Origin of the sequence: Actinoplanes sp. NBRC 103695 (assembly GCF_030269485.1) — a bacterium.
Taxonomy (GTDB): domain Bacteria; phylum Actinomycetota; class Actinomycetes; order Mycobacteriales; family Micromonosporaceae; genus Actinoplanes.
In genome coordinates this window covers 385,138-441,475 of sequence record NZ_BSTL01000005.1, presented here as the reverse complement: position 1 = coordinate 441,475, position 56,338 = coordinate 385,138, and the positions used below count along the sequence as shown (strand labels likewise).

Here is a 56,338-nt window from a genome sequence, read left to right as displayed (position 1 = left end):
CACCCACCACCCCGAGCTGATCGTCCGCGACCTGGACCTGGGCCTGCTGAACACGGTCCGGGACCGCTGGCAGTTCTACCGGGACCGGCGCCCGGACAGCTACGAGGGGCTGGTCGCGCCATGATCGAGCGCACCGAGCTTCGCGCACCGCGAGCAGCCCACCTTCGTGACAGCGAGGGCCACGAGAGCATGGCTGAGGAGGCTCTGTCGTGAGCACCCTGATCAAGGGCGGCACCGTGGTCGGCCCGACCGGTCCGTACGCGGCGGACGTGCTCGTCGACGGCGAGACCATCGCCGCGCTCTTCGCGCCGGGCCGGGCGCCCGACGGCCCGGAGGTCGTCGACGCCACCGGCAAGTACGTGATCCCCGGCGGCATCGACGCGCACACCCACATGCAGCTGCCGTTCGGCGGCACCGAGGCCAGCGACACCTTCGACACCGGCACCAAGGCGGCGGCGATCGGCGGCACCACCACGATCGTCGACTTCTCGGTGCAGCGCTACGGCGAGGTGGTCCAGGACTCGCTGGCCGCCTGGCACGCCAAGGCGAACGGCAACTGCCACATCGACTACGCGTTCCACCAGATCCTCGGCGGCGTGGACGACGACGCGCTCAAGGCCATGGACCAACTGGTCAACGACGAGGGCATCACGAGCTTCAAGCTGTTCATGGCGTACCCGGGCGTCTTCTACTCCGACGACGGGCAGATCCTGCGCGCCATGCAGAAGGCCCGCTCCAACGGCGCCCTGATCATGATGCACGCGGAGAACGGCCCGGCCATCGACGTGCTGGTCAAGCAGGCTCTCGAGCGCGGCGAGACGGACCCGATCTTCCACGGCGTCACCCGGCCGCAGGAACTGGAGGCCGAGGCGACCAGCCGGGCGATCTGGCTGGCCAGTGTGGCCGCCGACTGCCCGCTCTACATCGTGCACCTGTCGGCCTCGAAGGCGCTGGAGCAGGTCAAGAACGCGCGGGACCTGGGCCGCAACGTGTTCGCCGAGACCTGCCCGCAGTACCTCTACCTGACCCTGGAGGACCAGCTCGGCGCGCCCGGTTTCGAGGGCGCCAAGTGGGTCTGCTCGACGCCGCTGCGCAGCAAGCACGAGAGCCACCGGGCGGACCTGTGGCAGGGCCTGCGTACCAATGATCTGTCGGTGGTCTCGACCGACCACTGCCCGTTCTGCATGAAGGACCAGAAGGAACTGGGCGTCGGCGACTTCTCCAAGATCCCGAACGGGATCGGCAGCGTCGAACATCGCGTCGACCTGCTCTACCAGGGCGTGGTCGACGGCAAGCTGTCGCTGGCCCGCTGGGTCGAGGTCAACGCCACGACGCCGGCCCGGATGTTCGGCCTCTACCCGCGCAAGGGCGTGATCGCCCCCGGCTCGGACGCCGACATCGTGGTGTACGACCCGAACGCGCGTACCCGGATCAGCGTGGAGACGCACCACATGAACCTGGACCACTCGGCCTGGGAGGGCTGGGAGATCGACGGCGGCGTGGACACCGTGTTGTCCCGCGGCGAGGTCATCAGCCGTGGCGGCACCTACACCGGCCGGGCCGGGCGCGGGAAGTACGTCAAACGCGGGCTGTCCGACTACCTGGTCTGAGAGGCGGTGCGCATGGATATCGGTGTGGTGCTCCAGAACGACCCGCCCGCGATGCGGGTCGTCGAGTACGCGAAGCAGGCCGAGGCGCTCGGCTTCAGTCACGTGTGGACGTTCGACTCGCATGTGCTGTGGCAGGAGCCGTTCGTCATCTACTCGGCGATCCTCGCGGCGACCGAGCGGGTGATCGTCGGCCCGATGGTGACCAACCCGGGCACCCGGGACTGGACCGTGATCGCGTCCCAGTTCGCGACCCTCAACGAGATGTACGGCAACCGGACCGTCTGCGGCATCGGCCGGGGCGACTCGGCGTTGCGGGTGATCGGCAGGCCGCCGCAGACCCTGGCCCAGCTGCGGGAGTCGGTCGAGGTCATCAAGGCTCTGGCCAACGGCGGGACGGCCGGCGGGCTCAGCCTGGCCTGGGCGCCGGACAGCCGGCTCGACGTCTGGGTCGCCGCGTACGGACCCAAGGCCTTGAAGTTGACCGGAGAGGTCGCCGACGGCTACATCCTGCAGCTCGCCGACCCGGACATCGCCGAGTGGATGATCAGCGCGGTGCGCAAGGCGGCGTCGGAGGCCGGACGCGACCCGTCGGCCATCAGGTTCTGCGTGGCCGCGCCCGCCTACGTGGGCGACGATCTGGAACACCAGCGCGATCAGACCCGGTGGTTCGGCGGCATGGTCGGCAACCACGTGGCCGACATCGTCGCCCGGTACGGCGGGAACGGCGCGGTGCCCAAGGCGCTGACCGACTACATCAAGGCCCGCGAGGGGTACGACTACTCCGAGCACGGCCGGGCCGGCAACTCGCACACCACGTTCGTGCCGGACGAGGTGGTCGACCGGTTCTGCGTCCTCGGCCCGGTCGCCGACCATCTCGAGCGGCTGACCGAGCTGCGTGATCTGGGCGTCGACCAGTTCGCGGTGTACCTGCAGCACGACGACAAGGACGCGACCCTGGCCGCCTACGGTTCGTCCGTGATTCCGGCGATGCAGTGAGGAGGGCCCTCTTCGCGATCGGCGGGCTGCTCGCTTTCCTGCTGCTCTGGGAGGGCTACAAGCTGGTCGGCAACCCCGACGGGACGGTGCTCTTCGGCACGCGGGTGCTGCCCCGCGCCGACGACCTGTCGATGCCGCACGTGTGGACCGTGCTGTCCCGGCTCGGGCAGCCGGAGCTGGCCGGCGGCAGTCCGGTGTGGACCGTGGTGCTGCGGGCGTGCCTGTTCACGCTCGGCATCACGGCCGCCGGGTTCGTCGCCGGCACGGTCGTCGGGCTGCTGCTGGCCGTCGCCATGCAGCGGTTCGTGATCGTGGAGCGCGGGCTTCTCCCGTACGTCATCCTCTCGCAGACCGTGCCCCTCGTCGCGCTCGCGCCTCTCATCGCGGGCTGGGGTGGCACGATCTGGCCGGCCTGGATGTCGGTCTCGGTGATCGCCGCCTACCTGGCGTTCTTCCCGGTCGCGGTGGGCATGCTGCGTGGCCTGCAGTCGCCGGGCACGGCGGGCGTCGAGCTGATGCGCAGCTACGCCGCCGGCTGGTGGCGGACCCTGGTCAAACTCCGCCTGCCGGCGTCGCTGCCCTATCTGTTCCCCGCACTGCGCCTGGCCGGTGCGGCCGCCGTCGTGGGCGCGGTGGTCGGGGAGATCTCCACGGGTACGCGCGGCGGAATCGGCCGCCTCGTCATCGAGTACGCGCGGGAGGCCACCTCGGACCCCGCGAAGGTGTACACGGCCATGCTCGGCGCCGCCGTCCTCGGACTGGTGGTCGCCGGCCTGGTCAGTCTGCTGGAACTGCCGCTCATGCGGCACCGCCGACGGGTGGAGGTGGCGACGCTGTGACCGCTGTCGAGGTTGCCGGCGTGACCAAGGTGTTCAACGCCGGCCGCCCGGACGAGGTGACCGCGCTGTCCGATGTGGACCTCATGGTCGCCGGCGGCGAGTTCGTCTCGCTGATCGGGCCGTCCGGGTGCGGCAAGAGCACGCTGCTGCGCCTGATCGCCGACCTGACCCCGCCCACGTCGGGGTCGATCTCGGTGGCGGGGGACACGGCCACGTCCGCGAGGCGCAAGCAGGAGTACGGCATCGCGTTCCAGCAGGCCGGCCTGTTCGAGTGGCGGACCGTGCTGCGCAACGTCGAGCTGCCGCTGGAACTTCGCGGGATGTCCCGCGCCGCGCGGCGCGACCGCGCGAGGGAGATGCTGGAGCTGGTCGGGCTGGGTGACTTCGCCGGGCACTATCCGGCGCAGCTGTCCGGCGGCATGCAGCAGCGGGTGGCGATCGCCCGCGCCCTCGCGGTGTCGCCGCCGCTGCTGCTGATGGACGAGCCGTTCGGGGCGCTGGACGAGATGACCCGGGAACGCCTGCAGGCCGAGCTGCTGTCGATCTGCGCGCAGACTGGCGCGGCCGTGGTCTTCGTGACCCACTCCATCTCCGAGGCGGTGTTCCTCTCGCACAAGGTCGTCGTGATGTCGCCGCGGCCCGGCCGCATCACCGCGACCATCGACGTGTCTCTCCCCGGCCGTGACGAGACAGTGCGTCAGTCGGCGGGCTACTTCGACACGATCACCTCGGTGCGGAAGGCGCTCCGCGGATGATCCGGCGCATCCTTCCCCCGCTGGTCTTCGGCCTGCTCGCTCTGGTCGCGTGGGAGCTGACCGTCACCCTCGGCCGGGTCGCGCCGTTCATCCTGCCCGCACCCAGTGCCATCTGGCGCGAGTTGCTCGCCCAGCGCGGCAACATCTGGGACGCCGCCCTGGCCAGCGGTCTGAACGCCCTGATCGGGTTGGCCGCCGGCTCGGTCCTCGGCGTGCTCGCGGCCATGCTGACCAGCCGCTCCCAGGCGTTGAGCGAGGCCAGCGTGCCGTTCGCCGCGGTGCTGAACGCGCTGCCGATCATCGCGCTCGCCCCGATCCTCAACAACATGTTCGAGTCCACCAGCAGCCTGCCGCGACGTGTCGTGGCCGCCGTCATCGTGTTCTTCCCGGTCTTCGTGAACACGCTGCGCGGGCTGCGCGAGGTCCAGCCCGTACACCGGGAGCTGATGGAAAGTTACGCGGCGAGCGGCTGGACGTTCGCCCGCAAGGTGCGCCTGCCCGGCGCGCTGCCCTTCGTCTTCACCGGCCTGCGACAGGCGTCGTCGCTGGCCGTCATCGCCGCGGTCGTCGCCGAGTACTTCGGCGGACTGCAGGACGGGCTCGGCGCACGGATCACCTCCGCCGCGTCGTTCACCGCGTACCCCCGTGCCTGGGCCTTCGTGGTCGGCGCCTGCCTTCTCGGACTCGTCTTCTACCTCACCACGCTGCTCGTCGAACGCCTTGCGACGCCCTGGAGATCACATGCGTAAATCCCGCCTCTTCCTTGCCTCCCTTCTGGTCCTCGCCGCCTGCGGCACGGCGGACACCCCGGCCACGACCACCGCTTCCGGCGGGGCCCTCGCCCCGGTCAAGCTGCAGCTCCAGTGGTTCTACCAAGCCCAGTTCGCCGGCTACATCGCCGCCGTCGACCAGGGCTTCTACAAAGAACAGGGCCTCGACGTCGAGCTGCTCGAGGGCGGCGTGGACATCGTGCCGCAGACCGTGCTCGCCCAGGGCAAGGCCGACTACGCGGTCGCCTGGGTGCCGAAGGCGCTGGCCTCCCGCGAGCAGGGCGCCAACATCACCGACGTCGGCCAGATCTTCGCCCGCAGCGGCACCTACCAGGTGGCGTGGAAGGACAGCGGCATCACGTCGGCCGCCGACTTCAAGGGCAAGAAGATCGGCAACTGGGGCTTCGGCAACGAGTTCGAACTCTTCGCCGGCATGACGAAGGCCGGTCTCGACCCCGGCAAGGACGTCACCCTGGTCCAGCAGCAGTTCGACATGCAGGCGCTGCTCAAGAAGGAGATCGACGCCGCCCAGGCGATGAGCTACAACGAGTACGCCCAGCTGCTGGAGGCCACCAACCCCGCCACCGGCAAGCTCTACACGGCCGGCGACTTCCAGATCATCGACTGGAAGACGGCCGGAAGCTCGATGCTGCAGGACGCGGTGTGGGCCAACACGGACAAGCTCAACGACCCCGCGTACCAGCAGCAGACCGTGAAGTTCCTGACCGCCACGATCAAGGGCTGGGCGTTCTGCCGCGACAACGCGGAGAAGTGCCGCGACCTGGTGGTGGCCAAGGGTTCCAAGCTCGGCAAGAGCCACCAGCTCTGGCAGATGAACGAGGTCAACAAGCTGATCTGGCCGGCCACCGCGGGCATCGGCACGATCGACGAGGCAGCCTGGAAGCAGACGGTGGACCTGTCCGCGACCACCAAGAACCAGACCGGCGACACGGTCCTGACGAAGCAGCCCGCAGGCCTGGCCTACACCAACGACTACATCAAGCAGGCAATCGACCAGGCGAAGTCCACCGGCGTCGACGTCAACGGCGCGACCTACCAGCCCCAGACGGTGACCCTCACCGCCGGCGGCGCCTGACCCCTGCCGTGCGGTCGTCCTCCCGTCCGGAGGGCGGCCGCACCGACGTCATTCGTCCGAGGCGGCGTCCGGATCGCCGGTATCCAGGACGAACCCGCGACCCGCGACCTGCCAGGGGCCGTCCAGCCCGATGACCGCCGCGTGCGGTCCCAGCGTCGCATCGATGAAACGCACACTCAGCGCGTCCGTGCCGAACCTGGTCTCCGAGAACACGGCCCGGCCGTCGAAACGCGCGCCGGTGAGGTACAGGTCGCCCTCGACGCACTCGGCCTTCTCGAACACGGCCGCCGCGAAGAAGCGGGCCTGGTTGAACTCGCCGTCGGCGGTGAAGGTGGTGCGGACGAAGAACGCGGCACCCACCGCCTGGATGCCGCTGAAGTCCGCGTTCCCGCCGAAGACGGCGCCACTGAATCCCGCGTTGCCGGCGAAGACGCTGCCGCCGAAGGCCGCGTCCCCGAGGCACCGCATCCCGAAGAAGGAAGCCCGGCCGTGAAACACGGCGCCCTCGGCGCGAATGCTCTCGACCACGCAATCTTTGAGATCGACATCGGCCAGGTGAGCGCCGGACAAGTCCAGGGAGCATCCCGCCCACCTCACGTCGTCGTCCACCTCGGTCCTCCGCACCAGACGCGTGCGCAGAACCCGATGGATCGCCAGCCGCACCTGTAGTTCCTGGTAGCCCGCATGCAGTTCTTCGTTCGGCGCGGACCTGAGGATCTGTGGGCGCTCACCCGGGGACTCCACCAGCTCGGGTGCGGCTGCGCGATAGGGCCCGCTGAAGGGCATCCGGAGATAGGCGCAGAGGACATCGACGCACATCTGCCGCCCCGCACTCCAGTCGTCGGCCAGCTCCTGCATCGCATACACGCCGGCCAGCCGGACCGCGGCCTTGTCGGCGCCGAGCTGCTCCGCCGAGGACCGGAAGCGATCGTTGTACAGCTTGGTGTCCTCGCGCCGGGCCGCTGCCTCCGCTCGCAGATGGTCGGCCTCGCCGAGGCGCTGCTTGCGATAGGCGACCACGAGAGCGACGAGCCCGCCGACCCCGGCGACCACCGAGAGGGACAACTTCACGTTGTCCAGCAGGTCCTTCGACGACAGGGCGGCCTGGGGCGGGATCTGTGGCCGGCCGAGGACCTGCCACAGAGCGAGGACGATGACCGCGGCGAGGAGGATCCCGCCCACCAGGACGACAAGAATGTGCGCCACGAACGGGAACGTCAGGGTCGCCCGCCCGCCCGGTCGATCACGTGCGCCTGCCAAGCCGTCCACCTAGCCGAGTCGCCGCGTGGTCGAGATGCCGTGGGCCTCGGCCGGCACGGCCAGCACCGCGTCGGCGTGCGCACCGGTCTGCGCCGCGAGCAGTCCGTCATCGGCGTCGAAGAGAGTCACCACGGCCACCGCGGGCCCGGTCCAGATCGGCTCACCCATGGGCCCATCCTTCTACCTGCGCACCCCCGCCGCCTGCCGTCGCCTACGATCAAGGGGTGCGAAGAGCCGCGTTTGTCCTGGTGGGAGTGCTCTTTCTGAATGCGTGCAGCACCGCGCCGGACCCGGCTTCCCCACTGCCCTCACCGGCCGATCCGGCCTCCGAGGCTCCCGCGCCGCCGTCCGCGGCGCCGTCGGTGACCCCGTTCAAGCAGGCGGCGCCGCGCGCTCTGCCGAGGCCCGGGAATCCCGGCGGCAAAGCGCCCGTCCCGGCCGAGGCTCGCGCCGTGGACACCAGCCGCCCGACCCGGGTGGTCGGCGCCGGCACCGCCGCCAGTTGCACCTCGGACGCCGTGGTGGACGCGGTCCGCGACGGAGGCATCGTCACCTTCGACTGCGGCACGTCCCCCGTGACGATCACGCTGACCAGTACGGCGACGGTCCGGAACGCCAGCTCCCGGCTGGTCCTCGACGGCGGCGGCAAGGTGACGCTGAGCGGCGGCGGCAAGCGGCGCATCCTCTACCTGAACACCTGCGTGAAGCCCAGCACGTCGCACTGCCAGGACCAGAACAACCCGAGCCTGACCCTGCAGAACCTGGCCCTCGTCGACGGCGACAGCAGCGGCCGGCCCGACGGCGGTGGCGCCGTCTTCGCCCGGGGCGGCCACCTGACGGTGATCAATTCCCGTTTCACCGACAACCAGTGCGACCCGACCGGCCCCGACCTGGGCGGCGCGGCGTTGAGGGTCCTTTCGCAGACCAGGCCGGTGTACGTGGTGAACAGCACCTTCACCGGCGGCCGGTGCTCGAACGGCGGCGCCCTGAGCAGCATCGGCGTCTCCTGGGTGGTCCTGAACAGCGTCTTCCGCGACAACACGGCGATCGGGCGGGGCGCGAATCCCGCCAAGGCCGGCACGCCGGGCGGAGGCAGCGGCGGCGCCCTTTACATGGACGGCAACAGCTTCCAGGTCACCCTGGCCGGCACTCTCGTCGAGAAGAACAGTGCCAGGGAGGGCGGCGGCGCGGTGTTCTTCGTCAGCAACGACCGCACCGGCACCCTGACCATCAAGGACTCGGCCCTGCGGTCCAACACGAGCACCGGCTTCGAGACCTCGGGCTACCCGGGCATCTTCTTCCTCGGCGCCGGAAAGCCCGCTGTCACCGGGTCCACCCTGAAGAAGTAGCGGTCACGGCCCGAGCACCCGGAACTCCCCCGCGTCCCACCGCCTCAGGTAGTCGGCCACTGGGCCGTCGAGCCCCTGCCGGATGACGGAGACTCCCCGCGGCACGAGCTCGCTCTCCGGGTCGCCGAAATCACGGGCCAGTTCCAGGTAGGGCAGGGTGAGCAGCAGGAAGGCCGGCTTCCAGTCCCGGTCGGAGCCGTCGAACAGCGACATCTCCCACGGCCGGAGAAACCTGTTCTGCTCGCGGTCGATCTGCTGGAACTCGATCTGCCACGAGGCGCCGGAGAACCACGGCGTGGGCCGGTCGAGGAGGTGATCGACCAACGCTCGCACGTCGTGCGACGGCTCAGAGAGGAAGTGCATCAGGAAGGATCCGATCCACGAGAAGGAACTCCCCATGGATGTCTGGAACCGGTAGAGGTTTTCCAGATGATCCGTCGCGAACACCCCGGAACGACCCCACCGCGCCAGCCATCGGTCGTGTCCGGCCGACACCTTCCGCTCGATCGACGTCTGCAGCTCGGCCAAATCGGCCGAGGCTCCGCCTGACGCCAGGGTGCTGCCTTTCGTCAGCGTGCTGAGTAAGAGGTGTCCGCGGTCGTCACCCGCTTCGATACGCCGGAGGATGGCCGACTCGGTGGCGCGCCGCACCGAGGGCCGGTTTCCCGCCAGGGCTAGCTGGGTGGCCACGGCGAGAGGCGCGTCGCTGTCCGCCATCTCGTAGTAGAGCAGGTCGCCCAGGATCGCCCGGAAGCGGTTCTCGGCCGGGACCGCGAAGTAGCACCGCACCGCCACATCAACCACGTGGTCGACGAGCGCGGGCGGAAAAGTGACGTGCTGCAGAGCGCTCGCGCCGAAACGCGCCAGGCGTTGCTGCTCCCGCACCGGGGATCGCAGTGCGTCCTCCATCGCCGCGTGCACCAGCGTTTCCGCTCCGTCGATCGTGTTGCGGTCGAGCAGCTGCAGTGCCAGCTGCGCGACGACCTCCCACTGCCCGGTGCGGACGCGCCCGATCAACTCGGCCCAGACCACCTCCGGCGACCTGCGGGTGCGGACCAGATGCTCGGCGGCGAAGAACTCCAGGAAGGTCCGATGGGCGAAGCCGTACGCGGGCTCCAGGTCGGTCGAACCGACCTCGGCCAGCACCCACGCCCGGCCGGCGCAGAAATCGAGGAACTCGCGCGCCGCGGCCTCGGCGTCGTCCTCGCCGAGGCCGCGCTCGATCAGATGGCCGACCAGGAGCCGGACGATCCGGTGCCGGGGCAGTTCGGCCTCGTCCTCGGTCAGCAGGTGCCACGCCAGATGCTGCACGGCGCCGCGGACGCGGCCCTCGAACTCGAGCTGCCGCCCGATGCCGCGCATGCTGTCCCAGCGCTCGAAGACCATCAGCGCACAGCGTTCGTAGATCTGGGCGCGCAACCGCGGGATGTAGTGGTCGGTCGCGTACATCGCGCACAGCAACGCCAGCAACAGCGGGTTGCTGCGCAGGTCCTCGACGGAGGCGCTGTCCCTCAGGAACGACTCGGCCAGTCGCTGCCGGTCCGTCGGCGGTGTCCCGTCGTCCAGCGCGAACCAGTGGCCGATGTACTTCTCCACCTGCTCGGCGTCGAACGGCATCAGGTCGTGCACCGGGAACAACGCCGCGTCCAGCGCCGCCTCCCGGTAACCGACCCGGCGGGAGGTCACCACCATCGGAACCATCGGGTAGAGCGTGGCGAAGCCGCGGACCAGCTCGGTCAGGCGGCGGCGCAGGCTCACGTCGGTCAGCTCGTCGAGGCCGTCCAGGATGACCACCGCCTGGCCGTTGAGCAGCAGGTAGTCGACGGTCGCGGCGGACATCGCCACGTTGTAGGGATCACGCGCGACGGTGAGCAGGTGCTCGGCGAGGGTACGTTCGCCCGCCTGCAGCGCCGACGACAGATGACGCAGCACGACCAGGAACGGGACCTCGGTGCCCGACGGGTCGGCGGCCAGGTCGTAGGCGAGCTTGGTGGCCAGCGTCGACTTGCCAGCGCCGGGATCGCCGAGGACGACCAGGCGGCGGCCGGTCTGGGCGAGTTCGCGGACCGGCGCCGACTCGCGGCGCATGTCCTGCGGGCGGGACTCGACGTAGAGCTGGTCCCACGGCACGCTGCGGCTCACGCCGGTGTGCGGCATCCGGAGCTCGGCGTGCACGGCGGCGACCTGGGTACGCAGGCGCTGGGCCTCGGTACGGCAGGCCGACAGGTCCTCGAGCCGGCCGAGGAGCTCGCCGTTGCGGGCGGCCGTCGCCACCAGGTGGCCCAGTCGCGCGGCCTGGGCCGGGTTGCCGGGCGTGTGCTCGGCGGCGAGCAGCGCGTCGAAGACCACGTCGGTGATGCCGAAGCGGCGCTCCGGCGCGAGGGTCGTGGCCAGGCGCAGACCCTGGCGGATCTGGGCGCGGGCGGCCGACAGCAGTTCGTCGCGCTGGGCGTCGCGCGGGTGCAGCCTGGCCACCGCGAACTGCAGCGCCACCTGCTCGAAGTCCGGCGACACCAGGTAGGCGGCGAGTTCGGTGGCCTCGGCGGCGGAGAGTTCGCCCAGGAGGCCGTCGGCGACCCGGCGGGCCATCAGCGGGCGCGCCGAGTCCCGTGCCCCGCGGAGCTGGGCCTGCTTGCCGACGTGGCCGCCGAGCCGGCGGATGATCTGGCCCGCGGTGCGGGCGATGGCCGTCTCCAGCCCTGTCGCCATGGCGATGCTCTCCGTGGTCGTCGGGGGCCAGCACGCTACCACCAGGGCGCGACCGTCCCCTGGGGATGAAGGCCGAAAAATGTCGTACCCGGGCCCTACGTTGATGCCCACCCAGTGCCGGGGTGGGGGAGGTGGCGGTGCCCGCGCCGGCCGTTTCGATCTTGGTGGTGCCGGGACCGGTTCGATCTTGGTAGTGCGGACGCAGGGTTCGATCTGCGAAAGTGGCCTGGTGGAGATACCTGGACCGGCGGATCTGTGGCGGCGGTGGGCGGCGCTGGCCACCGCCCTCGCTGTGGTGGGGTTCGACGACGTGTGGATGGTGGGTGCCCGGGGCGCTCACCACGACGACCACGGCGGGAACTGGGCTCGGCTCGCCCTGGTCGAGGGCGGGCGGGCCGTCCTCTACGGCTACGACCACGAGTACAGCGCCACCGTCGACGCCGAACCTCCGGTCGATGTGCTCGCCGGCGCGCCGGACTGGGTGCCCTGGGACGAGCTGTCGCCGTACGCCGCCGAGGATCAGCTCGGCTACGTCTACTGGCACGACGGGACCGCGTGGGGGTGTGCGCCCTATGACGAGCAGGACGGGCTCGCTCAGACGGCGGGAGCGGTGCTCGACCGGGCGGCCGCTCTCGCCGAGCTCTTCGACTTCGTCGTGCAGTGGGGGAACTACGAGCCTGTGGACGACGCCGACGAGGCGCGGGTGCGGGCGGCGTGCGAGGGGCTGCTGGCGGCGGCCGAGAGGCAGGCCGTCGACGGGAGCGTGCTCCGGCCGTACCCGGGAGGTCTGATCGAAGCCGGACTGGCAGTGGCCGCCGCCGGAGGGATCACGCCGGGTGGGGTTCCGCCGGTCATCGCCGCGGGGACGCAGCCGCGGGAACGGCGTGTGCGCAAGCTCTCCGACCGGGAGCACCGGCGGCTGGTGTGGGACGCGATGCAGCGGGCCGAGGAGCTGGACCGGCCGCTGCCGCCGCCCACGCCGGCGATGGACAATCTGGTGCGATGGGTACGCGACCGCGCGCCGAACCATGACGGCCGGTGCTCGCTGCTCTTCTGGGCCAGCGCCTCGGGGGCGTCCGAACAGGACGGCGAGTTCCCGCCGGAGGTGAGGCTCGGGGAGGAAGCACTGACCGTTTTCGGCCAGGCAGTCGATCTGGTGCATGCGGTCCGGGTCGAGGAGGCCGACCGGCGGACCGGGGCGTGGTTCTTCCTGCGGGTGGAGACGACGGCCGGCGACGCGACGTTCGAGCGGCGGTACGACTCGTGGCCGGACTGGTGGCCGGACAACGGCATCTCCGGTCCGGGGCGGGACGACCTGGCCCGGGAGATGGCCGGCCGCGAGGAGCCGTGGCGCCCCCGCTGGACCGCCCTTCTCGACTCCGACGTGGCCTTCGGGGACTAGGACCTCAGTAAAGTGACCGCCATGTCAGGGGAGGGCGAAGTTCTGCCGCCGGACCAGCAACATGCCTATCGATTGCTGGTGCGGCTGTCCGGCACCGACGTGCTCGCGTTCGCGGAGAGTGCCGGGGTCACCGCCGATCAGGCCGCGGTGACGCTGGAGGCCTTGCAGGCCAAGGGTCTGGCGACGCCGGGCCCGGTCTACCATGCGCTGCCGCCGGATGTGGCACTCGGCGAGATCCTCCTGCGCCGGCAGCAGGATCTGCAGGCGGCGCGGCAGATGATGGCCGCGCTGAGCGAGGACTACCGGACGAACGCGCGGCGGCACAGCGCCGAGCATCTGGTCGAGATCGTGGTCGGGGCGGGCGCCCTGCGGCAACGGCTCGCGGAGATGCAGGAGTCGGCGACCGACGAGATCCTCTGGTTCTGCCGGGCCAACCCGATCGCGATGGAGGGCCCGGCGAACGACGAGGAGTTGCCGGCGCTCAAGCGGGGCGTCAAGTACCGGGCGATCTACGAACGGGATCTGCTGGACACCCCGGGTGAGCTCGAGGGGATCGTCGGGGCGATCGAGGCCGGCGAGGAGTCGCGGGTGCTGCCGGCGTTGCCGGTGCGCCTGGCGATCGCCGACCGCAAACTGGCGATCTGCCCGCTGGTGCCGGACGAGGCCCGCGGCATCGCGCAGCCGAGCGCGGCGCTGATCCGGCCGAGCGAACTGCTGGACGCGCTGGTGGCGCTCTTCGAGAGTCACTGGGAGCGGGCCACGCCGGTGCTCGCGGCGAAACCGGACGAGCAGCTCGACACGCTGCTGCTGTCGTTGCTGGTGTCGGGCCTGCCGGACAAGTCGATCGCGACGCATCTGGGGGTGAGCCGGCGCACGGTGCAGCGGCGGCTGGACCGGATGATGGACCTGGCCGGCGTCGACACCCGCACAGGGCTGGCCTATCAGGCCGCGCGCCGGGGGTGGCTCTAGCCCGCGAGCAGCTTCTCGATCGCCTTGGCGACGCGCCGCGCCCGGGTCTCGGCGGCCTTCGCGCCCGTGACGGACTCGGCGTGCTGCCTCTGGTTGCTGTAGGAGAGCTTGTCCCAGCGCTCCTTCGCCTCGGGCTCGGCGGCAAGAGCAAGGGCCAGGTCCTCGGGTACGTCCACCGTCCGCTCCCGCGTGTCGAGGACGATGTCCAGCTCGACCACGTCGCCCGCCTTCACCCCGGCGGCGGTGCGGCGCTCGGCGCTCACCCCGAGCCAGTACGCGCCACCCATCTTCGCGATCGAGCTCTGGTACTCGTACCCGTTGACCGTGACGACCACCTTGGGCCGGCCGCCACCACCGAGATCCCCGACGACCTCGTCCGGGATCGGGAAACCGGTGGTGTTACCGCCCGTGGCCTGGAGCTCCGCCGTGATCCTCATGGCGGTGAGGATAACGGCGGAGCCCCGCCTGTCACCCGAAAGCTCGGATGACCGTCTGGGTGACCGCGTTGCCGGCGCGGTCGGTGGCGGTGACCCGCAGCGACACCGGCTGGGTGTGCGCGGGGATCCACGCGCTGTATGACGGCCCGCTGCCGGTCGTGTTCAGCAATCGCCAGGTTTTTCCGTCATCAGCCGACATCTCCGCCCGGAACGAGGTGCCCCGGGCCGGTTTGCCCGCGACCGCGAGGGTGAAGTCGACCCGGCGCGGCTTGGCGTCGTAGCCGACCTGCACCAGCGGCAGCGCACCCTCGGCGGCCGACCGGAACTTCCACGTCGACTCGGTGCGGGTGCCGTAGGTCCAGTCCTCGTTGCCGGGGGCGGTGCGCACGGTCAGCTCGTACGCGGCGTCGCCGGGCGTCGTGGTGACGTCCTGCCAGCCGTCCGGCAGCTCGGCCAGCACCGTGCCGTCGCGGCGCAGCGTGGCCGAGGTGCCACCGGCCCACGTCCAGTGCTCGTCGGTGCTGTCCACCAGGTCGGCCACGCGCAGTTTGAGCACGTCACCGGCCCGGGTCGAGGACCAGCCCGCCGGGGTGGCGGGCCGGACCACCGGCGCCGCCCAGGACTCCTTGGCGGTGCCCGCCCTCACCGGGCCGGCCGCCTCGACGAAGCCGCCCTGGACCAGGGGCAACCACGGGTAGGCCGGGTGCACCTGGTGCTGCCAGAGCGAGTCGCCGGCCGAGACCCACTCGACCCGGCGGAACGGGGTGGGCACCGCGCGGGCGGCGTCGTTCCAGGCGAACTCCTGCCAGGGGCGCCAGCCGAAGCGCTGCTCGCGTACCCAGTCGAAGCCACCGTTGTCGGCGTAGTCGGTGGTGATGCGCCGCGTGTTGGCCGGGGTCACCCGGTGCACGATCCGCTCCGGGATCCGGTTCTTCGACACCTGGATGACGTCGTAGAGGTACGGGCTGGCGAAGGTCAGCTCGAGCGTGATCCGCGGGTCGGGCAGGGTCGCCCGGCTGATCAGGCGCTTGCCGTCGGCCGCGGTGACCAGGATCGCCGGGATCGGCAACTTGGGCCGTTCCGGGTCGAGCACCCGCCACGTGCTCTGGCCGGCCGGCCGGATCAGCATCGCGACCGCGGCGCCGCCCTCGTACGCCTGCTGGACCTGGGTCTCCTCGTCGAGGTTCGGGTCGGAGGGCAACAGCACCGCCTTGCCCTCGATGTCCGCGGCCCCCCACGTGGTGAGCGGGAAGGTGCGCGTGCCCGGGTAGTCGGGCGAGTCGCCGCGCAGGTTCAGCTCCGGCTGCACGGCCAGGCCGGGCACGGTCACCTGCACGTCCGGCTCGACCAGTTGCCAGCGCGAGGAGAACTCGAAGCTGCCGCCCTCGACCTTCCTGGTCGGCGTGACGAACACGTCCCGCACGTTGCTGAAGTGCATGACGCCGTGCGAGATGCTCCGGCCGCCGTCGGTCTCCCGGTGCGCGTAGTAGCTGAGCACCGCCTGCTGCTCGGCCGGCTTCGGCGTCTCGATCCGGATCGGGGTGCCCTTGCGGGCGTCCAGCAGGATCTCGGTGTCCCGGTCGAGGGTCAGTTCCGGGATGACGATGTAGGAGGCGTTCTCCCGGTCGCCGTCCCTGCCCCCGATGGTCGCGGTGATGATGTAGTCGTCCTCGCCGATGTCCAGGACGGCCTCGTCGGTCAGGAAGATCGAGCCGATGAAGTCGTTCTCCGGGTCGTCGCCGAAGACGGTCAGGGCCGGGACCTTGGTGGTCTTCCCGTTGCGGTCGACCGCCCGGATGGTCAGCCTGTGGTGCGGGGCGCCGAGGCGCAGGCCGTACGCGGTGGTGACCTTCTCCCCCGCCGGGCCGGTGCCGACGATCCAGCCGCTGTGCAGGCCGGAGTCCATCGTGGCGGTGTCGATGCTCGCGGTGACCGAGGCGCTGCCGCCGGCCGGCACGGTGACGCTCTTCTCCACCGAAACCTCGGCAGGTGCGCTGAGGGTCAAGGTCACCGGGGCGGAACCGGAGTTGGTGTAGGTGATCGTCCTGCTGTGCCGGGTGGGCGACTCGCCGGCGCTGTGGTCGGCGAAGTCGGCGGTGGCGGTGCCCCGGATCGTCTGGGACGTGGCGCGGGCCAGGTCGACCCGGCCGACGCCCTGGCCGTACACGTCGATGCCGGGAGCGGTCTTGGCCGAGCTGACCAGGGCGTCCTTGATCTGCGAGCCGGTCCACCCCGGATGCTCCTGGGCGAGGATCGCGGCGGCGCCGGCCACGTGCGGCGATGCCATCGAGGTGCCGGAGGCGCCGGTGTAGAGCGCGTCGACGGGCTGGCCCATCGTGGTGCCCTCGGCGCGGGCGGCGACGATGCCGACGCCGGGCGCGGTGATCTCCGGCTTCAGGGTGTTGCGGACGGCGGTCGGGCCGCGGCTGGAGAACTCGGCCAGCGTCTCGTTCCGGTTCACCGCGCCGACGGTCAGCGCCGCGGGCGCGATGCCGGGCGAGCCGACGCTGTACGAGGCGCCGTCGTTGCCGGCCGCGACCACGAACAGCGTGCCGGTGCGCTCGGAGATGTCGCCGAGCGCCTCGGCCAGCGGGTCGGTGCCGTCGCTCGCCGGGCCGCCGAGGCTCATGTTGACGACCTTGGCGCCCGAGTCGCCGGCCCACTGCATGCCCTCGATGATCCACGACTCCAGGCCCCAGCCCTCGTCGTTGAGCACCTTGCCGGCGAGCAGCTCCGCACCGTACGCGACGCCCTTGCGCAGCCCGGCCGACCCGTTGCCGGACCCGGCGACGGTGGCCGCGACGTGCGTGCCGTGCCCGTGGTGGTCGGTGGTGTCCGGGCTGTCGGTGAAGTTCCGCGCGGCGCCCAGCTTGCCCTTGATGTCGGGGTGGTTCGCGTCGATGCCGGTGTCCAGCACCGCGACCTTCACCCCGCGGCCGTCGAACCCGGCCTGCCACGCGGCGGGCGCACCGATCTGTGCGGCGCTGCGGTCCAGGGTGGCCCGGACCTTCCCGTCCAGCCAGACCTTGCCGGTGTTGCCCTTCCAGAACGACGCGAGCGACGCCTTCTCCGCCCGCATCGACGTCGCGCCCAGGCTGCGCAGCGTGTGCGACGACTTCGCGCGCAGGCCCGCGGGCTGCGTCACGATCAGCGGCAGCGTGGGCGAGGCGGCGTCGGCGTAACCGTCGGCGACCAGCTTCTCGACGTCGAAGAGGTCGGTGTCGAGCCGGCCCGCGCCGATCGCCGGGATGACGTCCTCGGGCAGGACGCGGAGCCCGCCGTCGACCTCGACGGTGTGGAAGGTGATGCCTTCCCGGCCGGGCGCGGGGCGCACGGTCGCGGCGGTGCGGTCACCCACCTTGGTCAGGGAGACGACGTCACCGGTGATCAGGGTGACGACGTCGGCACGGCCGGTGCCGGGCGGCGGTGCCGGGGCGGCGATGGCCGCACCGGTGGGCGCGATGGCGGTGAGGCCCGATCCGATCAGGACCGCGGCGCTGAGTGCTGCGAGGGGACGACGCATGCCTGGGATTGTTGGGCCATGTCGATGCGGTCGAAAGCTTTTCCTCGCGCGCTTTTCCAGACATGACGCGATCTGGCCAGGGCCGATTTACCTGCTGTTTACACGTCCTCGGCGTCCGGGACGCTCAGACCGTCCCGTTCGGCCCACTCCAGCAGGGTGTCCAGCCGGAAGGCCGTGTCGTCGATCGACTCGTGCAGATCGCCCAGCTTCGCGAAGCGGGCGGGCACGGTCTGCAGGGTGAAGTCGTCCGGTTCCACGTCCGCGATCTCGGCCCAGGTGATCGGTGTGCTCACGGTGCCGCGCTGGTTGCCGCGCACCGAGTACGCGCTGGCGATGGTGTGGTCCCGGGCGTTCTGGTTGTAGTCGACGAACAGCGCCTCGGGATCCCGGTCCTTGCGCCACCACGCGGTGGTCACGTCCTCGGGGGCACGCCGCTCGACCTCGCGGGCGAAGGCGAGCGCGGCGCGGCGGACGTCGGCGAAGCCCCACTCCGGCGCGATCCGCACGTAGACGTGCAGGCCACGGCCGCCGGACGTCTTCGGGAAGCCGGTGGCGCCGAGCTCCTCGAGCACCTCGTGGGCGACCCCGGCGACCCGGCGCACCCGGTCGAACGTGCAGTCCGGCATCGGGTCCAGGTCGATCCGCCACTCGTCCGGCTTCTCGGTGTCGGCGCGACGGCTGTTCCACGGGTGGAACTCGACGGTGGACATCTGCGTCGCCCAGACCACGTCGGCGACCTTGGTGACGCACAGCTCGTCGGCGGTCCGCTTGTACCGGGGGAAGAAGATGCGCACCGTCTCCAGCCAGGGCGGGGCGCCGTGCGGCACGCGTTTCTGGTGCACCTTGTCGCCGGCCAGGCCCTCCGGGAAGCGATGCATCATGCACGGCCGGTCCCGCAGCGCGCGGACGATGCCGTCGCCCACGCTCAGGTAGTAGTTGACCAGGTCGAGCTTGGTCAGCCCCAGCTCCGGGAAGTAGATCCGGTCCGGGTTCGTCACCCGGACCGTGTGCTCCCCCGCCTCGACCTCGATCGACGGGCTCTTGGTCGTCGCCATGGTCACCAAACTAACGCTGATCAGCGCCGGTACGCGGGGGTTGGGCGTACCGGCGCTGATCGTCGAGCCGGAGAACTAGAGCCGCAGGATGGCCAGGATCTGGTTCAGCAGGTCGGCGATGAAGCCGAGCGGCAGGCCGAGGCCGCCGTTCAGCAGGTTCGTGATCGCGCACAGCAGGTTGCCGAGGAGGTTGCCGGCACCGGACTGGGCGACGATGTCCAGGACCACGCGGTTCAGGTCGACGACCAGGCCGAGCAGGTCCAGGTGCAGCGGGCCGAGCACCAGATTGAGCACATCACAGGAGATCAGCGCGGCGTTCGGCGCGGCCTTGTTGGCGGCCGCGGTCTCGGGCAGCTGGACCGGCATGGAGACGGTCTTCTGAACCGTGCCCAGGTCCACGCCGAGCGAGTCGGTCAGCGTGCTGGTCAGGATGCCGGTAGCCAGCACCTGGCCCTGCTTGGTGGTGAACTTGCTGGGCGTGAACGTGCCGGTGACCGCGCCCAGCCCGCCGACCACGTCGGTGAACGAACCGGTGACCGTCGAGCTCAGGTTACCGGCGGCCGACTCCAGCTGAGGGCCCGCCTTGGCCACGGCAGCAGCCGGGGCGGGAGCGGGAGCCTTGGGCGCGGCCTGAGCGACGGCACCACCGGTAGCCGCCACGGCGGTCATTGCCAGCGCACCGGCCAGTACCGCCTTGGAGATCAAGCCAACTCGCATGTGGACCCCTTTCATCGATGAATGTCCACGGGCCGCAGTGCCCTCCCCTTCGCCCCGGAAACACAACCGGCGTCCGTACTGGATTCATTTGGTGCGATGTCGACCTTGTGCCCAGTTCGTCCAGAAGGTTTAGATCATCTGAGGTAGACCTGGAGGTATGACAAGAGTTGCGGTGACCGGCGGCAGCGGGAAGCTCGGCCGCGCGGTGGTCAAGGACCTGGTGGAACACGGGTACGAGGTGACGAACATCGACTCGGCCGCCCCGCCGCCCGGGCAGGGCGCGCGGTGGCGGCGGATCGACCTCACCGACTACGGGCAGGTGGTGGACGCGCTCAGCGCCACGCTCGACGAGAGCCCCGGCCCGTTCAACGCGGTGGTGCACCTGGCGGCCATCCCGGCGCCCGGCATCACCGGGAACGCGGCCACCTTCGCCAACAACGTCCCGGCCACCTACAACGTGTTCGCCGCGGCCCGGGCGGCGGGGATCACGACCGTGGTGTGGGCGTCCAGCGAGACGGTGCTCGGGCTGCCGTTCGACACGCCGCCGCCGTACATCCCGGTGGACGAGGACTACCCGGCCCGGCCGGAGTCCACCTACTCGCTGGGCAAGCATCTCGAGGAGCAGATGGCAGCGCAGTTCTGCCGGTGGAACCCGGAGCTGACGATGATCGGGCTGCGGTTCTCCAACGTGATGGAACCGGAGGACTACGCCGCGTTCCCCGGGTTCGACGCGGATCCCTCGCTGCGCCAGTGGAACCTGTGGGGTTACATCGACGCGCGGGACGGCGCTCAGGCCGTACGCAAGAGCCTGGAAGTTGAATTGACGGGCGTCGAGGTCTTCGTGATCGCGAACGCGGACACCGTCATGAGCCGGTCGTCGGCCTCACTGGCGGCAGAGGTCTTCCCCGGCGTCGAGGTGCGCAAGGAGCTGGGCGAGCACGAGACCATGCTCGGCATCGACAAGGCCAGGCGGATCCTCGGGTACGAGCCGGAGCACAGCTGGCGTGATCACGCCTCCAGGTAGGTGAGGATCGCGAGCACGCGGCGGTTGTGGTCGGCGTCGTCGGGGAGCTCGAGCTTGTCGGTGAGGCCGGCGATGTGCTTCTCGACGGTACTCAGCGAGACGTGGATGCGGGCGTCGGGCTCGGCCACCGGCCCGCATGGCGGAGAACCGTAGATGTCTACGCCCCGGCGCGATGCCGGCCGGCCCTCGCCGGCGCCACAGCCACCCGGCTGTCGTACTTGACCGCGTACATGGCCTGGTCGGCGGCGCGCAGTGCGTCCTCCGGGTCGGAGTCCGCCCGGGCCAGGCTGACACCCACGCTCGCGCCGACCGACACCAGCTCGTCGCCGATCTCGAACGGCAGCTCCGCCTCGGCGCGCACCCGATGGGCCATCGCCTCGGCCGAGGCCGCGTCCGCCACTCCCGGCATCAGGATGACGAACTCGTCGCCGCCCACCCGGGAGACCACGTCCTGATCCCGGATGGCGCCGCTGAGCCGCTTCGCGAACTGGCGCAGCAACTCGTCGCCGGCGTTGTGGCCGTACTTGTCGTTGACCGGCTTGAAGCCGTTCAGATCGACGTAGAGCACCGCGACGCCGTCGGCGGTCAGCGTCTCGCCGAGCGCGTCCCGCATCCGGCGCCGGTTCGGCAGGCCGGTCAGCGAGTCGTGCCGCGCCTCGTGCGCCAGCCGCTCCTGGAAGATCCGGTTCTGCGTCACGTCCCGGGCGTTGATCACCACGCCGGTCAGGGCCGGGTTGTGCAGCTGGTTGGAGGCGGTGAACTCGAACCAGCGCGGGCGCCCGTCCGAGGTGACCATCCGGGTCTCCCGGCGCAGCAGGCCGTCCCGCTTCCCCACCAAGGCGTGGAACTGCTCCATCAGCGGGCCACGGTCCTGCGGATGCACCACGTCGAAGACGCTGCTGCCCTGCAACGAGCCGGGCTCGAAGCCGAGCACCGCGGCGGCGCTCGGGCTGGAAGAGGCGATCAGGCCCTCGGCGTCGACCACGGCCACCATGTCCGGTGCGTGCTGGAAGAGCGCCCGGAACTTCTCGTCCGCGCGGCGCCGGGTGATCATCGTGCGGTAGGCGAAGACCGAGATGCCCAGGATGCCGGCCAGCAGCATGGCGATCATCGCCAGGTCGAGCGTCTGGCTGCGCCGGTGCACCGCGCCGTCGAACGAGGCGACGGTCTGGGAACGCACGTACGTCCAGCCGCCGGGCATCCCCGGGACCACGACCGCGATCATCCGGGTGCCGTCCGGGACGGCGTACTCGACGAAGTCCGCGGCGCGCATCTCGTGCGCGGCCGCGATCAGCTGCGGGTCGATCGTGGTGCCGATCAGCCTCGGGTCGCTGGTGGCGCCCACCCGGCCCTCGGCGTCGACGATCGTGGTCAGATGGGTGTCCGCGCTCAGCCGCGCCACGAACGCCTGCAGCTGCGTGGCCGCGACCTGGTTGTAGCCGATCAGCACGGCCACCGGCACGCCGCCGGCCAGCACCGGAACGGCCACCGCGGCCAGGGCCACGCCGCCGACGGTCATCACCGAGGAGAAGCCCGGTTTCCCGGCGCGCAGGCCGGCGTGCAGGGTCGCGTACCCCGGATCGGTCGCCTCGGGCAGGCCGCCGGCGCGGGTGGTGGTCAGCACCTCGCCGCGCGGCGTGGTGAGCGCCAGGCCGTAGCCGAAGAACGCGCTCTTGCCGGCGAACGCGGCCAGCTTGGCCCGGTCGGCGACGTTGCCCTTGCCCAGGTTCAGGGCGTTCGCCTCGGCGAAGTCGTTCAGCTCCTTGGCCGACAGCAACTGCATCTGCCCGGCGAGCGTGCCGTTGTTGGTGCCCAGCGCCATCGAGTCGGCCCGGTGCACCGCGTCCGCGGCGCGCAGAGCCGACCGGTTGACGAGCACACCGACCACTCCGATAGCCACCAGCACCACCAGGCTGACGGCGACGGCGATCCCGCTGCGCAGCCGCATTCGACCATCCCTCCTCGAAGGGATGCATCGGCAGCACGCACCGGATCTGTAGCGAAACAGTGGTAGCTCAGCGCGGCGCCGACGAGCCGGTAGATCAGCCCGTCGGCGTAACGCCATCTGCTCACGTCAACCGCAGGACTTGTCCTTCGCGGGGAGATCACCGTCGACCAGGTACGCCTCCAGGGCGCCGATCGCGCAGTCGTTCGGCCGCGGGTGGATGAGCACGCCGTGGCCGCCCGCGTCGACGGTGACCAGCACCGCGTCCCGGCCCAACGCCCGGCGCATGCCCTGGGCGGTGCGCAGCGGGGTCGCCGGGTCGCGCTCGTTCTGCAGGATCAGCACGTTCCGCCGGCCGAGCGGCTCGACCGTCGGCTCGGGGGCGTCCGGCCGCACGGACCAGGCCGAGCAGGGCGCGTAGTTCGCGGGAGCACCGGCGGTCAGCGGGAACTCGGCCCGGTCGGCCGCGGTGTTGCTGGCGTACGTCCGGACATCCCGCGGCCACGCCACATCGCCGCAGGCGAACGCCCAGCCGGACGAGAAGAGGTTGTCCTGCGGCACGTTCGGCAGGGTGCCGTGGACGAGCAGGTCGTTGGCGAGCCCGGCCAGGACGGCCCGGTCCGCGGCGGTGGCCTTGCCCGCGGCGGCGTTGCCCGCGGCCGCCCAGAACTGTCCCATCGGCGCCGGCGCCTCCGGCGTGCCGATCAGGCTGGCGTCGCTGTAGGAGAGCTGCCACGTGAACAGCCGCAGGAAGTTGCCGTTGATCGGCGCCTTGGTCTCGGCCAGCGTGACCGGATGACGGTCCAGCTTCGCGGCCAGGGCCAAGTAGTTCTTCCGGACCTCCCGCACGGTGCCGCCGAGGTGGACGGTGCCGGCGTTGGCGGCCCCGAACGCAGCGAGGTCGGGCCAGCGGTCCTCCATGGCGCCGCTGAACGTCAGGAAGTCGTCGTAGCCGCGAACGTTCGGGTCCACCGAGCTGTCGATCACCATCCGGTCGACGGTCTGCGGGAAGAGCTCGCGGTAGAGCGAGCCGACATAGGTGCCCCAGGAGATGCCGTAGTAGGACACCGTCCGCTCGCCCAGCGCGCGCCGGATCTGGTCCATGTCACGGGCCACGTTCGCGGTCGTCACGTGCGGCAGCAGGTCGCCGGAGTTCGCGGCGCACTGCCGGGCCATCCGCTTGGCGTAGGCCACGTTGGCGTCGATCGAACCGTCGGCGGCCGGGAAGGACAGGATCGAGAACTGCAGGTCCCGGACCAGCTCGTCGCCGCCGCGGCCACAGCTGATCGGCGTGCTGTAGCCGATGCCGCGCGGGTCGAAGGCCACCAGGTCGTAGCTGTCGCGCACCTCGGCGGGCAGCAGGCCGCCGAGCGCGGTGGGTACGTCGAGGCTGGGGCCGGGGCCGCCGCCGTTGGTCAGCAGGACGCCCTTGCGCTTCGCCGGGTCGGCGGCCGGGATCCGGGAGACCTCGACGGCGATGGTGCGTCCGCGCGGCTGGCGGTAGTCGAGCGGCACCCGCAGGGTCGTGCACTGCTGAGGGGCCGGCGCACCGCTCGGGCAGGCGCCCCAGCGGAGTTTCGAGGCGGCGGGCCGCGGCGCCGTCGAGGCCTCGGCCGGGATGAACGCCGTGGTCACGACCCCGGCCCCGAGCGCCGCCACGACCGCGATGGCCGACGAGATGATTTTTCGCATGGGGAAACCGTAGGAACATCGGCGTCCGAGATCGATCCCGCTGACTGCCCGCCACGAGTACAGCTGGCTGGATGGACTGCTCAGGTGCGCAGGAAGAGCAGGACGGCCAGGACGCGGCGGGACTCGCTGCGGGTGGCGGGGATGCCCAGCTTGGTGAAGATGCTGGAGACGTACTTCTCCGCCGCCCGCAGGGTGACGCTCAGGCGGTCGGCGATGCCCTGGTTGGAGGTGCCCGACGCCATCAGCTCGAGGACCTCGCGCTCGCGGGGCGTCAGCACGGCCAGCGGATCGTCCCGGCGGCGGCGGGACAGCAGGGTGGAGACGATCGTGGGGTCGATCGCCGAGCCGCCCGCGGCCACCCGGCGGAGCGCGGACACGAACGACGGGACGTCGCTGATCCGGTCCTTCAGGAGGTAGCCGACGCCGTCCGCCGAGTCGGCCAGCAGCTGCATGGCCAGGCCCACCTCGACGTACTGGGAGAGGACGAGCACGGCCAGGCCGGGATGCGCGGCGCGCAGGTCGATGGCGGCGCGCAGGCCCTCGTCGGTGTGGGTGGGCGGCAGGCGGATGTCCATGATCACCACGTTCGGCAGGGAGACCTCGAGCTCGGCGCGGAGCTGGTCGGCGTCGCCGCACTTCGTCGTCACATCGAAGCCCGCGTCGGCCAGCAGCCTCGCGATGCCCTCGCGCAACAGGACGCTGTCCTCGGCTATCGCTACTCGCATGGGAGCTCCGCTCGTACCCTCGTGCCTTGATCCGGAGGTGTCCACACCCGCAGCCGGCCGCCCAGCGTCTCCACCCGGTCGGCCAGGCCGCGGAGGCCGCTGCCGCGCTCCGCGTCGGCGCCGCCGCGCCCGTCGTCGACGACCTCGATGACCAGCGTGCCCTCGGACGATCGCACGTCGACGGTCGCCGACGAGGCCGCGGCGTGCTTACCGACGTTGGTCAGGCACTCGGACACCACGTAGTACGCGGCCACCTCGACCGCTTCCGACGGAGAGCAGCCCAGGTCGACGGTCAGCCGCACGGGCACGGGTGCGCGGACCGTCAGCGACTCCAGCGCCACCGCGAGGCCGTGCGCGGACACCACGGCGGGGTGCAGGCCGTGCGCGACGTCCCGCAACTCGGCCAGCGACGTCGCGATCTCGGCGCGGGCCTCGCGCACCAGGGCCAGCGCGTCGGCGTCGTCGCCGAGGCGGGTCTGCAGCACGCCGAGGTTGAGGGACAGCGCGACCAGCCGCTGCTGGGCGCCGTCGTGCAGGTCGCGTTCCAGGCGGCGGCGCTCACGCCGGCCGGCCTCGGCCACCCGGGCCCGGGAGCCGCGCAGTTCCTCCACGTTCGCCCGGAGCTGCGCCTGCAACCGGCCGGTACGCACCGCGATCGCGGCCGCCGCGGTGACCGCCGCCAGCAGGTCCGCCTCGTCGCGCAGGGCCGGGTCGTGCACCAGCGCGGCCACCGGCGTCCGGTGCTCCTCGATCACGGTCACCCGGTCCGGGTCGTCCGGCAGCGTGGCGGGACGGCCGTCCTCCCCCGCCCAGGCGTCGAAGTCGGGCAGCCAGTAGAGCAGCCGCAAGGACGGGTCGCGCAGGGCCCGGGCGAGCGGCGTGCCCAGATCTGCCGGGTCCTCGCGCAGCTCGAGCACCAGATCGCCGATCGACCCACGGGCCAGCCGGGCCTGCAGCAGCCCGGCGAGGAACACGACCGGCGCCACCCCGAGCAGCACGATCGCCAGCCGCTGCACGGCCGGGAAGGCCGGACCGCCGAGCACCCCGACGACCAGCAGGACGGCGATCATCACCAGGCCGAGGGTGAACGCGTCGATCAGCACCGTCAGTGACCGGCGCAGCGGACGGGTCCGGCGCCGCGCGACCATCAGGGCCGCGCCGGCCAGGGCGACCGCACCGACCAGCAGCAGTTCGCCCTGGTAGAGCACGGCGGGGAAGTCGAGAGCCACCGACACGACATGCACCCCGACGGCGGCGACGTAGCCGATCCCGAGGAGGACACGCGCGAGGCGGCTGGTGAGACGACCGGAGGGGTACGACAGGAAGACGTGCACGATCAGGATGAGCGGCACCAGGTCGGCCACGAGCCCGATCTGATGCAGCCAGCTCACCGAGCTGGCCAGGGAACCCGCCCCGGTGAGCACCATCAGCGGCCCGAACCGGTTGCCCGGCCGGTGCCGCCAGGCGATCAGGCCGCTCACCGTGTACGCCGCGGTCAGCCAGCAGACCGCCGCGACGTGAACGGGCGCGACGCCCTGCCGGATCCCGGCGACGGCCACCGCCGCCTGCCCGGCGAGCAGAGCAGCGCCGAGCGCTGTCCGCCCTCCGGGCTTCGGCATGGCCGACACGCTACGCCGCATCCACCGGCCTCCGGAAGGCGTCGCGATCGGTCACCACCAGCGTCAACGCGATGATCGTCCAGGCGGCGAACTCGATCCACTCCTGCCGGGCCAGACCGGCGCCGGAGTAACCGAGGTCGGTGAACGTGATGAAGCCCTGGGCACTGTGCAGGATCAAGGTCAGCAGCACGCTGCCGCCGGTGCGGCGGAACAGCCACACGTACACGAAGGTGATGACGAAGGTGCTGCCGAACCCGGCCACCCCGATCTCCGCCGCGAGCGGCAGATGCCAGCCGGCGATGAGGACGCCGAGAAGGGCCGCGGAGCGCAGCCGGGCCGGCATGCGGGTCACGGCGTAGCCGCGGAACGACGGCTCCTCGGCCATCGGCCCGTCCAGCGGGTTGACCATCCGGACCAGGAACCACAGGGCGAAAGTGCTCCATGACAGGTGCGCCCAGTCCGGGCCGGGCGCGCTGTTCAGGCCGCTCGACACCGCCCGCACGACGAGCGGCACGAGCAGCGCGAACGCGTAGTAGTACCAGGGCACCCGCCACTTGATCAGCCGGCGGCCGAGATCTTTGAAGCCGGCCCGGCCGTCGGCCACCGCGATCACGATGACGGCGGCGATCAGCGCGCCGACGGCCTGGAACTGTCCGAACGGCACCATGCACCAGGCCAGTGCGTAGGCGAGGACGAAGAAGGAGACCAGCCGGTGGCGGGCGATCCAGTTCCGGCGGACGGGGGCTTCGATGATGCGCGTTTTCATGTCCTCGACGCTGCCAGTGCCGGGTCGTGGAGGATAAGCCGGTACGCCGGTCAGCTCACAGGGCGGTTTTCTCCCTCCCGGTGGTAGGTTCCGCCGCATGAGATCGACACGCGTGCTTGCCGTTGCGGCCCTCGGCCTGGCCGTCATCGCCTCCAACGCCGGGTTCACCACCCCCGGACCGACGTGGCAGCTCACCGACACCGGCGTCACCGCGCGCTTCCGCGGGCTCGCACCGGTCAGCGACAAGGTCGCCTGGGCCGCCGGTTCGGCCGGCACGATCCTGCGGACCGTCGACGGCGGCCGGCACTGGGCGAGCGTCAGGCCGGCCGGCACCGAGGCGCTGCAGTTCCGCGACATCGAGGCGTTCGACGCGAAGCACGCGGTGGCGCTGACCATCGGTGAGGGCGAGGACTCCCGGATCTACCGCACCGGCGACGGCGGGCGCACGTGGGACGAGGCGTTCCGCAACGACGAGCCGGCCGCCTTCTACGACTGCGTCACCTTCCTCGACAAGCGCAACGGCCTGGCCCTGTCCGACCCGGTCGGCGGCAAGTTCCGCATCCTGGCGACGTCGGACGGCGGGAAGACCTGGGCGGTCCGCCCGGCCACCGGGATGCCGGACGCGCTGCCCGGCGAGTTCGCGTTCGCGGCCAGCGGCACCTGCCTGGTGACCGCCGATCACTTCGGCGCCGGGCGGGCCTGGTTCGCGACCGGTGGCGGCGCGCTGTCCCGGGTGTTCGGGACCACCGACGGCGGGCGCTCCTGGTCGGTCACCGCGAGCCCGCTGCCCAGCGGTCCGAGCGCGGGCATCTACAGCCTCGCCTTCAAGGACCCGTGGCACGGCCTCGCGGTCGGCGGCGACTACGCGGCCGAGACCAGCGCGCCGGACGGAGCCGCCACCACGAGCAACGGCGGCCGCACCTGGACCGTGTCGCGGACCGTTCCCGGCGAGTACCGCTCCGGCGCCGACTGGCTCGGCCTGCTCCCGGTGGCGCTCGCCGTCGGCCCGACCGGCAGCGACATCACCTACGACGGCGGCCGCACCTGGAGGCGGTTCGACACCGGCAGCTTCGACTCGGTGTTCTGCGCGCCCGACCTGTCCTGCTGGGCCTCCGGCGCCAACGGCCGGATCGCGAAGCTGAGGCTCAGCCGTTGAGATAGGTCAGCCGTTGAGATAGGTCAGCCGTTGAGATAGGTCAGTACCGCGAGGACCCGGCGGTTGTCGTCGTCCGACTGCGCCATGCCCAGCTTCGTGAAGATGTTGTTGATGTGCTTGCTCACCGCCTTCTCGGTGACGAAGAGCTTGCCGGCGATGGCGGCGTTGGACCGGCCCTCGGCCATCTGACCGAGCACCTCGCGCTCGCGGGCGGTGAGCACGGCCAGCGGCTCGCGGCGGGCGAGCAGCTGCGACACCACCTCCGGGTCCAGTGCCGTGCCGCCGCCCGCCACCCGGCGCACCGCATCGACGAACTGGGCCACATTGGACACCCGGTCCTTCAGCAGGTAGCCGATGCCGCCGGTCCGGTCGGTGAGCAGCTCCCGGGCGTACAACGGCTCGACGTGCTGGGACAGGATCAGGATCGGCATACCGGGGACTTCGGTACGCGCGGCGATCGCCGCCTGCAAGCCCTCGTCGGTGAACGTGGGCGGCAGCCGCACGTCGACGATCGCGACGTCGGGCCGGTGCTCGACCAGCGCCGGCAGCAGGGCGGGGCCGTTGTCCACGGCCGCCACCACAGTGAACTCGAACGCCTCCAGGATCCGGGTCAGGCCGTCCCGGAGGAGGGCGAGGTCTTCGGCGATGACAACGCGCACGGCAGCTCCATGGTCACGACGGTCGGGCCGCCCGGAGGGCTGGACAGCGACATCGTGCCATCGAATGCGGCCAGGCGACGGCCCATTCCGTGCAGGCCGGTCCCGCGGGACGGGTCGGCGCCGCCGCGCCCGTCGTCGCCGACCATCAGCACCAGCAGGTCAGCCTCGTGCCGGATGCTGATCCAGGCGCTGGTCGCGCCGCTGTGCTTGACGATGTTCGCGAGCGCCTCGGCGACCACGAAATAGCAGGCCGACTCGACCGGCGTCTCCAGCCGCCCGAGCACGCCGCCGTCCACCACCGTCGGCACCGGCAGGCTCAGCGCGAGCGCGCGCACCGCGCCGTCCAGCCCGCGCTCGGCCAGCACCGGCGGATGGATGCCGCGGACCAGGTGCCGCAGCTCGATCAGGGCGGTGTGGCTGGCGTCCCGGGCCTCGGCCAGCAGCTTGCGGGCGGCCGCCGGGTCGCGTTCCATCAGCTCTTCGGCCAGCCCGATGGTCATGCCCAGCGAGGAGAGCCGGGCCTGCGCGCCGTCGTGCAGGTCACGCTCGATCCGGCGCAGCTCGGCGGCCTGCGCGTCGACCGTGTCGGCCCGGGTCTCGGTCAGCTGCGCCACCCGCAGGCGCAGCTCGGCGGCCCGGGTCGGCGCCAGGAACAGCCGCGCGAACCAGGCCTCGGCGGACCGCAGCCAGGGCGCCGTGAGCAGGGCGAGGGCGAGGATCACGGCGCCCTGCGGCAGGGACAGGAAGCCGTCGCCGACGGACTCGATCGGCCAGATCGCGCCGTAGCCGTACCAGCCCGTACCCAGCCAGACCCAGAGCGGGATCAGGAAGATGCCCTCGAAGCCGTAGATCGGCAGCGCCATCGACACCGCGCCGAGCACCACCCCGGCGATCGCGCCGGGGATCAGCCAGGCGAAGTCACGCCACGTCGCCACGTCCTGGAGGATCCAGCGGAAACGCCGCCAGCCGACCGGGTAGCTCTTCGCCGGGCGCGGCGCGTAGGGCGTGGCGATCGGGATGCCGCGCTTGGTGGACCGGCGCCGCTCCAGGTCGGCGCGGGCCCGGACGAGGCGGGTCATCAACGGCAGGACGACCTGACCCAGGCCCGGGATCAGGCCGACGATCAGGGCGGCCAGCCACAGCACGAAGAGCGGGAAGTTGAGCACGCCGAGCACGAACGACGCCGCGCCGGCGCCGGTCCCGCGTACGCCCCGCCAGACGAAGTCGCTCAGCTGCTCGTCCGAAACCAACTCCATGCCGTCGATTCTCGCCGCATCCGGAAGCGAGCGCGGTAGTGGTAGCCCTACCTTCGGGACACCTGGTGCAGATGCGTCAGCGCCTGCCGGTAGGAGTCGATCAGGCCGGTCATCTCGTAGTCCACGTCGATCTCGGCGCAGAACTGCTGCACCATCGGCTGGGCGCGGCGCAGGTTCGGCGTCGGCATGGACGGGAACAGGTGGTGCTCGATCTGGTAGTTCAGCCCGCCCAGCGCCACGTCGACCAGCACGCCGCCGCGCACGTTGCGTGACGTCAGGACCTGCTTGCGCAGGAAGTCCTCGGTCCCGTCCGGGTGCGGCATGCCTTTGTGGTTCGGCGCGAACGTCATGCCCAGGTACACGCCGAACACCGCCTGGTGCACCACGAAGAAGACCAGCGCCTGCAGCGGCGACAGGACGAAGATCAAAGCCAGGACATACCCCACGATGTGTACGCCGAGCAGCAGCGCTTCCCGCCCGCGCTGCGCGATGTTGTCGTTGAGCAGCGCCCGGATGCTGTCCCGGCGCAGGCTCAGCCCGAGCAGCGTGAGCAGCGGGAAGAACATCCACGCCTGGTTCCGGACCATCCAGCCGCCCTTCGCGGCGGCCGCCTCGGGCGTCCAGACCAGCACGCCCGGCCCCACGTCCGGGTCGAGGTCGTCGTGGTTCGGGTTGGCGTGGTGCCGGGTGTGCTTGTTCTGCCAGTAGCCGTAGCTCATGCCGATGCCCAGGTTCCCGGCGATCATGCCGGCCCGGCCGCTGGCCGATGCCGTCCGGAACACCTGCCGGTGCGCCACGTCGTGCGCCACCAGGGCGGCCTGCGCGTACGCGACACCGAGCCACACCGCGATCGCCACTGTCCACCATGAGCTGCCGACCAGCGCGAACGCCACCCAGCCACCGGCCAGGAACAGCGCGGCCAGGGACAGCCGGATGACGTAGTAGCCGGGTCTGCGATCCAGCAGACCGGCTTCTCGGATGCGGCGGCTGAGCTCGGCGAAATCGGTTCGCGGCCCGGTTGTCGTCGTCATGACGCCCAGTCTGCCCAGCCGAAACGCGCTTGACAGGAGTGCTGACCCCCCAAACCGACGGTGAGGTCAGCACCACCTTTGCTCTGCTTACCCAGAGGAAGCGCCTGCCTGGCGGCTGCGCTCGTCAGTCCGTGGCCACGTCGACCAGGACCTTGCCGACCGCGCCGTCCTGCACGGCCCGGTGCGCGTCGGCGGTCCGGTTCAGCGGGAACCGCGTCAGCGGCAGCCCGTGTTCCTCGCCCACCGGCATGGCGCCGTCCCGCACCGCCGCCGCGATGTCCTCCGCGCCGGCGGCCAGCGCCTCCTTGCCCACCGTGTAGAGCACCATGAACTGGAAACGGGTGTTGAGCAGCATGTTCTGCCGCACGTCCAGCTCCACCGGCTTGGCGCCGTCGTTGGCGTACGTGCAGATCGTGCCCCGCGTACGCAGAACCGCCAGGTCGAGCGCGAGATTGGCGCCCAGCGCGACCTCCGCGATGGTGTCGACGCCGTCCGGGGCGATCTTCCGGATCTCGGTGACCGGATCACCCTCCCGGTAGTTGATCACGTGGTGCGCCCCCGCGGCCGTGGCCAGCCGCGCCTTGTCCGGCCCGCTGACCGTGCTGATCACTGTCGCGCCGGCCCACCGCGCGAGCTGGATGGCCGCGTGCCCCACGGCCCCCGCCCCGCCGGCGACCAGCACGACCCGCCCGTCCAGAGCACCCGGCGCCAGCCTGTCCGGCCCGCCCTCGCCGACGGTCAGCGTCCGGTGCGCGGTCAGGGCGGGCACCCCGAGCGAGGCGCCGGCCTCGAAGCTCGCGTCACCGAGTGGCACCGCCTGCCAGTCGTCCACGACGGCGTACTCGGCGGCGGTACCGGTCGACCGCCCCTGGGTGGCCATGAGCAGCCAGACCCGCTGCCCGACCCGCCCGGCGTCGACCCCGCCGCCCACCGCGTCGATCACCCCGGCCCCATCGAGATGAGGCGTGACCTCGTCGAACTGCTTCGGATTGGTGGCGCCCGACCGCGTCTTCCAGTCCGTCGGATTGACCCCCGACACGGCGACCTTGACGCGGACCTCGCCCGCTTCCGGCTCCGGCACGTCCTTGTCGACGAGCCGCAGAACCTCGGCCTCGCCGACCTCGCTGTAGATGATGGCCTTCATCCCCCGATCATCCCCCCGGACGAAGACCGGCGCCTCACAACGCCGCGGCTGAGACAATCGGACCCGTCGGCTCCTTCCCGCCGCCGGCGGTCCGGGAACTGTTGGAGGACGTGGACAGCGACGCGATCGACGGCGCCCTGCGGACCGGGCTGTTCAACAAGCGCGACGTCGTCTGGCGCGGGATGACCGAGGGCGGGGCGCAGGAGCGAACGCCCGCCGGGAGGTGCCGGAATCTCGCGAGCCGGTCGGCGGGGTGGCCGCGCTGGACATGGAGGCGGCCACCATCGCCACGGTGACCGCCAGGGAACGGGTGCCGAACTCGGCTGACGACCGGTGCGGGTGGAGGGATTCGAACCCCCTAGGCGTTAGCAAGTGGTTTACAGCCACTCCCGACCCTCCCGCGTCGGCGCACCCGCTGGAGGGGGCCGCGCCCCGTGACGCGGCCCCCGACTGTGGACCCGGCCGGGCTCGAACCGGCCACCTTCTGTTTGCAAGACAGACGCTCTCCCCGATGAGCTACGAGCCCTTGCGTACCCGGAGCGCGATTCGAACGCGCACTATCGCCGGTCTGAGCGGCGTGCCTCCTGCCAGTTGGGCTACCCGGGCCTGCTGTTCAGTTGTGGTGCGTGCCCTCGGCGCGATTCGAACGCGCACGACCGGCGCTCTCGACGCCGGGCCTCTGCCAGTTGGGCCACGAGGGCTCGGTTGCTCGGTCGGGCCGCGAGGACCCGGTCGGGACACGAGGACCCGGTCGGGACACGAGGACCCGGTCGGGACACGAGGACCCGGTCGGGACACGAGGACCCGGTCGGGACACGAAGGCCCGGTGATGGCCGTGTGCGGAGACGGGGTACGCCTGCCGAAGCCGTTGGCGGGGTAGCGCAAGTTCGCCCCTCCAGCCCGCACTCGGTGCACTCTCCACCGCGCCGGCCCGGTATCGGTCCTGTCGTTCCCGTCTCCACACCCGAATGATCGAACGTTCCGGAAGGCCGAGTCATTCGGAATGCCAAGCAATCTCGTTTTGATCAAGAGTAGAGACAATTGTTGTCGATCCATTTCCGAAGCAGGATCGACCCATTCTTCCCGCAGGGAGACAGGCACTTCCGCCCGTCTCGGAGAAGTCGCGGATCAAGTCTTTTCCGGATCACCCCGCCACGCGAGGTGGGCCTCGAGACCGGCACTCGGGGCGAGCCTGCTGGTGCCCGCAACTCCGCGTCCGGAGCGCTAGCCCAGCCAGGGCAACAAAAAAGCCGCCCGACCCGAGTGGGTGGGGGCGGCTTTCCCGCGCGGACTCGCCGCGTTACCCGCCCACTCCAAGGCCCATAAGTCGGTCATAAGCGCTGTGGGAGCCGAACAGCCGCACGGCTCGCCCACGGCGCGGCGTCAGCCACCCCGTCATCGTGGCGATGTGCTGGCACATGATCGATCTCCTAAGTGTGTGTCGTCGCATCTGAGCGATGCGACTGAAGTGAACGGTAGTACAGCCTCTCGAATGAAGCAATACCTATTGTTTATTTCGGGGCGCCGAGGTCATCGAGCGCCTTGACGGCGCCGCGGTGCAGCGGCACGGGATCAGTCTTACGCGCCTTGTCCAAGGTGATCTCCTTTGCCGCCGCATTGGCCTGTTCCAGCTGCGGCTTGCGGTCGAAGAGGGCCTTGGTGAGCACGCAGGCGACGTTCGCGTCCAGGTCGTCACGGACCAGCAGGACATTGGGTACGACGATGGTCCGCACGTCGGCCGGCGTCTTGTACGTCGCGGCGGGGATCGCGCCGGTCTCGTACACCGGATTGATCTTCTGCATCTCGCCGAGAAGAGGCGTGACGTCGAGGAACCGCACCTGCCCGGCCGCCGTGGTGAACAGGTCGGTGACGCCGGGCGTGGGCAGCCCGCCGGACCAGAACATGGCGTCGATCGAACCGTCCTTCATGCCGTCGACGGTCTTGGTCAGGTCGAGCTTCTGGGCGCTGACGTCCTTGGCCGGGTCGAGCCCGCCCGCCTCGAGGATGCGGTTGGCGATCACCTCGGTGCCGCTCTTGGGCGAGCCGGTGGAGACGCGCTTGCCCTTCATGCTCGCCACGTCCGTGATGCCGGCGTTCGCGCGGACGATCACCTGGGTGTAGTTGGTGTGGATCCGGGAGATCGCCGCGACCGGCTGCTTGGCGGTGAAGCTGCCGGTGCCGTTGATCGCGTCGGCGGCCGAGTCGGCGAGCGAGAAGGCCAGGCCGAAACTGCCCGCCACCAGCTGCTGGATGTTCTGCACGGAGGCGCCGGTCTCGCTCGCGGTGGCCTTCACCTTGCCACCGGTCGCGCCGAGCTGCTCGGCGTAGGCGTTGCCCAGCGCGAAGTAGACGCCGGTCGCGTTGCCGGTGGCGATGCCGACCCGGGTGTCCTGGGTGACCTCGCAGGTGACCTCGCCACCGGCGTCGGTGCTGGCGGCGTCCTGCCGGCCACCGCAGGCGGTCAGGGCGAGCACGGGCACGAGGGCGAGGGCGAGCGGTCGCAACGGGACGGTCATGACGTGCCTCCTGAAGGTGGGGCGGAACGGCGGTGCCAGAACGCGAGGGCGGCGGCCAGGGCCAGGGCGATCACACCGGCCGCGATGGTGGTGGGAGCCAGGTAGAGCAGGAGCAGGCCGGCCGCGGCGGCGAGGACGCGGGCGGCAGGTGGGGCCGCCCCGACGCCCGGGAACCACGCGCCGGTGGCGATGGCCAGACCCAGGACGGCCAGGGCGGCTGCCGCGGTGGCCCAGACGACGCCGAGGACCGGGCCGCGGGCCAGGAGGTACTCGCCGGCGTCGGTGAGCACGAACGCGATCGGGGCGAGGAAGGCGGGCAGCGCGTACTTGAGGGCCTGCCACATCGTCGGCATGGTGCGGCCACCGGTGATCGCGCTCGCCCCGACCGCGGCGAGCGCGGTCGGCGGGGTGACCTCGGAGAGCACCGAGTAGTAGAAGACGAACATCGCCGCCGCGGGCATCGAGACGCCGAGGTCGAGCAGCGCCGGACCGATGATCACCCAGCCGATGATGAAGCTGGCGGTGACCGGGACCGCCAGGCCCAGGACGGCCAGCGCGATCGCCGCGAGGACGGCGGTCAGGGCCAGCACGACGGTCGGGTTGTCGGTGATCGCGCCGGCGGCGTCGACCATCAGCGAAGCGACCTGCGTGCCGATCCCGGTCTTGGTGACGGTCGCGGTGATGATGCCGGCGGCGGCGCAGACGGCGACCACGGCCAGGACACCGCGTACGCCCGCCGACAGCGCCCGGAACAGCCGCCCCGGCGTCAGCCACGAACGCCGGTCCAGGAACGACAGAGCCGCCGCGAGGATGGTCGCGTACACCACCGACCGGGTGGCACTGACGCCCAGCGCGAGCAGCACCACGATCAGGATCAGCGACGAGAAGTGGTAGCCGAACCGGGCCAGCAGTTTCAGCGCGGACGTCTGCGGCAGCTCGACCGGCCGCACCCCGAAACGCCGGACGTCGATCTCCACCGCGAGCAGGATGCCCAGGTAGTAGAGGAGGGTCGGGATCATCGCCCAGCCGAGGACGGTCAGATAGGAGACGTTCAGAAGCTCGGCGACGATGAAGGCCGCCGCGCCCAGGGTCGGCGGGGAGAGGATCGCGCCGACGCCCGCGGCGGCCAGCATGCCGCCGGCCTGCTCGGGCGGGTAGCCGGCCCGTTTGAGCATCGGCCAGGTCACCGCGCCCACGCTGACGGCGGTGGCCGTACCCGAGCCGGAGACCGTGCCCAGCAGAAAGCCGGCGGCGACCGCTGTCCGGCCCGCCGCGCTGCGTGAGCGGCGGAAGGCGGCGACCGACAGGTCGACGAAGAAGCGGCTCGCGCCGGACAGGTCCAGCACGGCGCCGTAGATGGTGAACAGCACGATGTAGGTGGCCGCGACGTCCAGCGGGGTGCCGTAGAAGCCGGTGCCGGAGTTGTAGAGGGCGTCCACGATCTGCGCGAAGTCGAGCCCGGCGTGGGAGATGCGCCAGGTCTGGGGTAGCAGGCCGCCGTAGTAGCCGTACGCCAGGAAGAGAAGGCAGACCACCGGCAGCGCCCACCCGGTCGTGCGGCGGCACGCCTCGAGCGTCAGCACGAGCAGGATCGCGCCGAGGATCACGTCGGGTGTCTCCAGCAGACCCTGGCGGTCCAGGAACCCGTCGTACCCGCCGTCGAAGGGGTTGACCGGGTAGAGGCAGACGATCAGGGTGAGCACGGCGAGCACCCAGTCCACGACCGACGGCCGCTGCCGCGGAGCGCCGCGCAGGCCCGAGTGGTAGCAGAGGAAGACCAGCGGCAACGCGCCCGCCAGGAAGATGATCAGATAGAACTGGCTGCCCTGCGCGAGCGGCCGGAACACCTGCCACAGCACCAGCAGCGCGACCACGAACGCGGCGATCGCGACGCCGAGGCCGACCGGGCCGCCGAGCTCGCGGGCCGGTCGTTCCTCGTCGTCGTAGTGGACGGCCGGTGGATCAGCCTCCGAAGATCGAAGTTCGACCATGTCCGGACATTACCCGCCGATCAGCTGCCGAGGAACGGAGAAAGGGCCGGCCGGACCGCCGGCCGGCGACGACCGGACAATCGCCGGACAATCAGGAGCTATTCTGCTCGGCTGACAGGTGTCGATCGGCATACGGGGGCCGTGATGCGGTGCAGCACGTGTGGCAGTGAGCTGGAGTTCGCGAGGCAGGGGCACACCTGCCGGTCGTCGACGCCCCAGGTGTTCGCGCCGCCCGGCGGGTGGGTGATCGGCACGTGGGTGGTGGCCACGTTCGCGGTCGTCTACATGGCCTGCGCGGTCATCCTGGCCGTGGTGACGCTGGAGCTGCCCGCCGTCGGGGAGCCGGTGCCGGCCGGCGCGCTCGCCCTGGTGCTGACCGTCTCGGCCGCCTGGCTGGCGGTCCTGGTGGGCACGATCGTGTCGCAGGTGATCTGGAACCGGCAGACCCGGCGGCTCGCCGAGCGGTACGGCTTCGACGGCAGCCTGGTCATCAAGGGCTGGTTCCTGCGCGTCTACGCAGCCACCGTCGTCGTCACGGTGTGCCTGCAGGGCGGGCTGGGCCTCAGTGCGGCCGGCACGGTCTGGGTGGTCACCGCGATCCGGGTGACCGCCGGGCTGTTCCTGCTGGCCAACGTGCTGGTCGGCCGGGCGCGACTGCTCGGCCTGATCGCCGACGCGAACCGTCAGGTCCTGCAGGCGCCCTCGTCATAGCTCTGGTACCAGCCGTCGCCGGTGGCGGTGAAGGCGAGGTCGGTCCCTCGATGAGTTCACGCCACACCCCTGTCTCCGCCAGGTGTCCGGGCCGTTCACAGGTTGGCATGCTCGCATGTCGTGGATGGTGAGGGCATGCTGGCGGGCGGGAGGCGGTCATGACGACATCGGCATTTCGGGACGCCCGGGACTTTCTGGTGGCACACCGGGAGGACTACGACGAGGCGAGCGCACAGTTCCGGTGGCCCGAGCTCGACGAGTTCAACTGGGCCCTGGACTGGTTCGACGTGATCGCGGCGGGCAACGACCGGCCCGCGCTCTGGATCGTCGAGGAGGACGGCTCCGAGCAGCGTCTCTCGTTCGCCGAGATGGCGGAGCGGTCCAACCGGGTGGCCAACTGGCTCCGCGGGCAGGGTGTGCGGCGCGGCGACCGGGTCGTGCTCATGCTCGGCAATCAGGTGGAGCTGTGGGACACCATCCTGGCGGTGATCAAGCTGGGCGCGGTGCTCATCCCGGCCACTCCCCTGCTCGGGGCGGCCGACGCCCGCGACCGGGTCGCCCGGGGCGAGGCGAGGCACGTGATCGCCCTGTCGAGCGCGGCGGACAAGTTCGCCGGCGGCGTGACCAGGATCGCGGTGGGCGAGGCCGTCGACGGCTGGTCGCGCTTCTCCGACGCGTACGCGGAAAGCGCGGATTTCGACCCCGACGGCGTCACCAGGGCCGGCGACACGCTGCTGCTGTACTTCACGTCGGGCACCACCGCGCGGCCGAAGCTGGTCGAGCACACCCATGCCAGCTATCCGGCCGGCCACCTGTCCACGATGTACTGGATCGGCCTCCAGCCGGGCGACGTGCACCTCAACATCTCGTCGCCGGGCTGGGCGAAACACGCCTGGAGCAACGTCTTCGCGCCGTGGAACGCCGAGGCCTGCGTGTTCATCTACAACTACACCCGGTTCGACGCGGCCCGCCTGCTCGCCGAGATGCAGCGCTGCGCGGTGACCAGCTTCTGCGCTCCGCCCACGGTGTGGCGGATGCTGATCCAGGCGGACCTCACGGCTCTGCGTACGCCGCCCCGGCTGGTCGTGGGCGCCGGTGAGCCGCTCAACCCGGAGGTGATCGACCGGGTCGAGAAGGCCTGGGGCGTCACCATCCGGGACGGCTTCGGGCAGACCGAGACGACCGTGCAGATCGCCAACACCCCGGGCCGGCCGGTCAAGCCGGGCTCGATGGGCCGGCCGGTGCCGGGCTACCTGGTGGCGCTGATCGACCCGGCCACCGGTGAACCGGCCGAGGAGGGCGAGATCTGCCTGAGCCTGGAGCCGCGCCCGCTCGGGCTGATGGTCGGCTACCACGGCGACGACGAGCTGACCGCGGAACGGATGGCCGGCGGCTACTACCACACCGGGGACATCGGCTCCCGGGACGCGGACGGCTACATCACCTACGTGGGCCGCACCGACGACGTGTTCAAGGCGTCCGACTACCGGATCTCGCCGTTCGAGCTGGAGAGTGTGCTGATCGAGCACGAGGCGGTGGTCGAGGCGGCGGTGGTGCCGTCGCCGGACGAGCTGCGGCTGGCCGTGCCGAAGGCGTACGTGGTGCTGGCCGAGGGCTGGGCCGCCGACGAGGCGACCGCGAAGGCGATCTTCGCGCACTGCCGCGAGCACATGTCACCGTTCGCGCGGATCCGGCGGCTGGAGTTCGCCGAGCTGCCGAAGACGATCTCCGGCAAGATCCGCCGGGTGCGGCTGCGTGACGCCGAGCGGGAGAAGCACTCCACGCCCGGCGCCACGCCGCCAGGGGAATTCAGCGATTAGATCGTGTTTCAAAACCCGGCCACGCCTCGCGCCTGGCCGGGTTTGAAACAGACCTGGCTAGCAGCGGCCCTGGTCCTCCCACTGCTGGGTCCAGCCGGGCTCGGAGCCCTGGGTCCAGTAGCGCGCCTTCCACAGGTGCGGGCCGTCGCCGGACTTGGGGCCGGACGGGTCGCCGTTGCGGCTGCGCTCGTGCACGACCAGGTTGCCGCCGGTGTAGACGGAGCCGAAGTTCCAGGCGGGAGCGTCGTCGCAGTCGGTCGCGGGCGGCGGGTCCGAGGGCGGGTCTGAGGGCGGGTCCGAGGGAGGTGTGGTGCCCCCGCACTCCGCGATCGTGTCGTTGAAGGCCTGCCCGCCGCTGCGGTACGAGCCGACCTGCGAGGTCACCTGAGCCGGCGAGAGCACCGCGTTCTTGGCGTGCAGGAGATAGTCGACCTGCTGGACGTAGGTCGCCCGGCCGCCGCTGTGCGTGGCCGTGTCGATGAACCACTGGTTCCAGTTGATCGTCATCGTCTGGCGCGGGTAGAACTTGCCGGAGTGGTCGCCGACCTGCACGCCGTCGATGAAGTACCGGACGTGCCCGCCGGCCACCTGGGCCACCAGGTCGTGCCATCCGTTCAGGCTGGAGCGCTGCTCGGAGTGCACGTTGTCGGCGAACCACGGCTCGTTGCGGTACGTGTACCAGGTGGTCTGGTAGTTGATCGGCCCGGTCTCGCCCCAGCCGCCGTTCGGCAGGTACTCGGAGATGTCCAGCTCGGAGTAGGTCGGGTCGAGGTCGTACGCGAGCGGGCTGATCGTGAAGAACGTCTGGTTGACGTGGTCGCCGTCGGTGCCGCTGGTGGGTGCGTCGCTGAACTTCACCCGGCTGGCGTAGGTGCCCTCGAGGTACCGCTTCTGCGACGAGTAGAGCTCGGCGTGACCGGTGCCGGCCCCGGTGCCGTCGGTGTACGAGGTCAGCTGCATCACCTTCTGCCCGTCCGCGGTCGGGAAGGTGATGTTGGCCGGTGACCAGGTGGCGCCCGGCACGCCCGGCCCGCCGGCGTAGCTGCGGGGCACCCAGCCGTGGCTGGTCAGCGCCGCGTCGGACGAGGACGCGTAGGAGAAGTCGTCGAACAGCTGACCGCAGTCGGCCGCGGCGGCGGGATTCGCCGCGGCCACCGCGAGGGAGGCGCCGGCCAGCAGCGCCACCGCCGCAATTGATCGAAGTTTGTCGATTTTCACGAGCGGGGTGACCTCCAGGGGGGATAGAGCCGGGGATTTCAGTGCCGCCGGTGGGCGGCGACCGCGCGCACGGTCAGTTCGAAGGCCTCGGTGGTGCGCTCGTACGTGCGCTGAGCCACCGCGACGTAGATCAGGTCGAGCACCAGCAGCGCCGAGTGCAGCGCGGACAGGGCAGCGACCCGGAACGTGGTCTCGTGCACCGACGTCACGAACACGACGTCGGCGACCTCGGCCAGGGGGGACCGGGGGTAGGAGGTGACCGCGACGGTCAGCGCGCCGTGGCCGGACGCCTCCTCGAGGGTCTCGATCACCTCGCTGGTCCGGCCGGAGTGCGACAGCCCGATCGCCACGTCACCCGGCCCGAGCAGGGCGGCGTTGGTCAGCGCGGTGTGGCTGTCCGCCCGGGTCCACACCGGGATCCGGATCCGCTCCAGGCGGAACGCCATCTCCCGGCCGGCCGCGCCGGAACTCCCCAGCCCGAAGATCTCCACCCGGGAGGCGGCGGCGATCGCGGCGGAGACCCGCTCGACGTCGCCCATGTCCAGCCCGGCGGCGGTCGCCTGGATGGCCCGGGTGTCCGCGGTGGCGATCACCTTGAGCACGCTGTCCAGCGAGTCGCCGGGGTGGATGTCGCCACTGATGTCGGTCTCCCAGCGGGCCTGCTCGGCCCGGCCGGTCTCGGTGGCGATCGCGACGCGCAGGGCCGCGTACCCCTTGAAACCCAGCGCCCGCGAGAAGCGGGTGACCGTCGCGGTGGAGGTCGCGGTGGCCTCGGCCAGGTCGACGATGCTGGCCTGGGCGGCCGCCTCCGGGTCCTCGACGATGGCCGCGGCGATCTTGGCCAGCGCGCCGGGCATGGTCGGCCCCTCGATGCGCAACCGCCCGAGAAGCCCGCCACCCGAAGAGGACACCGTGGTCATCCTTTTCACTCGTAACTTTGTTTGATGAAAATTACGACCATCAATGCCGGTAGTCAATGATTACTTTCCATGGGACTAGCACTCGGCGTCGACGCGGGCGGGACGGGCTCGCGGGCGCTCCTCCTGGATCATGCCGGCGTCCAGGTCGGACGTGGTGACGGCGGCCCCGGCAACCCGATGGCCGGGCCGGTCGCGGCGCAGACGATCGGCGCGACGGTCCGGGCCGCGCTGCGCGGCCACGACCCGGCCCGGGTGGGATTCGCGGTGGTCGGGATCGCCGGGCTGAGTTCGCTGGCAAACCATGCGGTACGCGACGCGTTCGCGGCCGAGTGGCGGGCGATCGGGCTGAGATGTCCCGTGCGGATCGTCGGCGACGCGGTGACCGCGTTCGCGGCCGGGGCGCCGGACGAGACGCGCGGCGCGGTGCTGATCGCCGGGACGGGCGCGGTCGCGGCGCTGGTCGACGGCCTCGAGGTGCGGCGCACCGCCGACGGGCACGGGTGGTTGCTCGGCGACGAAGGGTCCGGCGCGTGGGTGGGACTGCAGGCGGTGCGCTCGGCGGTCCGGCGGACCTCGGCACTGGGCACGGCCGTCATGGAGCACGCGGGTACGCGTACACCCGACGAACTGATCGCCTGGGCGAACCGGCAGTCACCGCGAGCCTTCGCACGACTCGCACCCCTGGTCTGCACCACCCGCGACGCCGAGGCGGAGCGGATCGTGGCGGAAGCGGTCGACCGGCTGCTCGCCACCGTCGCCGAACTCGATCACCCGGACGGCCCCGTGGTCCTCGCCGGCGGCCTGCTCACCGCGGACACCCCCATCCGCGCCGGCGTCCGGGCGGCACTCGGCGACCGCGCCCGCCCGTCCGGCGACCCGGTGTCAGGCGCCGCCCGGCTGGCTCTGCAACGGAGGGTAGGTGTGGTCGGGTAGGGATCGGGAAAGGACGACACATGGTGGATCGGGTCGCCCGGCACCCCCGAGGCATCAGCGACGCCTTCCGCGACGCCGAGCTGTGCGCTTCCGCCCTGGACGAGGCGTTGAGCGGCAATCGGGACCACAAGGAGGCGATGGGCGACTACTGGGCCGCCCGCGACGCCCGCTCCCTGCCGGTGTACGACCTGACCGCGATGGTCGCCGAGCTGCGCACTCCCGGCAACGCCCTGGTCGCCGCGGTGCAGGACAGCTCCGATGCCCAAGACGCCTTCACCCGGGCGGCGGCCGGCGTCATCGCCCCGCCGAGTTCACGGACCTCATCGGGCGGATCTAAGAACCGCTCGGCGCGTCGTCACGGACGAACACCCCGACACCAGCCAACGTCTTTGTGATCTCTTTGACCCGAAGTATTTGCATCGCACGATCGACGACCGGCTCGGTGACCTCGTAATGAACCGTCAGCTCCCGTCGGCTGGGCAGGCGTGAGCCAGGCGGGAACTCTCCGCCCACGATCCGCCTTTGCAGGTCATCGGCAATCTCCTCGTATCGGTAACGCGGCGGCATGCTGTCCCCTCGGTCGGCTTTCCGAGTAGATCACCTCGACCGGCCTTGACCCTTGACTACCCAATGCTAGCTGTGGGAGGTAACCTCCAGGCACCCAGTCGGGCGATGACTGGCTCGTCATCCAGCCATCGTCGAGTCAGTTCAAGCGCTGCCGACGGCACCTGTGCGGAAGCAGGTGGACGACCCACCTCGCGTATAGGAGCCTTGACCCATGAAGGAGATCCACGCACAACTGGAAGGGCCTGACGCCGAGCCCGGCCGCGTCGCGGCAGCCGATGTCGCCAGGATTATCCTCGGCCTCGAGCGGGCCATCGCCCAAGCGGCCTACTTGGTCCTGGGTCGCCCGCGGCGAGGGAACACAGGGCGGCACAGCCAGGCCATCGAAAGCGCATCACGGCTCCGGTTCGTCGGCTCCCAGCGTGGAAGCTTCATCGGAGTTCTGGCACTTGCCGATTCCGCTGACCTATCGGACGAAGAGCTTCCGATTTCAGTCGCAGACCTCAGCTCAATGGCGTTCAACAGGCTTCTTGACGAGATCACCAGCGACGATCCAGGAACGGATAGTCAGCTGGCCGCCGCAGTGGCGAATATGGCCTCGGAACTCGGCATCGGCGACCGCAACAACTCTATTACGCTCATCGACGAAACATCCGCAGTGCCGGGAGGGCGGCGCCGGGCAAAAATCGACGCGGCTGTCCGAGAAAGAATGCAACGTATCAGTGAGCGACGCCCGGACACGCGGGACGAGACTCTCGTCGGAGTGCTGTTCGAAGCCGATTTTGAGGGGAATACAGCGAAGTTGCGCCTCGCCAGCGGAGGAGTGGTAATCGTTAGTTTCGCGCCAGATCTGGCAGACGAGATACAAGAGGCGCTCAGATCACAGGCCGGAATCGAAGGGGTTGTTCATTACGACACCCGGACGACACAGGCCCGAACTGTAGAACTTCGAGCGATAGTTCGCAACGTCCAGCTCGCGCTGCACTCGGAAGCGTTCTGGCAGCCACTGGACTTCACGGCGCTTCAGAACGACCAGGACACCACCGGTCGAGTCGACCCGGACGATCTCGCGATCGGTGATTTGACCGAGGACGAGCGTAGGGCGTTCCTGGCGGCACTCACAACATGGCAGTCAGCTTCGCCACCTGGGGTGAGCTACTTGCCAACTATCACCGTCTGAACTGGGGAACGAAACGCATAGCGCAGCTACGAAACCAACTCAGGGCCTTCGTAGTCGTTCCCTATTCGATTCAAGTAGTCGAACTTTGGGCTCAGATGCATGCGAAATTGTCGGGGCACCTGCATAAGGGTGGAACAAACGATCTATGGACCGCAGCCTGCGCGCTCTCAGTAAATCCCAAGCTGCCTATTGTTACCAACAACCTCAAGGATTTTCAAGCCATCGCCGGCCACTTCACTGATCTAAAGGTTGTTCATCCAGATCTGTGACAACGACGTACAACTTGACTACGCGTTGTGCGTTTTGGCGGCGGCATCCAGGCCGAGCAGGGTGACGGACTTCTCGCGCATCTCGACCTTGCGGACCTTGCCGGTCACGGTCATCGGGAAACCGTCCACCACGTGCACGTAGCGCGGGATCTTGAAGTGGCTCAGCTTTCCGGCGCAGAACTCGCGGACCCGGTCGGCGGTCAGGGGCTCGGCGCCGGGGCGGAGCACCACCCAGGCCATCAGCTCCTCGCCGTACTTCGGGTCGGGCACGCCGATCACCTGCACGTCGGCGATGTCGGGGTGGGTGTAGAGGAACTCCTCGACCTCGCGGGGGTAGACGTTCTCGCCGCCCCGGATGACCAGGTCCTTGATGCGGCCGACGATGTTCACGTACCCGTCGTCGTCCATCGTGGCCAGGTCGCCGGTGTGCATCCAGCGGGCCGCGTCGATCGCCTCGGTGGTGGCTTCGGGCTGGTCCCAGTAGCCGAGCATCACCGAGTAGCCGCGGGTGCACAGCTCGCCGGGCACCCCTCGTTCCGCCACCCGGCCGGTGTCCGGGTCGAGCACCTTCGACTCCAGGTGCGGCATGGTCCGGCCGACCGTCTCGGTACGCCGGGCCAGGCTGTCGTCCGAGCGGGTCATGGTGGACACCGGCGACGTCTCGGTCATGCCGTAGCAGATCGCCACCTCGGCCATGTTCATCTCGGCGACCACCCGTTTCATCACCTCGACCGGGCAGGGCGAGCCGGCCATGATGCCGGTGCGCAGGCTGCTCAGGTCGTACTCGGCGAAAGTGTCCAGGCCCAGCTCGGCGATGAACATGGTGGGCACGCCGTAGAGCGAGGTGCACCGCTCGGCGGCGACCGCGGCCAGGGTGGCGGCCGGGTCGAAGCCGGGCGCCGGCAGGACCATGCAGGCGCCGTGCGAGGTGGCCGCCAGGTTGCCCATCACCATGCCGAAGCAGTGGTAGAGCGGCACCGGGATGCAGATCCGGTCCTGTTCGGTGTAGTCGACCAGCTCGCCGACGAAGAAGCCGTTGTTGAGGATGTTGTGATGCGAGAGGGTCGCGCCCTTGGGGAAACCGGTGGTGCCGGACGTGTACTGGATGTTGATCGGGTCGTCGAACGTCAGCTCTGCCCCGGGGAGCTCGCCTCCGTCGACCGACAGCGCATCCCACTCCGGCGACCCGATGAAGATCGCCTTTTCGTACCCGATCTCCTCGATCATGGCCTGGTAGTCGCTGGTCTTGAAGCTGACCGCGCTGATCAGCAGGCTCAGCCCGGACTGCTTCACGACGAACGCCAGCTCGTGCGTGCGGTAGGCCGGGTTGACGTTCACCAGGATCGCGCCGATCTTCGCGGTCGCGTACTGGACCAGGACCCATTCGGCGCAGTTCGGGGCCCAGATGCCGACCCGGTCGCCCTTGGCGATGCCGCGGGCGAGCAGACCCCGCGCGAGCTTGTCGACGGCGGCGTTCAGTTCCGCGTACGTCCATCGCCGCCCCGCCGCCACGTCGACGAGGGCCTCGCGGCCGGCGAAGCGGGCGACCGTGCGCTCCAGGTTGGCGCCGATCGTCTCACCGAGCAGTGGCACGTCCGAGATCCCCGAGGTGTAAGCCAGCATCCACGCAGCATGCGCTCTTCTGCCCTGGAGGCTCAACCATCTGGCGCATCGCTTTCGACGCGCCTAACGTCGGCGGAATGCGGCGCTTAACGCATTACGACGTGGTGGTCGTCGGCAGCGGGTTCGGCGGGAGCGTGAGTGCGTTGCGCCTGGCCGAGAAGGGCTATCGGGTCGGCGTGCTGGAGGCGGGACGCCGGTTCACGCCCGGCACGCTGCCCAAGACCTCGTGGGACCTGCGGAGCTTTCTCTGGGCGCCCGCGCTCGGGCTGCGCGGCATTCAGCGGATCACGCTGCTCAAGGACGTGATCGTGCTGTCCGCGGCCGGGGTGGGTGGCGGTTCCCTGGTGTACGCGAACACGCTCTACCAGCCGCCCGCGCCGTTCTTCGACGACCCGCGCTGGGCCGGCATCACCGACTGGGCCAGGGAGCTGGAGCCCTACTACGGCCAGGCGACCCGGATGCTCGGGGTAAGCGTGCAGCCGTCGATGACCCCGTCCGACGTGGTGATCCAGCAGGTGGCGCAGGACATGGGCGTCGGCGGGACGTTCCGCCGTACCCCGGTGGGGGTGTTCTTCGGCGAGCCGGGCAAGACCGTGCCGGACCCGTATTTCGGCGGCGCCGGACCGGACCGCACCGGCTGCACCGAGTGCGGCAACTGCATGATCGGCTGCCGGGTCGGCGCGAAGAACCGGCTGGACGTGAATTACCTGCACCTGGCCGAGCGGTCCGGCGCGACGATCCACCCGGACACCACGGTGACCGGGCTGCGGCCGCTGGCCGGCGGGAAGTGGCGGGTCGAGACCAAGCGTGGCTTCTACACCGCGGACGACGTGATCATGTCCGCCGGAGCGCTGGGCACGCAGCGGCTGCTGCACCGGATGAAGGACACCGGCGTGCTGCCCCGGCTCTCCGACCGGCTGGGCTCGCTGACCCGGACCAACTCCGAGGCGTTGCTCGGCGCCGAGACGGAACGCGTACCGGAAGAGCCGTTCTCGAAGGGGGTGGCGATCACCTCGTCGTTCCACCCCGACCCGGACACCCACATCGAGCCGGTCCGCTACGGGCCGGGCAGCAACGCGATGGGCCTGCTGTCCACGATCCTGGTGGACGGCGACGGGCGGCTGCCGCGGCCGGTGCGCTTCCTCGGCCAGGTGCTGCGCAACCCGGTGCTGTTCGCCCGGTCGCTGTCCGCCCGGCGGTGGAGCGAGCGCACCATCATCGCGCTGGTCATGCAGACCTTGGACAATTCGCTGACCGTACGCCCGACGCGCACCGGCCGGCTGACCACATCGCCGGGCCACGGAACGGGCAACCCGAAATGGATCCCGATCGGCCACGAGGCGGTCCGCCGGATCGCCGACCGGATCGGCGGCCACCCCGGCGGCTCGGTGGGCGACGTCTTCAACATCCCGATGACCGCGCACATCCTCGGCGGCGCCACCATCGGCGATTCCGCGGAAACCGGCGTGGTGGACCCGTACCACCGGGTCTACGGCTATCCGGGCCTGCACGTGGTGGACGGCTCCGCGGTCCCGGCCAACCTGGGCGTGAACCCGTCGCTGACGATCACCGCGCTGGCCGAGCGGGCGGTCGCCTTGTGGCCCAACAAAGGCGAACACGACGAACGGCCCGCGATCGGTGAGCCGTATCGGAGCCTGCCGCCGGTGGCGCCGCACAATCCGGCCGTACCGGAACACGCGCCGGCCGCCCTGCGTCTGGTGTGACCATTCCTACTGTGCCGGGACGCTCAACGAGGCAAATAATGCGACATGCTTGTGCGGCAATTTGCACAAACATCATCGGCGGTACAGAATGCGAACTGACAGCGCGCATTACGTGTGCCGGAAATCGCCGTTACAGGAGCTGCCACACCATGGCCAAGCAGGTAATCACCCTTCTCACCGACGACCTCGATGGCGGCGAGGCGGACCGCACCGTTGAGTTCGGACTCGACGGGGTCAACTACACGATCGACCTCTCGGAAAAGAACGCCGGAAAGCTGCGCAAGGCGCTCGACCCGTACCTGAACGTAGCCACCCGGGTGGGCCGGGCCGGTGCCGACGCCCGTGTCCGCCGTGGATCGGCCAGCACCGGCCGGGCCAGCCGCGATCAGAACCAGGCGATCCGCGAGTGGGCGACGAAGAACGGGTACGAGGTCTCCGAGCGCGGACGCATCCCGAGCTCCATCGTGGAGGCGTACCACGCCAAGCGATAGATTCATCGCGACCTACGACGCCGCCGGTCACCGGCGGCGTCGTTTCGCATTCCGCGACAGATGAGGAAACCATGACGGTCGTCATCCTGACGGGTGCGTCGAGCGGCATCGGAGAAGCTACCGCGCTCCGCCTCGGACGTCCGGGAATGACCCTGGTGCTGGCCGCCCGGCGGGTGCCGGAATTGACCGCTGTGGCCGAGCGGGTGGCCGCGAATGGTGGCGCCGCGGTGACCGTGCCGACCGATGTGCGCGACCCGGATCAGGTCACCGCGCTCATCGAACGGGCGCGTGCCGTGAACGGTCGGATCGATGCATTGGTGAACAATGCGGGCGTCGGCACGAACCCGTCGGTGCTGGTCGAGGACGACAGCGTCGACCGGGCGATCGCGGTGAACCTGCGCGCCCCGATCCGGCTGATGCGCGCGGTCATCCCGATCATGGAGGAGCAGGGCGCCGGCGGCATCGTCAACATCGGCTCGGTGGCCGGCGAGGTGGGCATCGGCGGGGTCTACTCGGCGACCAAGTTCGGTCTGCGGGGCATGACCGATTCCGTACGCCGCGAACTGGCCGGCACCGGGGTGACCGTGACGCTGATCGAACCCGGATACATCGCCACCCCCGGCAACGCGCACCGCACCGGGCTGCCCGGCCCGGAGATCGTGGCGGCGGCCGTGGAACGTGCCCTGCGCCGGCCGCGCCGCCGGATCATCATTCCGTTCAAGTACCGCGCCGCGGTGCTGCTCTCCAGCACGTTCCCGGCGATCACCGACCGGATCTACGCCGGCAAGGCCGCCAGGAGGCGGTGATCCTCGTCGTTCGGGCGGGTCATCCAGGTGAGCGCCTCGTTCGGGCCGACCGGGCTGGAGTACAGATAGCCCTGGCCCAGCGGGCAGCCCAGCTCGATCAGCACCGCCTGGTGCGCCTCGGTCTCGATGCCCTCGGCGATCACGGTCAGGTTGAGCGAGTGCGCCAGGCTGACGATGCCGCCGACCAGGGTCCTCTGCTGCGGGTCGTGGGTGATGTCGTCGATGAAGGTCTTGTCGATCTTCACCACGTCGATCGGGCGCTGCCGCAGGTAGCCCAGCGACGAGTAGCCGGTGCCGAAATCGTCGATCGCGATGCGTACGCCCAGCTCCTGAAGGACCGCGAGGTCCGCCCAGATCTCCTCGTCGTCGCCCATCAGCAGGGTCTCGGTGATCTCCAGCATCAGCGCGCTGGGCGGGACGTCGGCCCACTCCAGTGACGACCGGACCTGGTCGACGAAGCCCGCCTGACGGAACTGCCGGACGCTCACGTTCACGCTGACGTACGGGCGGCGGGCGCGGGGCAGGGCACGACGCCACTGCGCCACGGTGTGCAGCGCCTGGTCGAGCACCCAGCGGCCGATCGGCACGATCAGCCCGCTCTCCTCGGCCACCTCGATGAACTCGTCCGGCGCGATCACCCCGCGCTCCGGGTGGTGCCAGCGGACCAGCGCCTCGAAACCGGCCGTGCCGCCGGACCCGAGGTCCACGATCGGCTGATACTGAAGCAGGAAATGGCCCTCGTGCACGGCGTGGTCCAGCGCCGAGCGCAGCTCCAGCCGCTCGACCATCGCGCTGTGCAGATGCGACTGGTAGCGGCGCCACTGGTTCTTGCCGGCGCCCTTCGCCACGTAGAGCGCCAGGTCGGCCTGGCGCAGCAGCTCGGCCGCGGTGTCCGCCTCCGGTGTCGTGGTGATGCCGATGCTGGCGTTGGCCTGCAGCGCGCCGCCGTCCACCAGGATCGGCTCGCGCAGCGCGGCCAGGATCCGTGCGGCCGTCTCCTCCACCGCGCCCGGGTCCTGCACGTTCTCCACCAGCGCGGCGAACTCGTCACCGCCCAGCCGGGCCGCGGTGTCGTCGGCGCGCAACGCGCCCGCGATCCGGTCGGCCACCGCCTGCAGCAGCTGGTCGCCGACCGCGTGGCCGAGCGTGTCGTTGACGATCTTGAAGTCGTCCAGGTCGATGAAGAGCACCCCGACCACCGAGCCGTCCCGGGAACCGCGGGCCAGCGCGTGCTCCAGCCGGTCGGCGAACAGGGTGCGGTTGGCCAGCCCGGTCAGCGAGTCGTGGAACGCCTGATGGGTGAGCTCGCGCTCGAGGCGGCGGCGCTCCGTCACGTCCCGCATGGTGATGACCAGACCGGCCACGCTCTGGTCGGCGCGCAGGTCACGGCACTGCACCTCGACCGTCACCTCGGTACGCCGCCGGTCCTGCGCCCGGAAGTCCTGTCCCTCGGCCGGGCCCTGGCCGGCGCGCACCGAGACGAGCAGGTCGGCGAGGCGGCGGCGGTCCACCGGGTGGATGACCGTGAAGATGTCCACGCCCACCGGGTCGTTGCCCAGCACCGGGCCGGCGGACGGGCTCGCGTACCGGACCCGGTCCTCGTCGTCCACGATCAGGATCACGTCCGACGTGTTCAGCACGAGCGTACGGAAATAGGTCTCGCTGTTGCGGCGGGTTACCTCCTCGCTCAGCGCGATCCGCTCCAGGGCCAGCGCGACCTGCGTGGCCAGCACCTCCAGCGCCTGCTGCAGCCCGGTCAGCGCCCAGCGCGGGCCGCCGACGTGCAGCACACCGACCAGCGGGTCGCCGGTCGGCCGGTCCTGCAGCACCAGCGGGCAGCGCAGCACCGTGTTGAAGTGGGTCAGCCGGATCGCCACCGCCCAGTCCACGTCGCGGGTGCCGACCAGCCGCGCGGTCGTGCCCGCGGCCCGGTCCTGCTCGGCCTGCGCCGCGGCCGGGCCGGTCAGCGCCTGCTCCGGCTCGGCGATCGCCATCGCCAGGACCACCCCGTGCGGCACGTCGGCCGGGAGGAGATCGGCCACCGCGGTACGCACCGCGTCGCCGACCTCGTCCGCATCGGCCGCCGATACCAGCGCCGCGGACGCCTCCCGCAGGCCGCGCTCGCGGGCGACGGCGAGCCGGTGGCTGGCCATGATCCCGGCCATCCGGGCCAGCACCAGCAGGAACGTGAGCCCGCTCAGGGCGCCGACCACGGCCAGGTTGGGCACCTCGCCGCGCCGGCCGACCTCGGTGATCAGCACGCTCGGGGCGACCAGCGAGGCCAGCGCGAGCAGCGCCAGCCGCAGCCGGCCGAAGTCGCCGGTGACGACCGCGCCGCGCCGGGTCAGCTGGGTCATCGACGGGTGCATCGCGGCCAGGCCGGCGGCGGCGTAGAACGGGACGCGCCCGAACGCGGCCAGGAAGCCCAGGTGGTCGCCGGGCACCACGACGTCGTACCCGATGTCGGCGATCAGCATCGCCGTCAGCCCGGCGCCGAGCAGCGCGGCGGCGACCAGGCGGCGGCTCGATGCGGTGAGCAGCCGGGTCAGCATGGCCAGGCAGAGCAGGTCGCCCAGCGGGAACGCGACGGACACCCACTCCGCGGGATGGCTCATGTCGGCGTGGCTCAGGTGCGGGGAGATCGCGTACGCCCAGGCCAGCAGAGCCGCCCCGGAGGTCACGGTGAGCGCGTCCAGCACGCTGCCACGGTCCCGGGCGCCGCCGGTGCGGATCCGCACGAACATCCACAGCACGAGCGCGAACAGCGGGTACGCGGCGATCAGCAGCCCCTCGCCGAGGATCGGAACCCAGGACAGCGAGCCGGTCAGCCGGTCCCGTGCCCCGAACGAGGCCCCACCGACGCAGGACAGCACCACGGTGACCTGGAGCAGCCGCCACGGCAGGGTGCGGGCCGGTTTGCGGCGGCGGACGGCCAGCCCGACGGCCGCCACGGCGGAGAAGCCGGCGAGCAGGCGTACCGGGGTCCGCAGGCCGGGCTCGAGCAGGAAGACGGCCGCGAGCGCCGCCATCCACGCGCCGAAGAGCGCGGCAGGCAACCGTGCCGGCATCTGCTCCTCCTCCGCACGGACGAATGTCGGCACCCTCATCGGTCACCCGCATGCCTAGCTGAGCAAACTGAACCGGTGCATACCGACTTCGTCCGCGCTCACACCCGCCCCGCGCCGGTGCCCTTCGTGCCCGAATTGACCCTGCATCAGGCGGACGAGCCGATCGCCCTGTGGGAGAGCACCGAGGCGGACGCGGCGACCGAGCAGCCGCCGCCGTTCTGGGCGTTCGCCTGGGCCGGCGGGCAGGCGCTGGCCCGCTACGTGCTGGACAACCCCGGCCTGGTTGCCGGGCGTACCGTCCTGGACCTGGCCACCGGTTCCGGCCTGGTGGCGGTCGCGGCCGCCCGCGCCGGCGCGGCCCGGGTGGTCGCCAACGACATCGACCCGCTCTCGCTGGCCGCGACCGCCGCGAACGCCACGGCCAACCAGGTGCGGGTCGAGCTGGCCGAGGGCGATCTGCTCGACACCGACGACGCGTACGACGTGATCCTGGCCGGGGACGTCTGTTACAGCCGCGACATGGTCGCCCGGGTGCTGCCGTTCCTCCGCCGGGCCGCCGCGCGGGGCAGTCTGGTGCTGCTCGGCGACCCCGGCCGCGCCTATCTGCCCGCCGGGCTGACCGAGCGGGCCGCCTGGGACATCCCGGTGGCCGAGTCGCTGGAGAGCGTCCCGGTCCGCCACACCAAGGTCTGGGAGATCTCATGACCGACGCCTATCTGCCGGCCGCCGCCACCGTCTCCGGGCTGCTGCGCCGTCCCGAGGTCGACGAGGCCTGGGACCGGCCGAGCGCGCGGTGCTCGGCCTGCTGCTGCGCCAGTCTCAGCGCCGGCACGGCACCCCCGCGCTGCTCCGCGCCTTCGCCCGCGCCGAGCGCGCCGCCCCGGTCACGGCGTTCTGACGCGCCGGTCTACGGCCGTACCAATGGCATGAAGACCTCGTCGACGATCGACTCGATCACCTCGTCGGGCACGGGCTTGAGCGTCATCATCAGTTCCTGCCGATAGAGGTCGAACGGCACCGCGACCACCCGCGGGGTGAGCTTCGCGGGGTCGGCCTCGCCCCGCTCGACCGCGCGCGCGAGCAGCGTCTCGATCCGGCTGACGCGGCCCCCCATCAAGGTGCCTCGCAGGTCGGCCAGGCCGGAGCCGGTCTCGGCGTAGTAGCCCGAGAGCTGCATCACCATCGTGATGCCGAACCACGCTCGCGAATTGTTCGCGCCGCGCAACACCTCGACGACATCGTCGCGCAGCGATCCGGTGTCCGGGATCTCGTCGTCCCGCTGCCTTTCACCGGCGTGACCGACGGCCGCCCGTACCAGCTCCTGCTTCGTGGCCCAGCGGCGGTAGAGCACGGCGCGGCTGGTCCGGGCGCGCTCGGCGACCGCGTCGATGGTGAACCCGTCGTAGCCCTTCTCGACGAGTTCGTCCCATGCGGCATCGAGCAGCGCGGTCTCGAGCGCCGCGCCGCGCCGTCGCTGAGGGACCTGGGCATCGTCTTTAAGAGTCATTGTGTTTCTTAATCTCGCGTCCTACTCTTAAGATACAGCGTGTTTCTTAAGGAGCTCCGATGTCCGACACGAAGACCGAACCCACCCCGATCGACCCCGCCGTGTGGCGCACGGTCGGGGTCGTGCTCGTCGGCGGGATGGCGGTGCTGTTCGACACGACCATCGTCGCCGTCGCCCTGCACACCCTAGCCAGCGAACTGCACGCCTCCGTCGCCACGATCCAGTGGGTCAGCACGGGCTACCTGCTCGCCCTCGGCGTGACGATCCCGATCGCCGGCTGGGCGCAACGGATGCTCGGCGGCAAGCGGCTGTGGCTGATCGCCCTGACGCTGTTCCTGCTCGGGTCGGTGCTGTCCAGCCTCGCGTGGAGCGCCGGCAGCCTGATCGCCTTCCGCATCGTGCAGGGCGTCGGCGGCGGCATGCTGATGCCGCTCATGTCGACGATGGTCATGCAGGCCGCCGGCGGGCGGAACCTGGGCCGGGTCACGTCGGTGATCAGCCTGCCCGCGGTGCTCGGCCCGATCGCCGGCCCGGTCCTCGGCGGCCTCATCCTCCAGCACCTGCACTGGTCGTGGATGTTCTGGGTGAACGTGCCGTTCTGCATCGCCGGGATCGTGCTCGCCGTGATGTTCCTGCCGGCGGACGGCCCGGTGCGCCGGGCGCCGCTCGACATCGTCGGGTTCGCACTCCTCGCGCCCGGCCTGGTCGGCCTGCTGTGGGGCCTGTCGAACACCAGCAAGCCCGGCTCCTTCGGCCGTGGCGACGCGCTCGGCCCGCTGATCGCCGGGCTCGTGCTGCTCGCCGCCTTCACCGCCTGGGCGCTGCGCCGCCGCGGCCGCGCCCTCGTCGACCTGCTGCTGCTCCGGCACTGGCCGCTGGCATCGTCGTCGCTGCTGCTCTTCCTCTCCGGCATCACCCTGTACGGGGCCATGCTGCTGATGCCCCTCTACTTCCAGGAACTGCGCGGCACGTCCGCGCTCGGGGCCGGGCTGCTGCTCATCCCGCAGGGTCTCGGCACGCTGGCCTCACGGTCGCTCGCCGGGCGCCTCTCCGACAGCATGGGCGCGCGGCCGCTCGCGGTCATCGGATTCCTCGTCGTCCTGGCCGGCACCGTCCCGTTCGCCTTCGCCGGGGCGCACACGAACCAGTGGCTGCTGATGGCCGCGCTGCTCGTCCGCGGGGCCGGCCTCGGCATTGCGACCGTGCCGCTGATGGCCCTCGGCTTCCGCGACCTGGAACGCCACGAGGTGCCCGACGCGAGCATCATCATCCGCATCGCGCAGCAGGTCGGCGGCTCCTTCGGCACCGCGGTGCTCGCGGTGGTCCTGACCGGCGCGGCGACGGCGGCGACCTCGCCCACGGCCGCCTTCCAGCGGTCCTTCTGGTGGGCGATCGGATTCACCGTGGCGGGCGTGCTGCTCTCCCTCGCCCTGCCCGGCCGGCCGCCCACGACTGTCTCTCCGGCCGCCGCTGAGGCACGGGTGCCCGTCGGCTAACCGAGGAGCTCGATCACTCCGAAGCCGTCGTCGACCGTGGCGTCCGGCGACGGCCAGGCCGCCGGGTCCTCCCGGTCGGTGCGCGGCGACCTCATCAGGATCGCCTTCGCCACCTCGGCCCGGCGCGCGCACCGCACGTCACGGCGCCGGCTGTCCCCGACGAACCAGCACTCCGCCGGTGCGACGTCCAGCTCGGCCGCCGCCAGCCAGATCATCTGCGGGTTCGGCTTCCGCACCCCGGCCTCGTCGCTGTACACCTGCACCTCGAAGAAACCACCGACACCGGCCTTGGCCAGGAAGTCGCGGTGCGCCGCCCCGCAGAGCGTGTTGCTGACCACCGCCATCGGGATGCCGCGGTCGGCGGTGGCGGCCAGCATCTCGGGGATGCCGGGGCGCAGGGCCCAGTTGTGGCGCCAGGCCCAGTCGTAGCTGAGGCGCTTCACCGCCGCGCGTACCCGAACCTGCGCGGAGCTCGGCCACCCACCCAGCACGAACCTCTCCCACACCTCTGCCTGCGACAGCTCGTCGGGGTTGTCCTCGTCGCGCCAGCGACCGTAGGCCGCGTCCGCCTCGATCAGCCGATGCTGGATCTCACCGGGCGTCAGCACGCCGCCGGTCAGGTTGTAGATGTGCAGCACGACCTCGGGCGGCGGGGTCCGGCCCTTCGGCGCGTCGGCGAGCACCCCACCGAAATCGAGCAGCAGCGCCGCGGGGCTCACCGCTGCCCGTTGACGCCGAGGGTCCACGCGCGGACGCCGCCGAGGATGCCCGCCGTGTTCGGCACCACCACCACGTCGTCACCCATCCGGGCGAGCTGCGCCGCCGTGATCAGGCGCGAGTTGCCGCCGCCCAGGTAGAGCCGGTCCCACAGGTAGACCGGCCGCAGTCCCTCCACGACGTTGCGCACCCGGCGCGACCACAGCGCATCACCCAGCCGGCGCCGCTCGTGCTCCCCGATGTACGTGTCGTAGCTCATCCCCCAGCGCACCGGCGCCTG

General features: G+C 70.8%; 50 protein-coding genes and 4 tRNA genes (2 of these 54 running past the window's edge). 23 read left to right on the top strand and 31 right to left on the bottom strand.

Annotated elements, in window-relative coordinates; translation table 11 throughout:
- From QSK31_RS10960 to QSK31_RS10930, 7 genes are all read left to right on the top strand, one after another.
- Positions 1–124: the final stretch of a nitrilase-related carbon-nitrogen hydrolase gene (locus QSK31_RS10960; RefSeq protein WP_285683271.1), read on the top strand. Its footprint begins 716 nt before the window's first position; the window shows 124 of its 840 coding nt (coding positions 717–840); its start codon lies beyond the left edge, outside the window; its stop codon occupies positions 122–124.
- An 85-nt stretch (positions 125–209) separates the two neighbouring features.
- Positions 210–1,610, top strand: a complete 1,401-nt coding sequence (gene hydA / locus QSK31_RS10955) for a dihydropyrimidinase (RefSeq protein WP_285683269.1) — start codon at positions 210–212, stop codon at positions 1,608–1,610.
- A 12-nt stretch (positions 1,611–1,622) separates the two neighbouring features.
- Positions 1,623–2,606, top strand: a complete 984-nt coding sequence (locus QSK31_RS10950) for a TIGR03842 family LLM class F420-dependent oxidoreductase (RefSeq protein ID WP_285683268.1) — start codon at positions 1,623–1,625, stop codon at positions 2,604–2,606.
- A complete protein-coding gene (locus QSK31_RS10945; RefSeq protein ID WP_285683267.1) occupies positions 2,603–3,445 on the top strand; it encodes an ABC transporter permease in 843 nt (280 codons plus the stop codon). The genes QSK31_RS10950 and QSK31_RS10945 overlap by 4 nt, the downstream gene beginning before the upstream one ends.
- Positions 3,442–4,200: an ABC transporter ATP-binding protein gene (locus QSK31_RS10940; RefSeq protein ID WP_285683266.1), complete on the top strand. Its 759-nt coding sequence runs from the start codon at positions 3,442–3,444 to the stop codon at positions 4,198–4,200. Before QSK31_RS10945 ends, QSK31_RS10940 begins: the two co-directional genes overlap by 4 nt.
- A complete protein-coding gene (locus QSK31_RS10935) occupies positions 4,197–4,949 on the top strand; it encodes an ABC transporter permease (RefSeq protein ID WP_285683264.1) in 753 nt (250 codons plus the stop codon). Before QSK31_RS10940 ends, QSK31_RS10935 begins: the two co-directional genes overlap by 4 nt.
- Entirely contained in the window at positions 4,942–6,066 is a 1,125-nt protein-coding gene (locus QSK31_RS10930) for an ABC transporter substrate-binding protein (RefSeq protein ID WP_285683262.1), read from the top strand. The genes QSK31_RS10935 and QSK31_RS10930 overlap by 8 nt, the downstream gene beginning before the upstream one ends.
- Positions 6,067–6,114: 48 nt before the next feature.
- Here QSK31_RS10930 and QSK31_RS10925 read toward each other — a convergent pair whose 3' ends face one another.
- The gene (locus QSK31_RS10925) at positions 6,115–7,326 is read right to left on the bottom strand and encodes a hypothetical protein (RefSeq protein ID WP_285683261.1); all 1,212 of its coding nucleotides are present in this window, start codon (positions 7,324–7,326) and stop codon (positions 6,115–6,117) included.
- 9 nt (positions 7,327–7,335) lie between these two features.
- Complete coding sequence (locus QSK31_RS10920; protein ID WP_285683259.1) at positions 7,336–7,494, bottom strand: hypothetical protein; 159 nt, start codon at positions 7,492–7,494, stop codon at positions 7,336–7,338.
- Positions 7,495–7,580: 86 nt separating this feature from the next.
- Between QSK31_RS10920 and QSK31_RS10915 the strand changes: the two genes are divergently transcribed.
- Positions 7,581–8,675 (top strand): right-handed parallel beta-helix repeat-containing protein, encoded by a 1,095-nt coding sequence (locus tag QSK31_RS10915; RefSeq protein WP_285683257.1) that lies wholly within the window; start codon positions 7,581–7,583, stop codon positions 8,673–8,675.
- Between the two features lie 3 nt (positions 8,676–8,678).
- Here the strand turns inward: QSK31_RS10915 and QSK31_RS10910 are convergent, their stop codons facing one another.
- Positions 8,679–11,384 (bottom strand): NACHT domain-containing protein, encoded by a 2,706-nt coding sequence (locus tag QSK31_RS10910; RefSeq protein ID WP_285683256.1) that lies wholly within the window; start codon positions 11,382–11,384, stop codon positions 8,679–8,681.
- A gap of 229 nt (positions 11,385–11,613) precedes the next feature.
- On the opposite strand from QSK31_RS10910, the gene QSK31_RS10905 reads away from it, so the two are divergent.
- Both QSK31_RS10905 and QSK31_RS10900 read left to right on the top strand, forming a co-directional pair.
- Entirely contained in the window at positions 11,614–12,786 is a 1,173-nt protein-coding gene (locus QSK31_RS10905) for a hypothetical protein (protein ID WP_285683254.1), read from the top strand.
- A gap of 21 nt (positions 12,787–12,807) precedes the next feature.
- On the top strand, positions 12,808–13,755 hold the full coding sequence (locus tag QSK31_RS10900) for a helix-turn-helix domain-containing protein (RefSeq protein ID WP_285683252.1): 948 nt from the start codon (positions 12,808–12,810) through the stop codon (positions 13,753–13,755).
- Here the strand turns inward: QSK31_RS10900 and QSK31_RS10895 are convergent.
- The 4 genes from QSK31_RS10895 to QSK31_RS10880 form a co-directional block, all read right to left on the bottom strand.
- Entirely contained in the window at positions 13,752–14,192 is a 441-nt protein-coding gene (locus QSK31_RS10895; protein ID WP_285683250.1) for a YdeI/OmpD-associated family protein, read from the bottom strand. The two genes, QSK31_RS10900 and QSK31_RS10895, sit on opposite strands and share 4 nt — an antisense overlap.
- Positions 14,193–14,223: 31 nt before the next feature.
- Positions 14,224–17,715: a S8 family peptidase gene (locus tag QSK31_RS10890; protein WP_285683249.1), complete on the bottom strand. Its 3,492-nt coding sequence runs from the start codon at positions 17,713–17,715 to the stop codon at positions 14,224–14,226.
- 98 nt (positions 17,716–17,813) lie between these two features.
- Positions 17,814–18,770, bottom strand: coding sequence for a non-homologous end-joining DNA ligase (gene ligD / locus QSK31_RS10885; RefSeq protein ID WP_285683247.1), 957 nt, complete (start codon positions 18,768–18,770; stop codon positions 17,814–17,816).
- 75 nt (positions 18,771–18,845) lie between these two features.
- A complete protein-coding gene (locus tag QSK31_RS10880) occupies positions 18,846–19,487 on the bottom strand; it encodes a hypothetical protein (RefSeq protein ID WP_285683246.1) in 642 nt (213 codons plus the stop codon).
- 157 nt (positions 19,488–19,644) lie between these two features.
- Between QSK31_RS10880 and QSK31_RS10875 the strand changes: the two genes are divergently transcribed.
- The gene (locus QSK31_RS10875) at positions 19,645–20,511 is read left to right on the top strand and encodes an NAD-dependent epimerase/dehydratase family protein (RefSeq protein ID WP_285683245.1); all 867 of its coding nucleotides are present in this window, start codon (positions 19,645–19,647) and stop codon (positions 20,509–20,511) included.
- Here the strand turns inward: QSK31_RS10875 and QSK31_RS10870 are convergent.
- The 6 genes from QSK31_RS10870 to QSK31_RS10845 form a co-directional block, all read right to left on the bottom strand.
- Complete coding sequence (locus QSK31_RS10870; protein ID WP_285683243.1) at positions 20,496–20,639, bottom strand: hypothetical protein; 144 nt, start codon at positions 20,637–20,639, stop codon at positions 20,496–20,498. The genes QSK31_RS10875 and QSK31_RS10870 overlap by 16 nt on opposite strands.
- Positions 20,640–20,668: 29 nt before the next feature.
- Positions 20,669–22,459, bottom strand: coding sequence for a diguanylate cyclase domain-containing protein (locus QSK31_RS10865; RefSeq protein WP_285683241.1), 1,791 nt, complete (start codon positions 22,457–22,459; stop codon positions 20,669–20,671).
- A gap of 126 nt (positions 22,460–22,585) precedes the next feature.
- Positions 22,586–24,148: an alpha/beta hydrolase gene (locus tag QSK31_RS10860; protein WP_285683238.1), complete on the bottom strand. Its 1,563-nt coding sequence runs from the start codon at positions 24,146–24,148 to the stop codon at positions 22,586–22,588.
- An 80-nt stretch (positions 24,149–24,228) separates the two neighbouring features.
- On the bottom strand, positions 24,229–24,873 hold the full coding sequence (locus QSK31_RS10855) for a response regulator (RefSeq protein WP_285683237.1): 645 nt from the start codon (positions 24,871–24,873) through the stop codon (positions 24,229–24,231).
- The gene (locus QSK31_RS10850) at positions 24,864–26,492 is read right to left on the bottom strand and encodes a sensor histidine kinase (protein WP_285683236.1); all 1,629 of its coding nucleotides are present in this window, start codon (positions 26,490–26,492) and stop codon (positions 24,864–24,866) included. The genes QSK31_RS10855 and QSK31_RS10850 overlap by 10 nt, the downstream gene beginning before the upstream one ends.
- Before the next feature lie 10 nt (positions 26,493–26,502).
- Positions 26,503–27,258, bottom strand: a complete 756-nt coding sequence (locus tag QSK31_RS10845) for a CPBP family intramembrane glutamic endopeptidase (RefSeq protein ID WP_285683235.1) — start codon at positions 27,256–27,258, stop codon at positions 26,503–26,505.
- Between the two features lie 97 nt (positions 27,259–27,355).
- Here QSK31_RS10845 and QSK31_RS10840 point away from each other — a divergent pair, with 97 nt between their 5' ends.
- Positions 27,356–28,414, top strand: coding sequence for a beta propeller repeat protein (locus QSK31_RS10840; protein ID WP_285683234.1), 1,059 nt, complete (start codon positions 27,356–27,358; stop codon positions 28,412–28,414).
- A gap of 23 nt (positions 28,415–28,437) precedes the next feature.
- Here QSK31_RS10840 and QSK31_RS10835 read toward each other — a convergent pair whose 3' ends face one another.
- The 10 genes from QSK31_RS10835 to QSK31_RS10790 form a co-directional block, all read right to left on the bottom strand.
- Positions 28,438–29,073 carry a LuxR C-terminal-related transcriptional regulator gene (locus QSK31_RS10835; protein ID WP_285683232.1) on the bottom strand — a complete coding sequence of 212 codons (636 nt, stop codon included), beginning with the start codon at positions 29,071–29,073 and terminating at the stop codon, positions 28,438–28,440.
- Positions 29,025–30,329, bottom strand: a complete 1,305-nt coding sequence (locus tag QSK31_RS10830) for a sensor histidine kinase (RefSeq protein ID WP_285683230.1) — start codon at positions 30,327–30,329, stop codon at positions 29,025–29,027. The genes QSK31_RS10835 and QSK31_RS10830 overlap by 49 nt, the downstream gene beginning before the upstream one ends.
- Before the next feature lie 47 nt (positions 30,330–30,376).
- Entirely contained in the window at positions 30,377–31,360 is a 984-nt protein-coding gene (locus QSK31_RS10825; RefSeq protein WP_285683228.1) for a fatty acid desaturase family protein, read from the bottom strand.
- 124 nt (positions 31,361–31,484) lie between these two features.
- Entirely contained in the window at positions 31,485–32,504 is a 1,020-nt protein-coding gene (locus QSK31_RS10820) for an NADPH:quinone reductase (RefSeq protein ID WP_285683226.1), read from the bottom strand.
- A gap of 334 nt (positions 32,505–32,838) precedes the next feature.
- A tRNA-Tyr gene (locus QSK31_RS10815) sits at positions 32,839–32,920 on the bottom strand.
- Positions 32,921–32,957: 37 nt separating this feature from the next.
- Positions 32,958–33,030: transfer RNA gene (locus tag QSK31_RS10810), tRNA-Ala, on the bottom strand.
- 5 nt (positions 33,031–33,035) lie between these two features.
- Positions 33,036–33,110 (bottom strand) — tRNA-Leu (locus tag QSK31_RS10805).
- A gap of 21 nt (positions 33,111–33,131) precedes the next feature.
- A tRNA-Leu gene (locus QSK31_RS10800) sits at positions 33,132–33,205 on the bottom strand.
- 810 nt (positions 33,206–34,015) lie between these two features.
- Positions 34,016–35,020, bottom strand: a complete 1,005-nt coding sequence (locus tag QSK31_RS10795) for a TAXI family TRAP transporter solute-binding subunit (protein WP_285683224.1) — start codon at positions 35,018–35,020, stop codon at positions 34,016–34,018.
- Positions 35,017–37,011, bottom strand: coding sequence for a TRAP transporter permease (locus tag QSK31_RS10790; RefSeq protein WP_285683222.1), 1,995 nt, complete (start codon positions 37,009–37,011; stop codon positions 35,017–35,019). The genes QSK31_RS10795 and QSK31_RS10790 overlap by 4 nt, the downstream gene beginning before the upstream one ends.
- Positions 37,012–37,155: 144 nt before the next feature.
- Between QSK31_RS10790 and QSK31_RS10785 the strand changes: the two genes are divergently transcribed.
- Together QSK31_RS10785 and QSK31_RS10780 are read left to right on the top strand one after the other, a co-directional pair.
- Entirely contained in the window at positions 37,156–37,722 is a 567-nt protein-coding gene (locus QSK31_RS10785) for a hypothetical protein (protein WP_285683221.1), read from the top strand.
- 158 nt (positions 37,723–37,880) lie between these two features.
- Positions 37,881–39,542 carry an AMP-binding protein gene (locus QSK31_RS10780; RefSeq protein ID WP_285683220.1) on the top strand — a complete coding sequence of 554 codons (1,662 nt, stop codon included), beginning with the start codon at positions 37,881–37,883 and terminating at the stop codon, positions 39,540–39,542.
- Positions 39,543–39,599: 57 nt separating this feature from the next.
- On the opposite strand, the gene QSK31_RS10775 is transcribed toward QSK31_RS10780, so the two are convergent.
- Positions 39,600–40,760 (bottom strand): glycosyl hydrolase, encoded by a 1,161-nt coding sequence (locus tag QSK31_RS10775; RefSeq protein ID WP_285683219.1) that lies wholly within the window; start codon positions 40,758–40,760, stop codon positions 39,600–39,602.
- Positions 40,761–40,798: 38 nt separating this feature from the next.
- Positions 40,799–41,680, bottom strand: coding sequence for a MurR/RpiR family transcriptional regulator (locus tag QSK31_RS10770; RefSeq protein WP_502872927.1), 882 nt, complete (start codon positions 41,678–41,680; stop codon positions 40,799–40,801).
- A gap of 69 nt (positions 41,681–41,749) precedes the next feature.
- On the opposite strand from QSK31_RS10770, the gene QSK31_RS10765 reads away from it, so the two are divergent.
- Both QSK31_RS10765 and QSK31_RS10760 read left to right on the top strand, forming a co-directional pair.
- Positions 41,750–42,613 (top strand): N-acetylglucosamine kinase, encoded by an 864-nt coding sequence (locus QSK31_RS10765; RefSeq protein WP_285683216.1) that lies wholly within the window; start codon positions 41,750–41,752, stop codon positions 42,611–42,613.
- Positions 42,614–42,633: 20 nt separating this feature from the next.
- Positions 42,634–43,008 (top strand): hypothetical protein, encoded by a 375-nt coding sequence (locus QSK31_RS10760; protein WP_285683214.1) that lies wholly within the window; start codon positions 42,634–42,636, stop codon positions 43,006–43,008.
- Here the strand turns inward: QSK31_RS10760 and QSK31_RS10755 are convergent.
- A complete protein-coding gene (locus QSK31_RS10755) occupies positions 42,947–43,180 on the bottom strand; it encodes a FadR/GntR family transcriptional regulator (protein WP_285683213.1) in 234 nt (77 codons plus the stop codon). The two genes, QSK31_RS10760 and QSK31_RS10755, sit on opposite strands and share 62 nt — an antisense overlap.
- A gap of 211 nt (positions 43,181–43,391) precedes the next feature.
- On the opposite strand from QSK31_RS10755, the gene QSK31_RS10750 reads away from it, so the two are divergent.
- Both QSK31_RS10750 and QSK31_RS48785 read left to right on the top strand, forming a co-directional pair.
- Positions 43,392–44,357 (top strand): hypothetical protein, encoded by a 966-nt coding sequence (locus QSK31_RS10750; RefSeq protein WP_285683211.1) that lies wholly within the window; start codon positions 43,392–43,394, stop codon positions 44,355–44,357.
- The gene (locus QSK31_RS48785; RefSeq protein WP_352244398.1) at positions 44,303–44,626 is read left to right on the top strand and encodes a PIN domain-containing protein; all 324 of its coding nucleotides are present in this window, start codon (positions 44,303–44,305) and stop codon (positions 44,624–44,626) included. Before QSK31_RS10750 ends, QSK31_RS48785 begins: the two co-directional genes overlap by 55 nt.
- An 18-nt stretch (positions 44,627–44,644) precedes the next feature.
- On the opposite strand, the gene QSK31_RS10745 is transcribed toward QSK31_RS48785, so the two are convergent.
- Positions 44,645–46,249 (bottom strand): AMP-binding protein, encoded by a 1,605-nt coding sequence (locus QSK31_RS10745; protein ID WP_285683210.1) that lies wholly within the window; start codon positions 46,247–46,249, stop codon positions 44,645–44,647.
- Positions 46,250–46,326: 77 nt separating this feature from the next.
- Here QSK31_RS10745 and QSK31_RS10740 point away from each other — a divergent pair, with 77 nt between their 5' ends.
- The 3 genes from QSK31_RS10740 to QSK31_RS10730 all read left to right on the top strand — a co-directional run bounded on the left by QSK31_RS10740 (position 46,327) and on the right by QSK31_RS10730 (position 49,270).
- On the top strand, positions 46,327–47,973 hold the full coding sequence (locus QSK31_RS10740; RefSeq protein WP_285683209.1) for a GMC oxidoreductase: 1,647 nt from the start codon (positions 46,327–46,329) through the stop codon (positions 47,971–47,973).
- 149 nt (positions 47,974–48,122) lie between these two features.
- Positions 48,123–48,464 (top strand): histone-like nucleoid-structuring protein Lsr2, encoded by a 342-nt coding sequence (locus QSK31_RS10735; protein ID WP_285683208.1) that lies wholly within the window; start codon positions 48,123–48,125, stop codon positions 48,462–48,464.
- A gap of 71 nt (positions 48,465–48,535) precedes the next feature.
- Entirely contained in the window at positions 48,536–49,270 is a 735-nt protein-coding gene (locus tag QSK31_RS10730) for an SDR family NAD(P)-dependent oxidoreductase (RefSeq protein ID WP_285683206.1), read from the top strand.
- Here the strand turns inward: QSK31_RS10730 and QSK31_RS10725 are convergent.
- A complete protein-coding gene (locus QSK31_RS10725) occupies positions 49,240–52,377 on the bottom strand; it encodes an EAL domain-containing protein (RefSeq protein ID WP_285683204.1) in 3,138 nt (1,045 codons plus the stop codon). The two genes, QSK31_RS10730 and QSK31_RS10725, sit on opposite strands and share 31 nt — an antisense overlap.
- A gap of 36 nt (positions 52,378–52,413) precedes the next feature.
- Here QSK31_RS10725 and QSK31_RS10720 point away from each other — a divergent pair, with 36 nt between their 5' ends.
- Positions 52,414–53,043, top strand: coding sequence for a class I SAM-dependent methyltransferase (locus tag QSK31_RS10720; RefSeq protein WP_285683203.1), 630 nt, complete (start codon positions 52,414–52,416; stop codon positions 53,041–53,043).
- Positions 53,044–53,245: 202 nt separating this feature from the next.
- Here the strand turns inward: QSK31_RS10720 and QSK31_RS10715 are convergent, their stop codons facing one another.
- Complete coding sequence (locus tag QSK31_RS10715; RefSeq protein ID WP_285683201.1) at positions 53,246–53,845, bottom strand: TetR/AcrR family transcriptional regulator; 600 nt, start codon at positions 53,843–53,845, stop codon at positions 53,246–53,248.
- Between the two features lie 59 nt (positions 53,846–53,904).
- Here QSK31_RS10715 and QSK31_RS10710 point away from each other — a divergent pair, with 59 nt between their 5' ends.
- On the top strand, positions 53,905–55,341 hold the full coding sequence (locus QSK31_RS10710; RefSeq protein ID WP_285683200.1) for an MDR family MFS transporter: 1,437 nt from the start codon (positions 53,905–53,907) through the stop codon (positions 55,339–55,341).
- On the opposite strand, the gene QSK31_RS10705 is transcribed toward QSK31_RS10710, so the two are convergent.
- Both QSK31_RS10705 and QSK31_RS10700 read right to left on the bottom strand, forming a co-directional pair.
- A complete protein-coding gene (locus QSK31_RS10705) occupies positions 55,338–56,060 on the bottom strand; it encodes an HAD-IA family hydrolase (RefSeq protein WP_285683199.1) in 723 nt (240 codons plus the stop codon). The two genes, QSK31_RS10710 and QSK31_RS10705, sit on opposite strands and share 4 nt — an antisense overlap.
- Positions 56,057–56,338 carry the end of an ROK family protein gene (locus QSK31_RS10700; protein WP_285683198.1) on the bottom strand. 480 nt of this gene lie beyond the right edge of the window, so only the last 282 of its 762 coding nucleotides appear in the window; its start codon lies beyond the right edge, outside the window; it ends in the stop codon at positions 56,057–56,059. Before QSK31_RS10700 ends, QSK31_RS10705 begins: the two co-directional genes overlap by 4 nt.

Bases quoted from the DNA above. Each gene is read 5' to 3' on its own strand.
- QSK31_RS10950 (WP_285683268.1), top strand. From the start codon at position 1,623: ATGGATATCGGTGTGGTGCTCCAGAACGACCCGCCCGCGATGCGGGTC.
- QSK31_RS10935 (WP_285683264.1), top strand. From the start codon at position 4,197: ATGATCCGGCGCATCCTTCCCCCGCTGGTCTTCGGCCTGCTCGCTCTG.
- QSK31_RS10930 (WP_285683262.1), top strand. From the start codon at position 4,942: ATGCGTAAATCCCGCCTCTTCCTTGCCTCCCTTCTGGTCCTCGCCGCC.
- QSK31_RS10920 (WP_285683259.1), bottom strand. From the start codon at position 7,494: ATGGGTGAGCCGATCTGGACCGGGCCCGCGGTGGCCGTGGTGACTCTC.
- QSK31_RS10910 (WP_285683256.1), bottom strand. From the start codon at position 11,384: ATGGCGACAGGGCTGGAGACGGCCATCGCCCGCACCGCGGGCCAGATC.
- QSK31_RS10900 (WP_285683252.1), top strand. From the start codon at position 12,808: ATGTCAGGGGAGGGCGAAGTTCTGCCGCCGGACCAGCAACATGCCTAT.
- QSK31_RS10895 (WP_285683250.1), bottom strand. From the start codon at position 14,192: ATGAGGATCACGGCGGAGCTCCAGGCCACGGGCGGTAACACCACCGGT.
- QSK31_RS10890 (WP_285683249.1), bottom strand. From the start codon at position 17,715: ATGCGTCGTCCCCTCGCAGCACTCAGCGCCGCGGTCCTGATCGGATCG.
- ligD (WP_285683247.1), bottom strand. From the start codon at position 18,770: ATGGCGACGACCAAGAGCCCGTCGATCGAGGTCGAGGCGGGGGAGCAC.
- QSK31_RS10880 (WP_285683246.1), bottom strand. From the start codon at position 19,487: ATGCGAGTTGGCTTGATCTCCAAGGCGGTACTGGCCGGTGCGCTGGCA.
- QSK31_RS10875 (WP_285683245.1), top strand. From the start codon at position 19,645: ATGACAAGAGTTGCGGTGACCGGCGGCAGCGGGAAGCTCGGCCGCGCG.
- QSK31_RS10865 (WP_285683241.1), bottom strand. From the start codon at position 22,459: ATGCGGCTGCGCAGCGGGATCGCCGTCGCCGTCAGCCTGGTGGTGCTG.
- QSK31_RS10860 (WP_285683238.1), bottom strand. From the start codon at position 24,148: ATGCGAAAAATCATCTCGTCGGCCATCGCGGTCGTGGCGGCGCTCGGG.
- QSK31_RS10855 (WP_285683237.1), bottom strand. From the start codon at position 24,873: ATGCGAGTAGCGATAGCCGAGGACAGCGTCCTGTTGCGCGAGGGCATC.
- QSK31_RS10850 (WP_285683236.1), bottom strand. From the start codon at position 26,492: ATGCCGAAGCCCGGAGGGCGGACAGCGCTCGGCGCTGCTCTGCTCGCC.
- QSK31_RS10845 (WP_285683235.1), bottom strand. From the start codon at position 27,258: ATGAAAACGCGCATCATCGAAGCCCCCGTCCGCCGGAACTGGATCGCC.
- QSK31_RS10840 (WP_285683234.1), top strand. From the start codon at position 27,356: ATGAGATCGACACGCGTGCTTGCCGTTGCGGCCCTCGGCCTGGCCGTC.
- QSK31_RS10830 (WP_285683230.1), bottom strand. From the start codon at position 30,329: ATGGAGTTGGTTTCGGACGAGCAGCTGAGCGACTTCGTCTGGCGGGGC.
- QSK31_RS10825 (WP_285683228.1), bottom strand. From the start codon at position 31,360: ATGACGACGACAACCGGGCCGCGAACCGATTTCGCCGAGCTCAGCCGC.
- QSK31_RS10820 (WP_285683226.1), bottom strand. From the start codon at position 32,504: ATGAAGGCCATCATCTACAGCGAGGTCGGCGAGGCCGAGGTTCTGCGG.
- QSK31_RS10795 (WP_285683224.1), bottom strand. From the start codon at position 35,020: ATGACCGTCCCGTTGCGACCGCTCGCCCTCGCCCTCGTGCCCGTGCTC.
- QSK31_RS10790 (WP_285683222.1), bottom strand. From the start codon at position 37,011: ATGGTCGAACTTCGATCTTCGGAGGCTGATCCACCGGCCGTCCACTAC.
- QSK31_RS10785 (WP_285683221.1), top strand. From the start codon at position 37,156: ATGCGGTGCAGCACGTGTGGCAGTGAGCTGGAGTTCGCGAGGCAGGGG.
- QSK31_RS10780 (WP_285683220.1), top strand. From the start codon at position 37,881: ATGACGACATCGGCATTTCGGGACGCCCGGGACTTTCTGGTGGCACAC.
- QSK31_RS10770 (WP_502872927.1), bottom strand. From the start codon at position 41,680: ATGACCACGGTGTCCTCTTCGGGTGGCGGGCTTCTCGGGCGGTTGCGC.
- QSK31_RS10765 (WP_285683216.1), top strand. From the start codon at position 41,750: ATGGGACTAGCACTCGGCGTCGACGCGGGCGGGACGGGCTCGCGGGCG.
- QSK31_RS10760 (WP_285683214.1), top strand. From the start codon at position 42,634: ATGGTGGATCGGGTCGCCCGGCACCCCCGAGGCATCAGCGACGCCTTC.
- QSK31_RS10755 (WP_285683213.1), bottom strand. From the start codon at position 43,180: ATGCCGCCGCGTTACCGATACGAGGAGATTGCCGATGACCTGCAAAGG.
- QSK31_RS10750 (WP_285683211.1), top strand. From the start codon at position 43,392: ATGAAGGAGATCCACGCACAACTGGAAGGGCCTGACGCCGAGCCCGGC.
- QSK31_RS48785 (WP_352244398.1), top strand. From the start codon at position 44,303: ATGGCAGTCAGCTTCGCCACCTGGGGTGAGCTACTTGCCAACTATCAC.
- QSK31_RS10745 (WP_285683210.1), bottom strand. From the start codon at position 46,249: ATGCTGGCTTACACCTCGGGGATCTCGGACGTGCCACTGCTCGGTGAG.
- QSK31_RS10740 (WP_285683209.1), top strand. From the start codon at position 46,327: ATGCGGCGCTTAACGCATTACGACGTGGTGGTCGTCGGCAGCGGGTTC.
- QSK31_RS10735 (WP_285683208.1), top strand. From the start codon at position 48,123: ATGGCCAAGCAGGTAATCACCCTTCTCACCGACGACCTCGATGGCGGC.
- QSK31_RS10730 (WP_285683206.1), top strand. From the start codon at position 48,536: ATGACGGTCGTCATCCTGACGGGTGCGTCGAGCGGCATCGGAGAAGCT.
- QSK31_RS10725 (WP_285683204.1), bottom strand. From the start codon at position 52,377: ATGAGGGTGCCGACATTCGTCCGTGCGGAGGAGGAGCAGATGCCGGCA.
- QSK31_RS10715 (WP_285683201.1), bottom strand. From the start codon at position 53,845: ATGACTCTTAAAGACGATGCCCAGGTCCCTCAGCGACGGCGCGGCGCG.
- QSK31_RS10710 (WP_285683200.1), top strand. From the start codon at position 53,905: ATGTCCGACACGAAGACCGAACCCACCCCGATCGACCCCGCCGTGTGG.